Annotated in this window: 57 protein-coding genes, 3 tRNA genes and 3 pseudogenes (2 of these 63 running past the window's edge); 42 read left to right on the top strand and 21 right to left on the bottom strand. The window is 45.0% G+C overall.

Annotated elements, in window-relative coordinates; genetic code table 11:
• The 4 genes from OUY18_RS04015 to OUY18_RS04000 all read right to left on the bottom strand — a co-directional run.
• Nucleotides 1–51, bottom strand: partial view of a hypothetical protein gene (locus OUY18_RS04015; protein ID WP_268057429.1) — the beginning only. The gene continues 714 nt to the left of window position 1, outside the view; the window shows 51 of its 765 coding nt (coding positions 1–51); the start codon lies at nt 49–51; its stop codon lies off the left edge, out of view.
• Between the two features lie 49 nt (nt 52–100).
• Nucleotides 101–682 carry a hypothetical protein gene (locus OUY18_RS04010; RefSeq protein ID WP_268057428.1) on the bottom strand — a complete coding sequence of 194 codons (582 nt, stop codon included), beginning with the start codon at nt 680–682 and terminating at the stop codon, nt 101–103.
• Between the two features lie 106 nt (nt 683–788).
• Nucleotides 789–1,181, bottom strand: a complete 393-nt coding sequence (locus tag OUY18_RS04005) for a hypothetical protein (RefSeq protein WP_268057427.1) — start codon at nt 1,179–1,181, stop codon at nt 789–791.
• A 57-nt stretch (nt 1,182–1,238) separates the two neighbouring features.
• Complete coding sequence (locus tag OUY18_RS04000) at nt 1,239–1,808, bottom strand: hypothetical protein (RefSeq protein ID WP_268057426.1); 570 nt, start codon at nt 1,806–1,808, stop codon at nt 1,239–1,241.
• A 229-nt stretch (nt 1,809–2,037) separates the two neighbouring features.
• Between OUY18_RS04000 and OUY18_RS03995 the strand changes: the two genes are divergently transcribed.
• A complete protein-coding gene (locus OUY18_RS03995) occupies nt 2,038–2,256 on the top strand; it encodes a hypothetical protein (RefSeq protein ID WP_268057425.1) in 219 nt (72 codons plus the stop codon).
• 196 nt (nt 2,257–2,452) lie between these two features.
• Here the strand turns inward: OUY18_RS03995 and OUY18_RS03990 are convergent, their stop codons facing one another.
• The 5 genes from OUY18_RS03990 to OUY18_RS03970 all read right to left on the bottom strand — a co-directional run bounded on the left by OUY18_RS03990 (nt 2,453) and on the right by OUY18_RS03970 (nt 8,972).
• A complete protein-coding gene (locus tag OUY18_RS03990; protein WP_268057424.1) occupies nt 2,453–3,133 on the bottom strand; it encodes a hypothetical protein in 681 nt (226 codons plus the stop codon).
• 458 nt (nt 3,134–3,591) lie between these two features.
• Complete coding sequence (locus tag OUY18_RS03985) at nt 3,592–4,803, bottom strand: FprA family A-type flavoprotein (RefSeq protein WP_268057423.1); 1,212 nt, start codon at nt 4,801–4,803, stop codon at nt 3,592–3,594.
• Between the two features lie 35 nt (nt 4,804–4,838).
• Nucleotides 4,839–6,740 (bottom strand): acyl-CoA dehydrogenase family protein, encoded by a 1,902-nt coding sequence (locus OUY18_RS03980; protein WP_268057421.1) that lies wholly within the window; start codon nt 6,738–6,740, stop codon nt 4,839–4,841.
• Nucleotides 6,741–6,883: 143 nt separating this feature from the next.
• Nucleotides 6,884–7,312 (bottom strand): RrF2 family transcriptional regulator, encoded by a 429-nt coding sequence (locus OUY18_RS03975; RefSeq protein ID WP_268057420.1) that lies wholly within the window; start codon nt 7,310–7,312, stop codon nt 6,884–6,886.
• A 265-nt stretch (nt 7,313–7,577) separates the two neighbouring features.
• Entirely contained in the window at nt 7,578–8,972 is a 1,395-nt protein-coding gene (locus OUY18_RS03970; RefSeq protein ID WP_268057419.1) for an undecaprenyl-phosphate glucose phosphotransferase, read from the bottom strand.
• A 201-nt stretch (nt 8,973–9,173) separates the two neighbouring features.
• On the opposite strand from OUY18_RS03970, the gene OUY18_RS03965 reads away from it, so the two are divergent.
• Nucleotides 9,174–10,370: an EpsG family protein gene (locus OUY18_RS03965; protein WP_268057418.1), complete on the top strand. Its 1,197-nt coding sequence runs from the start codon at nt 9,174–9,176 to the stop codon at nt 10,368–10,370.
• A 179-nt stretch (nt 10,371–10,549) separates the two neighbouring features.
• Here OUY18_RS03965 and OUY18_RS03960 read toward each other — a convergent pair whose 3' ends face one another.
• Both OUY18_RS03960 and murQ read right to left on the bottom strand, forming a co-directional pair.
• Entirely contained in the window at nt 10,550–11,386 is an 837-nt protein-coding gene (locus OUY18_RS03960) for a MurR/RpiR family transcriptional regulator (protein ID WP_268057417.1), read from the bottom strand.
• 40 nt (nt 11,387–11,426) lie between these two features.
• Nucleotides 11,427–12,350 (bottom strand): N-acetylmuramic acid 6-phosphate etherase, encoded by a 924-nt coding sequence (gene murQ, locus OUY18_RS03955; protein ID WP_268057416.1) that lies wholly within the window; start codon nt 12,348–12,350, stop codon nt 11,427–11,429.
• 383 nt (nt 12,351–12,733) lie between these two features.
• Here murQ and OUY18_RS03950 point away from each other — a divergent pair, with 383 nt between their 5' ends.
• The 4 genes and pseudogenes from OUY18_RS03950 (at nt 12,734) to OUY18_RS13850 (ending at nt 16,088) form a co-directional block, all read left to right on the top strand.
• Nucleotides 12,734–14,167, top strand: a complete 1,434-nt coding sequence (locus OUY18_RS03950; protein WP_268057415.1) for a PTS transporter subunit EIIC — start codon at nt 12,734–12,736, stop codon at nt 14,165–14,167.
• Between the two features lie 14 nt (nt 14,168–14,181).
• On the top strand, nt 14,182–15,234 hold the full coding sequence (locus tag OUY18_RS03945; protein ID WP_268057414.1) for a MupG family TIM beta-alpha barrel fold protein: 1,053 nt from the start codon (nt 14,182–14,184) through the stop codon (nt 15,232–15,234).
• A 34-nt stretch (nt 15,235–15,268) separates the two neighbouring features.
• Complete coding sequence (locus OUY18_RS03940; RefSeq protein WP_268057413.1) at nt 15,269–15,526, top strand: HPr family phosphocarrier protein; 258 nt, start codon at nt 15,269–15,271, stop codon at nt 15,524–15,526.
• A gap of 77 nt (nt 15,527–15,603) precedes the next feature.
• Nucleotides 15,604–16,088 (top strand): annotated as a pseudogene (locus OUY18_RS13850) (PTS sugar transporter subunit IIA).
• A 750-nt stretch (nt 16,089–16,838) separates the two neighbouring features.
• Here OUY18_RS13850 and OUY18_RS03925 read toward each other — a convergent pair.
• A pseudogene (locus tag OUY18_RS03925) lies at nt 16,839–17,636 on the bottom strand (IS3 family transposase); the annotation flags it as partial.
• Nucleotides 17,637–17,993: 357 nt separating this feature from the next.
• Here OUY18_RS03925 and OUY18_RS03920 point away from each other — a divergent pair.
• The 8 genes and pseudogenes from OUY18_RS03920 to OUY18_RS03885 all read left to right on the top strand — a co-directional run bounded on the left by OUY18_RS03920 (nt 17,994) and on the right by OUY18_RS03885 (nt 25,390).
• Complete coding sequence (locus OUY18_RS03920) at nt 17,994–20,753, top strand: sigma 54-interacting transcriptional regulator (RefSeq protein WP_268057410.1); 2,760 nt, start codon at nt 17,994–17,996, stop codon at nt 20,751–20,753.
• 98 nt (nt 20,754–20,851) lie between these two features.
• The gene (locus tag OUY18_RS03915; protein ID WP_268057568.1) at nt 20,852–21,262 is read left to right on the top strand and encodes a PTS sugar transporter subunit IIA; all 411 of its coding nucleotides are present in this window, start codon (nt 20,852–20,854) and stop codon (nt 21,260–21,262) included.
• A gap of 47 nt (nt 21,263–21,309) precedes the next feature.
• Nucleotides 21,310–21,780: a PTS sugar transporter subunit IIB gene (locus OUY18_RS03910; RefSeq protein ID WP_268057409.1), complete on the top strand. Its 471-nt coding sequence runs from the start codon at nt 21,310–21,312 to the stop codon at nt 21,778–21,780.
• A 20-nt stretch (nt 21,781–21,800) separates the two neighbouring features.
• A pseudogene (locus OUY18_RS03905) lies at nt 21,801–22,568 on the top strand (PTS mannose/fructose/sorbose/N-acetylgalactosamine transporter subunit IIC).
• Nucleotides 22,555–23,379, top strand: a complete 825-nt coding sequence (locus OUY18_RS03900; RefSeq protein WP_268057407.1) for a PTS system mannose/fructose/sorbose family transporter subunit IID — start codon at nt 22,555–22,557, stop codon at nt 23,377–23,379. The pseudogene OUY18_RS03905 and the gene OUY18_RS03900 overlap by 14 nt, the downstream one beginning before the upstream one ends.
• Before the next feature lie 51 nt (nt 23,380–23,430).
• Complete coding sequence (locus OUY18_RS03895; protein WP_268057406.1) at nt 23,431–24,444, top strand: SIS domain-containing protein; 1,014 nt, start codon at nt 23,431–23,433, stop codon at nt 24,442–24,444.
• Between the two features lie 150 nt (nt 24,445–24,594).
• On the top strand, nt 24,595–24,852 hold the full coding sequence (locus tag OUY18_RS03890) for an HPr family phosphocarrier protein (RefSeq protein ID WP_268057404.1): 258 nt from the start codon (nt 24,595–24,597) through the stop codon (nt 24,850–24,852).
• Between the two features lie 232 nt (nt 24,853–25,084).
• On the top strand, nt 25,085–25,390 hold the full coding sequence (locus tag OUY18_RS03885) for a hypothetical protein (protein WP_268057403.1): 306 nt from the start codon (nt 25,085–25,087) through the stop codon (nt 25,388–25,390).
• Between the two features lie 62 nt (nt 25,391–25,452).
• Here the strand turns inward: OUY18_RS03885 and OUY18_RS03880 are convergent, their stop codons facing one another.
• Both OUY18_RS03880 and OUY18_RS03875 read right to left on the bottom strand, forming a co-directional pair.
• Nucleotides 25,453–28,116, bottom strand: a complete 2,664-nt coding sequence (locus OUY18_RS03880) for a translation factor GTPase family protein (protein WP_268057402.1) — start codon at nt 28,114–28,116, stop codon at nt 25,453–25,455.
• Nucleotides 28,117–28,280: 164 nt separating this feature from the next.
• Nucleotides 28,281–28,712, bottom strand: coding sequence for a hypothetical protein (locus tag OUY18_RS03875; RefSeq protein ID WP_268057401.1), 432 nt, complete (start codon nt 28,710–28,712; stop codon nt 28,281–28,283).
• Nucleotides 28,713–28,968: 256 nt separating this feature from the next.
• On the opposite strand from OUY18_RS03875, the gene OUY18_RS03870 reads away from it, so the two are divergent.
• The 18 genes from OUY18_RS03870 to OUY18_RS03785 all read left to right on the top strand — a co-directional run bounded on the left by OUY18_RS03870 (nt 28,969) and on the right by OUY18_RS03785 (nt 43,942).
• A complete protein-coding gene (locus OUY18_RS03870; RefSeq protein WP_268057400.1) occupies nt 28,969–29,307 on the top strand; it encodes an ArsR/SmtB family transcription factor in 339 nt (112 codons plus the stop codon).
• A gap of 123 nt (nt 29,308–29,430) precedes the next feature.
• Entirely contained in the window at nt 29,431–29,808 is a 378-nt protein-coding gene (gene arsD / locus OUY18_RS03865; protein ID WP_268057399.1) for an arsenite efflux transporter metallochaperone ArsD, read from the top strand.
• Between the two features lie 21 nt (nt 29,809–29,829).
• Nucleotides 29,830–31,575 (top strand): arsenical pump-driving ATPase, encoded by a 1,746-nt coding sequence (gene arsA / locus OUY18_RS03860; RefSeq protein ID WP_268057567.1) that lies wholly within the window; start codon nt 29,830–29,832, stop codon nt 31,573–31,575.
• Between the two features lie 510 nt (nt 31,576–32,085).
• Nucleotides 32,086–34,152, top strand: coding sequence for a class I SAM-dependent methyltransferase (locus OUY18_RS03855; protein ID WP_268057398.1), 2,067 nt, complete (start codon nt 32,086–32,088; stop codon nt 34,150–34,152).
• Nucleotides 34,153–34,170: 18 nt separating this feature from the next.
• The gene (locus tag OUY18_RS03850) at nt 34,171–35,529 is read left to right on the top strand and encodes a DNA cytosine methyltransferase (protein WP_268057397.1); all 1,359 of its coding nucleotides are present in this window, start codon (nt 34,171–34,173) and stop codon (nt 35,527–35,529) included.
• Between the two features lie 117 nt (nt 35,530–35,646).
• Nucleotides 35,647–35,820 (top strand): antitoxin VbhA family protein, encoded by a 174-nt coding sequence (locus tag OUY18_RS03845; RefSeq protein WP_268057395.1) that lies wholly within the window; start codon nt 35,647–35,649, stop codon nt 35,818–35,820.
• 4 nt (nt 35,821–35,824) lie between these two features.
• Entirely contained in the window at nt 35,825–36,553 is a 729-nt protein-coding gene (locus OUY18_RS03840) for a Fic/DOC family protein (protein WP_268057394.1), read from the top strand.
• 78 nt (nt 36,554–36,631) lie between these two features.
• A complete protein-coding gene (locus OUY18_RS03835) occupies nt 36,632–36,865 on the top strand; it encodes a hypothetical protein (RefSeq protein WP_268057393.1) in 234 nt (77 codons plus the stop codon).
• An 83-nt stretch (nt 36,866–36,948) separates the two neighbouring features.
• Nucleotides 36,949–37,251, top strand: coding sequence for a hypothetical protein (locus OUY18_RS03830; protein WP_268057392.1), 303 nt, complete (start codon nt 36,949–36,951; stop codon nt 37,249–37,251).
• Between the two features lie 315 nt (nt 37,252–37,566).
• On the top strand, nt 37,567–38,022 hold the full coding sequence (locus tag OUY18_RS03825; protein WP_268057391.1) for a hypothetical protein: 456 nt from the start codon (nt 37,567–37,569) through the stop codon (nt 38,020–38,022).
• Between the two features lie 53 nt (nt 38,023–38,075).
• Nucleotides 38,076–38,615 carry a hypothetical protein gene (locus OUY18_RS03820; RefSeq protein WP_268057390.1) on the top strand — a complete coding sequence of 180 codons (540 nt, stop codon included), beginning with the start codon at nt 38,076–38,078 and terminating at the stop codon, nt 38,613–38,615.
• 2 nt (nt 38,616–38,617) lie between these two features.
• Complete coding sequence (locus tag OUY18_RS03815) at nt 38,618–39,175, top strand: hypothetical protein (RefSeq protein ID WP_268057389.1); 558 nt, start codon at nt 38,618–38,620, stop codon at nt 39,173–39,175.
• A 600-nt stretch (nt 39,176–39,775) separates the two neighbouring features.
• Nucleotides 39,776–40,699 (top strand): hypothetical protein, encoded by a 924-nt coding sequence (locus OUY18_RS03810; RefSeq protein ID WP_268057388.1) that lies wholly within the window; start codon nt 39,776–39,778, stop codon nt 40,697–40,699.
• Nucleotides 40,700–40,888: 189 nt separating this feature from the next.
• Entirely contained in the window at nt 40,889–41,575 is a 687-nt protein-coding gene (locus OUY18_RS03805; RefSeq protein WP_268057387.1) for a relaxase MobL, read from the top strand.
• A gap of 317 nt (nt 41,576–41,892) precedes the next feature.
• Nucleotides 41,893–42,225, top strand: a complete 333-nt coding sequence (locus OUY18_RS03800) for a hypothetical protein (RefSeq protein WP_268057386.1) — start codon at nt 41,893–41,895, stop codon at nt 42,223–42,225.
• Nucleotides 42,222–42,539 carry an AbrB/MazE/SpoVT family DNA-binding domain-containing protein gene (locus OUY18_RS03795; RefSeq protein WP_268057385.1) on the top strand — a complete coding sequence of 106 codons (318 nt, stop codon included), beginning with the start codon at nt 42,222–42,224 and terminating at the stop codon, nt 42,537–42,539. Before OUY18_RS03800 ends, OUY18_RS03795 begins: the two co-directional genes overlap by 4 nt.
• Nucleotides 42,540–42,641: 102 nt before the next feature.
• Entirely contained in the window at nt 42,642–42,809 is a 168-nt protein-coding gene (locus tag OUY18_RS03790) for a hypothetical protein (RefSeq protein WP_268057384.1), read from the top strand.
• A 14-nt stretch (nt 42,810–42,823) separates the two neighbouring features.
• Nucleotides 42,824–43,942 carry a tyrosine-type recombinase/integrase gene (locus OUY18_RS03785; protein WP_268057383.1) on the top strand — a complete coding sequence of 373 codons (1,119 nt, stop codon included), beginning with the start codon at nt 42,824–42,826 and terminating at the stop codon, nt 43,940–43,942.
• 148 nt (nt 43,943–44,090) lie between these two features.
• Here the strand turns inward: OUY18_RS03785 and OUY18_RS03780 are convergent, their stop codons facing one another.
• The 5 genes from OUY18_RS03780 to OUY18_RS03760 form a co-directional block, all read right to left on the bottom strand.
• A complete protein-coding gene (locus OUY18_RS03780; RefSeq protein WP_268057382.1) occupies nt 44,091–44,294 on the bottom strand; it encodes a helix-turn-helix domain-containing protein in 204 nt (67 codons plus the stop codon).
• Between the two features lie 1,102 nt (nt 44,295–45,396).
• Nucleotides 45,397–45,481, bottom strand: a tRNA-Tyr gene (locus OUY18_RS03775).
• 40 nt (nt 45,482–45,521) lie between these two features.
• Nucleotides 45,522–45,597: transfer RNA gene (locus OUY18_RS03770), tRNA-Thr, on the bottom strand.
• Nucleotides 45,598–45,668: 71 nt separating this feature from the next.
• Nucleotides 45,669–45,745 (bottom strand) — tRNA-Pro (locus tag OUY18_RS03765).
• A gap of 251 nt (nt 45,746–45,996) precedes the next feature.
• Nucleotides 45,997–46,713 (bottom strand): GntR family transcriptional regulator, encoded by a 717-nt coding sequence (locus OUY18_RS03760; protein ID WP_268057381.1) that lies wholly within the window; start codon nt 46,711–46,713, stop codon nt 45,997–45,999.
• 230 nt (nt 46,714–46,943) lie between these two features.
• On the opposite strand from OUY18_RS03760, the gene agaB reads away from it, so the two are divergent.
• The 8 genes from agaB (at nt 46,944) to OUY18_RS03720 (ending at nt 53,772) form a co-directional block, all read left to right on the top strand.
• Nucleotides 46,944–47,423, top strand: a complete 480-nt coding sequence (agaB, locus tag OUY18_RS03755; protein WP_268057380.1) for a PTS galactosamine transporter subunit IIB — start codon at nt 46,944–46,946, stop codon at nt 47,421–47,423.
• Between the two features lie 95 nt (nt 47,424–47,518).
• Nucleotides 47,519–48,322, top strand: a complete 804-nt coding sequence (agaC, locus tag OUY18_RS03750) for a PTS galactosamine transporter subunit IIC (RefSeq protein WP_268057379.1) — start codon at nt 47,519–47,521, stop codon at nt 48,320–48,322.
• Nucleotides 48,309–49,127: a PTS galactosamine transporter subunit IID gene (gene agaD / locus OUY18_RS03745; RefSeq protein ID WP_268057378.1), complete on the top strand. Its 819-nt coding sequence runs from the start codon at nt 48,309–48,311 to the stop codon at nt 49,125–49,127. Before agaC ends, agaD begins: the two co-directional genes overlap by 14 nt.
• A 159-nt stretch (nt 49,128–49,286) precedes the next feature.
• The gene (locus tag OUY18_RS03740) at nt 49,287–49,712 is read left to right on the top strand and encodes a PTS sugar transporter subunit IIA (protein WP_268057377.1); all 426 of its coding nucleotides are present in this window, start codon (nt 49,287–49,289) and stop codon (nt 49,710–49,712) included.
• Between the two features lie 41 nt (nt 49,713–49,753).
• The gene (gene ptsP, locus OUY18_RS03735; protein WP_268057376.1) at nt 49,754–51,478 is read left to right on the top strand and encodes a phosphoenolpyruvate--protein phosphotransferase; all 1,725 of its coding nucleotides are present in this window, start codon (nt 49,754–49,756) and stop codon (nt 51,476–51,478) included.
• A gap of 63 nt (nt 51,479–51,541) precedes the next feature.
• A complete protein-coding gene (locus OUY18_RS03730; RefSeq protein WP_268057375.1) occupies nt 51,542–51,811 on the top strand; it encodes an HPr family phosphocarrier protein in 270 nt (89 codons plus the stop codon).
• Nucleotides 51,812–51,868: 57 nt separating this feature from the next.
• Entirely contained in the window at nt 51,869–52,909 is a 1,041-nt protein-coding gene (locus OUY18_RS03725; RefSeq protein ID WP_268057374.1) for an SIS domain-containing protein, read from the top strand.
• Nucleotides 52,910–52,926: 17 nt separating this feature from the next.
• Complete coding sequence (locus OUY18_RS03720; RefSeq protein WP_326492975.1) at nt 52,927–53,772, top strand: class II fructose-bisphosphate aldolase; 846 nt, start codon at nt 52,927–52,929, stop codon at nt 53,770–53,772.
• A gap of 92 nt (nt 53,773–53,864) precedes the next feature.
• On the opposite strand, the gene OUY18_RS03715 is transcribed toward OUY18_RS03720, so the two are convergent.
• Nucleotides 53,865–55,409, bottom strand: a complete 1,545-nt coding sequence (locus OUY18_RS03715; RefSeq protein ID WP_268057373.1) for a polymer-forming cytoskeletal protein — start codon at nt 55,407–55,409, stop codon at nt 53,865–53,867.
• Between the two features lie 365 nt (nt 55,410–55,774).
• Here OUY18_RS03715 and OUY18_RS03710 point away from each other — a divergent pair, with 365 nt between their 5' ends.
• Complete coding sequence (locus tag OUY18_RS03710; protein WP_268057371.1) at nt 55,775–56,203, top strand: GtrA family protein; 429 nt, start codon at nt 55,775–55,777, stop codon at nt 56,201–56,203.
• A gap of 39 nt (nt 56,204–56,242) precedes the next feature.
• A complete protein-coding gene (locus OUY18_RS03705) occupies nt 56,243–57,616 on the top strand; it encodes a glycine--tRNA ligase (RefSeq protein ID WP_268057370.1) in 1,374 nt (457 codons plus the stop codon).
• Nucleotides 57,617–57,665: 49 nt separating this feature from the next.
• Here the strand turns inward: OUY18_RS03705 and OUY18_RS03700 are convergent, their stop codons facing one another.
• Nucleotides 57,666–57,671 carry the 3' portion of a DUF4349 domain-containing protein gene (locus OUY18_RS03700; RefSeq protein WP_268057369.1) on the bottom strand. 1,014 nt of this gene lie beyond the right edge of the window, so only the last 6 of its 1,020 coding nucleotides appear in the window; the start codon falls outside the window, past its right edge; its stop codon occupies nt 57,666–57,668.

Here is a 57,671-nt window from a genome sequence, read left to right as displayed (position 1 = left end):
GAACCATGATAAATAAAGCAGCTCATCTTGGCTTAAATTGAAAGTAAGCATTTTCTTCTCCTTGAAGATGCCGGAAAGGTACTGCCTTTCCGGGCACACTTTAATCCAGCTTCTCGATTGTTAAATCCATTTGCGCCGCAATATTACGGACAGCCGCCAAAACTGTTTCTTTTATTTCAACGACTTTGTTGCGGAAAAGGATGGCCAAGTCTTCACCGTCCCCGGTTAATAACGCCTGTGCCAACAGGCGTGGGTTCCGTTTTTTCTCCTCATAATCCGTATCCAGAAACGCCTGATCGATTTTGTTTCCTTTTTCATAAATGAGCATCTCTGTTTCATTAAACACTTTACTGCAGGCTTCAGTAAAAAAATACTTTAATAAATCTGTATTCTGAGTTTGGTAATAGTATAAATAGTCTTTACCCCCATAGATTGCATCCGCAAAGGATTGAATTTTTCTTACATCTGATCCATCGGCATGTACACTATATTGGGCACCCATTAAAATGAATTTTTTTGTAAAAAATCGTATATATCTTGTAATAAATTCATCAAAAATCTCTTCTTTTCCATCACTCCCTTCTTCAGTCATAGTAAGGATAATTGCGGAATGTGTTTGTTTGGAATTATCTTCAGACATAAAGTCATCGTTAAGCATACGCTCTAAAAAATAAAGATTCATTAAATATCACCCTGATTTAAAAGTTGTTTTACCTCCAATTCCGAATCAGCAATATAACCTCAAAAAACATTTTGGTTTGCCTGCAGCTGTTTTCTTCCATAAATCATTACATACTCTCTTTTATTTGAATTTCTTTTGCAATAACATAACCATGAAGCCCTAAAGAAGAGTCAATATAAAATACCTTATATGAATTATTTATTAATATATTATATAAATCATTTTCACTTTCATGTGGTATTGGCCAATAATGTTTTTTCTTTCGGGTCATGTTACTATACTCTTCCATATATTTTTTTATCCCTGGTTCATAAATATCTGAAATAACATTTTGAGTAAATACATCCTCAAAATAATGGGCTAACACATTTGTGAATAAGATATCTATCTTTTTTTCTTCATCAAAACCGCTGTTTGTATGCAGACACAGAGTTTGACTTTCAATATTTACTTCATAAGAATATATTTCACAGTCATGAACTTCTGGGCAATCTTGCATAATTTACACCTTCCTAATTTTTATTTTTTATAAATAGTCATTTCGTATTACTAATATTTAACCGAACAACATAGAAACTCCTTTTGTTAATGCTGCAGAAAGCGGAATTTCGGCTGCATCATCCGCTAAACCTATTCCAGTAATGTCATCTGCTGCAACAACAGCCATTGCAATACCAGCACCAATAATCAATCCGGCTCCAATGATCTTACTGATTCCATCGCCTGTTAGGGGATGTTCTTTTCCCCTTTGATTTTTTTCTTTTGACCAATCCCAATCGTGTTCATGCGGAAATTCATGTTTTCCTCCGTGCTTGTAGTCTTTATCCTTAACAGCCTTTCCATTAGGTCCATATAAACGTTCACGGCACAAGTTTCCATCATTATCATACTGCCTTCCAACAGAATTCGGTTCACCCTCCGTATCAAGGTCATGTGGTTCCATCTTATGTATTGAATTCTTAACATTGCTCTGCACCTTCTGGCTGGTTGTAACCTTTGCTGCCGTTCCCCTTTGGGCAGTCGAAGAAGTCACCTTTTTTGAAGATGCCACGGCAGCTTTAGCCGAATTGTGTGCCTGAACCGCTGTTGCATGTTTTACCGCTGTTCCTTTCTTTGTCTGCGTCACTTTCCCGGAAGCCGCCGGCGATATTTTCGCTGCGCTCTCTGCCGCTGCGGACGAATGCTTCACACTACCCTGTACCCTCGGGTTACTTGTAACCTTCGCTGTCGTTCCCTTATGGACGGGAGAAGAAGCCGCCTTATGTGAAGCCACGGCAGCTTTGGCCGGACTGTGAGCCGAGGTCGTTGTTACATGTTTTACGGCACTGGCTCTTTTTGCCGGGGTTTGGGTAACCTTGTGTTCCGTTGACTTTGCCGCTGTCGAAATATTTTTCTGTTGCGCGGCGCTTGTTGATGCTTTTTGTACAGCGCGGGCCTGGCTTACGCTGCTCTGCACTTTCCGGCTTGTGGTAACCGACGTAGTCTGTCTTCCGGCTGTCGTTGACGATGTAGAACGCCTGGCCGACGACGCTGCCCTTGAAGAATTCGATGCTGAACTTGACCTGCTCGTATGATTGCTTCTTGTTACGGCTCGGGAACCGGATGAACTCGCATGGCTGCTTGGCCTTGCTGCAGGCCTTGCGCTGCTCGCACTCGTATGGCTGGCCGGCCGCGACGCGGTTTTTCGGCTGGCTGGGCTTACATGATGACTTGGCGCTGACACATGGCTTCTGGATACTCTTGACATAATTTATCCTCCTGAAATTTTATTTAGAATCGTCCTGCGGAAGTGTAGGCGAATCTTTTCACAATCGTATATTGATCTTCTAAAACATAACTTCCGTCAACAAACAATTTCATTGTCCAAATGCCTTCCGGGTACTCTCTATCCGCCTCATTAAGCTGCATCCAAAACCACATAAAAACGGATGATTCCGGGTCCTTTTCATCGGCATATAACAGATTTTCCGTTGATTCATGGACTTCTCCGCGGGGATTGAACCAAACGGCGGTTATTGCATGGATTCCGGTAATATGGTTGAACTCAAACCTTGTTACAACGGATTTATCCATTGTCAGGTTGAAAGATTTTCTATTTACTACATCGGGAATTTCCGTAACGATGTTCGTTACGGAATAGTCTTCAACGTTCACTTCATATTGTTCATTGTTGTAAAGACGAAAGCCCAGATCATCTATAACGATTACAGACCATAACTCCTCCGAATCATCCGGCATATATACATTTGCCGAAGGATCATTGAGTCTGATTTCATTATTGATCAGAAACTTATACATACTGTCGCCCGGTTCCAACAGCAATTGCGTGTACCAGCCATCCTCCGATTTTTGCATGGGTTTAATCTGCTCCGAGCCTTGAATCAAAAGAATCACACTGACGTTTTGAACATCCAAATACGATGTATTTTTGAACTCCAGCCTGACATTCATTTTGCATCATCTTTCCTTTTAATAAAATTACATATTTCTTTATCGGTACTTATTTTCATATCTTTATATTTTCTAAGCAAAAATAAAAAATAGGAAAACTAAATCATTTTAAGAAAATTACGCAGAGATTCGAAGCTTTTCGGATTTTAAAGGACTGATTTTTCTGTTTTTACACTTGAGTTTAAATAAAAGGAGAGCTTGACGCCTGCTTACACAGACTCAAGCCCTTTCTGTTTGTTGAATTGGCAGACTATAAAGATCGTAATACCGGAAGGAGAAAAGACGGCCATCCCTCTCGGGCAGCCGCCTTTTTTATATTACGCTATATTCCCTATAGATAAACTGCATCGAAAACCCTCTCTTGTATAAATAAACATTTTGGCAACGGCAAAAAAAGCCGCATTCGGCCTGCATACAGACCGGACACGACTTTTATGAATTCGACACACAGGGAAGGTTTACTTTTTTTCTTTCATGGACTCGATCAGGCTGTCCGCAAGAGCTTCGACGTCCGGAAGATTTTCTTCCTTCAGAGAGGAATTCAGCGTGACTTTTTCATCGAGAACCGTCATCTTCTTCATTTGGTTCTCCAAAAAGTCCCGCATCAGGGTACCGGACTTGCAGGCCCAGGAACCATTTTCCACAATTGCAAAGGTACGGTTCTGAAGGTTCAGTGCCTTCATATCCATCAGGTAATTATGCATGGGGGGATAAATTCCGAGATTATAAGTGACCGAAGCCAGAACCACGTGGCTGTAACGGAAGGTTTCGGAAATCAGATAGGACACGTGGGTATTGGATACATCGTACACCGAAACATTTTTTACACCCTTTTCCACCAGCGCGGCGGCAAGGGCGTTCGCGGCGCTTTCGGTATTCCCGTACATGGAAGCGTAAACAATCAATACGCCTTTTTCCTCGGGTTCGTAACGGCTCCATTTATCGTATTTATCAAGGAAATACCCTAAATTGGTGCGCCAGACCGGCCCGTGCAGCGGGCAGATGATCTTGATCGGAATGCCCGCCGCCTTTTTCAGCAAAGCCTGTACCTGCGGCCCGTATTTCCCAACAATGTTGGTGTAATACCGGCGCGCGTCGTCAATCCAGTCACGGTCGAAGTTCACCTCGTCGTCAAAAAGCTTGCCGTCCAGAGCGCCGAAGGAACCGAAGGCATCCGCCGAAAACAGCACGCCGTTGGTCTTGTCAAACGTCACCAGCACCTCCGGCCAGTGCACCATGGGCGCCGCGATAAAGGTAACCTCGTGTTTGCCGAAGGAGAAAGTATCCCCCTCCTTCACCTGCTCTATGCGCCCGTCGATCGAAAAACCGAACTGACGCATAAACAGGAACGCTTTCTCGCTGCTGATGATTTTTGCGTTCGGGTAGCGGAGCAGAATTTCCTCCAGGGACGCGCCGTGGTCCGGCTCCATATGGTTGACGACTATATAATCCAGTTCCCTTCCATTTAAAAGGAACTCGATATTCTCCAAGAACTGGCGGCATACCGCCCAGTCCACCGCATCGAACAATACGGTTTTTTTATCCAGAAGAAGGTATGAGTTATAGGACACACCGCGAGGAATCGGGTGAATATTTTCGAAGAGAGCAAGACGACGGTCGTTCGCGCCTACCCAATACAGATCTTCCGTTATTTTTCTGACACTATGCATAGACAAATCCCCCTTTACAAATCATATCCGTTTTATCAGGCTTTTATAAACTGGCCTTTCTCTTCTCCGCACTCCGGGCAGATCCATTCCTCCGGGAGGGCTTCAAAAAGGGTGCCGGGTTGGACATCGTTTTCCGGGTCGCCCACGGCGGGATTGTATTCGTAACCGCAGCCGTTGCAGATATAGCGCTTCCACGCGGGGTTTTCCCATTTCGGGGCCGACCGTCTCATCTTCTTCATCAGAGGCGCGGGCTTCTTCGACTCGCCGTTGTCCAGCGCCGCGGTAAGAAGCGGCAGAACCTCCAGTACATCGCCCACAATCCCGTAATCGCAGTTCTTGAAGATCGGCGCGTTGGGGTTGTTGTTAACGGCGACGATGGTGGCCGCTTCCTTAATGCCTTTCAGGTGCTGGCCGGCTCCGGAAATACCGCATGCTATGTATAAATTCCCGCTGAATTTCTGGCCGGACATTCCCACATAGCGGTTCAGGGGCAGATACCGGAGGGTTTCCGCCACCGGGCGGGACGAACCGACCGCCGCGCCCGCCTGAACGGCAAGCTTCCGGATCAGTTCCATATTTTCAATCTTTCCGATTCCCTTTCCGGCGCTGACGACCCGATCCGCTTTGACAATCGGTGTATCGATATCGATTCCTACGGTGAAGTCATAGCCGTCCGCTTTCAAGGCCTCTACCAAAGCGTCCACCCGCTCCGCCGCGGTTCCATCCTTATAAATGATCTTCTTTCGCACACCCGTTACCGGTTCCGCCTTTACCCGCGGAACATCGCTCTTCGGCATTTTCCCAATGATATGGGACGCAATGACGACCCGCTGAATCTCGTTTGTCCCTTCGTAAATGCTGCAAATTTTCGCGTCACGGTAGGCACGTTCCACTTCCATGCCTTTCAGGTAGCCGCTGCCGCCGAAAATCTGGAGCGCGTCGTTTACAATTTCCAGACAGCAGTCGGACGCGTACTGCTTCGCCATGGCGGACTCCATGCCGTAAGGCTCATGATTTTCTTTTAACTCCGCCGCGCTGTAAACAAGGAACCGCGCCGCGCGCAGCTTCGTTGCCATATCGGCCAGCTTAAAAGAAATAATCTGCTGCTGGCAGATGGGTTTCCCAAACTGAATACGTTCCTTCGAATACTCCAGTGCGCTTTCAAAAGCACCCTGTGCAATTCCGAGCGCCTGCGACGCGATGCCGATGCGTCCGCCGTCCAGCGTGGACATGGCAATCCGGAAGCCCTGTCCTTCTTCACCCAGCAGATTTTCTTTGGGAACTTTCACGTTGTTAAAAATCAATTCCGCAGTGGATGAAGACCGTATGCCCATTTTATCGTAGTGATCGCCAAATGTAAAGCCTTCCCAGCCCTTTTCAACAATAAAGGCGCTGATGCCGTGTGTTCCGATATCCGGCGTCGTAACGGCAAAAACAACATAGGTATCGGCGACCGGCGCATTCGTAATAAAAATCTTGCCGCCATTTAAGACGTAATAATCCCCTTCCAGAACGGCGGTCGTCTCCGTACCGCCCGCGTCGCTTCCCGCATTCGGTTCAGTCAGACCGAAAGCGCCCAGCTTTTCCCCTTTGGCGAGCGGAACCAGATATTTCTGCTTCTGTTCCTCCGTACCGTAGGCAAAAATCGGCCAGGAACCCAGGGATACGTGGGCGGAGAGAATAACGCCGGTGCCTCCGTCCACACGGGACAGCTCCTCCACGGCGATCGCGTAGCTGCCGATATCCAAGCCCATACCGCCGTATTGCTTTGGATACGGAATTCCCAGGAGCCCCATCTGCCCCATTTTTTCGACCACATCCGTTGGAAAAGCGTTTTCCTTATCCATCTGGAATGCGAGGGGCTTCACCTCTGTCTGCGCGAATTCCCGGATTTTTGTGCGGAAAGCTTCCTGTTTCTCTGTCGCTTTATAAAGCATACAATTTCCTCCCTTGACGCAAATTATTCTATTTGAATGAAATATAGAGCAAACGGAATTTCGATTATGCTCCAATATACTTGATAATTTTTATCCACTTTAATTTTAAAAAATATAGGACAAAGAGAAGACAAAATTTTTCACTATTCGCTGTCAAAGACCATCTGGTACAGGCTGTGCGCGCGAAACTCTTCATCCAATACCCGCTGAATCTGCAAAAGCTGCTTGTTCACCCTGCATTCCGGGCTGTTTTTCTGCCGCCATTCGCACTGATATCCGGGCTGCATGCACGCACTGATATAATTATCGTCTTCCATGATTTGCGTTAGATCATAAAGACTCACCTTCCGAAGATCCGCCGCCAGCCGACAGCCACCCTCCGCCCCCCGGGTAATCCGAACGATTCCCGCGCGGGAAAGCTTTTTCAGAATTTTATAAGCAAACTGCTGCGGAAGCAATTCCCGCCGGCAGATATCTTTAGCCGTCGCCTGTTCCCCGTTTGAAAGCGCGCGCAGGATGCGCAGCGCGTAATCCGTCTCTCTTGTAATCAGCAGGTTTGCTCCCTCCTTCACCGAATTTTCCTTTTTGTAATTCTTAATATAGCATTCTGGATAAATTTTGTCAAGTATAAATGTTCTAAATTTATCCAATTTTATTTTTAGGCTTATACTTACTAAATGATTAACATACTCGAAAATTTAATTCTCGTAAAAGCAGAAAAGGAAACGGCAGTTGATGCCGTTTCCCCTTTTTCTTGAATGAACTTATAGAGGTTATTCGGAGCTCTTTAGATAAACACGGCGGGGTTCAAAAAAACTTTATTTAATTTAAACCCCGCTATATTTCCTCGCTATGATTCACAAAGCCTTTAAAAACCGTGAGGAACAGAATTTTAATATCTAAAAGGAAAGTCCAGTTTTCAATATAGTAGATATCACATTTGATGCGTTCCTCGATGGATGTGTCGCCCCGCCAGCCGTTCACCTGCGCCCAGCCGGTAATTCCGGGCCGCACCAGATGCTTCAACATATACAGAGGAATTTCGTCCCGGAATTTGTCCACAAAGAAAGGACGTTCCGGGCGCGGGCCGACTAAGCTCATGTCCCCTTTCAGCACATTGATGAGCTGGGGCAGTTCATCAATGCTGCATTTCCGGATGAAGGAACCGAATTTCGTCCGGCGATCATCATCTTTCGTGCCCCACGTCGTCATATCCGAATGCCCATCCTCCATTTTCATGGAACGGAATTTGTACATTTTAAAGGGATGTTTATTCCGTCCGATACGCTCCTGTTTGTAAATAACCGGTCCCGGGGAGGTAAGTTTTACCCCGATGGCGGTAATCAGCAGGATCGGCGAAAACAAAATAAGGGCGAACAAGGAAGCCGTTATGTCTAAAAGCCGCTTGCAGAAGCTGTTCAGCATATTGTCGAGCGGAATTTTACGGATATTAATAAGCGGCATGCCTTCCACTTCATCGATATACGGCTTTGTAGGAAGATATTTTGTATAGAACGGGAGCAGGTTTGATTTTACTCCCGCTTTTTCGCAAACTTCAATGATATTCCCCAATTCGGAAAATTCATTAAAATCAAGCGAAATAATGACTTCGTCAATCCCCTTTTTTTCAAGGAGCGAAGGCAAGGTTCCAAAACCGCCTGCATAAGCAATTTTCCGCCCCGCCGTGTTCACCTTGCTGTGGCTTAAATAGCCTACGAAATCATAACCGAGATTGCGGTTGGAACCCACTTTATCATAAAACTCCGCAGATACTTCATTCCAGCCTACCAGCAGGAGGTGCTTTAAATTGTATCCCTTCGCCCTCATTTTCCGCAGTATTTTTCGCAGCGCAACGCGGCTTAATGAAGTCAACAGGATATTGATGAAGCCATACAGGATGATTACCATTCTGGACACATGGACTTCTTTTAAGAAAAACACCAGAACAAAGATAAATATGACGCCGATAAAGTTTGATTGAAAGATCTTTCCGATCTCTGAAATTAGAGATTTATGCCGAAAGGAATCATGCAGATTAAAATAATTGTAGATTAAAAAATAGGCCGGAATAATATACAGCATCAATTTCAGATAATAGTTCAGTCCAATATAAAAAGAACCGTGGTAATTAAGAAAATGGAACAAAAAGGCAAGCACGATCGACAAGAAACAAATCCCGGCATCGATGACAGCCAGAATCGCATTGAATATTTTTTGATTTTCTTTTATCATTGAAGTTTCCTCAATCTATGTAATTATTTTACTATATTCTATAAGATTTTGTTTCATATGGCAAGCGCAATCGGAAGATAATTCAACCGAACTGTTTCAATAATTCTTGTGCATTTGGGGGTTCAATGCTATAATAAAAAAGTTAATTGGAAAATTTATTGAAAATATATGGTTCTATCCAAATAAGAAAGCAGGTTCATTATGTTCGCTTATAATTTACTTTTGCTATTTACTGTTCTTTTCGGATTCGGCGTTTGTGAAATTAAAAAGAGTAAAACCAATAACATTATTTTTTTATCTGTTCTTTCCCTGGTGATGATTACGATGTCGTATCTGCGCGCGGGTTCCGTGGGCATTGACTACAAACAATACGCGGATTATTTTACGCAGGTTCGCAACGGCGGCTGGTCGTTTCTGATCAGCAGCGCAAACGGATACCGCATTGAGCCGGGATACAGCCTATTAAATTATTTTGTTTCTTTATTTACAGCCGACGTACATATCTTTATGTTGTTTGTTTCCATTCTTGCCGTCGGCTTAACCGCCGTTCTGCTGTACAAATATTCTCCTATTCCGTGGATTGGGATGTTCGTATTCATTTCCTTCGGCTTTTTCGGCAACTCGCTCAGTTTCCTGCGGCAGTCCATTGCCATTGCGATTTTCCTGTTTGCGGTACATTTCCTGAAGGAAAAGAAGCTGATTCCTTATATTCTGATCGTTTTGCTGGCAGCCAGCTTCCATAAAGCGATGATTATTATGATTCCCGTTTACTTTATCGCGCATATAAAAGTGAATTGGAAATCCCTGACCGCCTACGCCGCGATTACCGCACTGATCATGGCTCTGTCATGGCCGCTCTTTAATTTCATTACAAAATATGTTTACCAGTATTACGCCACACAGGAAGGCCTTTATTACATGCTGGGCCGCGACTGGCAGACCGCAACGATTCCCGTGATCACAACCATTACGATCCTGATTGTGAAAAACTTCATTCTGAGACGGGACCCAAAAAATGTGGTATTAATCAACTTTTCCATCTACTCCGGGCTGCTTTACATCATGACCTGCCAGCATTTCCTGTTCCAGCGATTCGGCATGATGTTCTTCACCTCCGCGATTCTGCTGGTTCCTGAGCTACTCGCAAGCGTCGGCGTGGAAAGCGTGCAGACCGACGGGAACAGCGCGGAATCCCTGAAAGCCTATAAGAATAAAGAGCAAAAGAAAAAGGCGCTGCAGGAGCGCCGCCAGACGCAGACCCAAATCAATACGCACAAATACATTTACTATTACGCAACGGCAGCCGTGCTGTTTGTAGGCTTTATATACCATGTATGGATTCTAACGCAGAACCGGATCAACTTAATCCCTTATGTAACCTTTCTGACTCAGAAATAAACTTCTTACTAAATAAAATTACAGCCTTGGCTAGTGTATAGCCAGGGCTGTTTTTTTGAGAATGCCTTAATAGGATACTTCCTTCATCATGGAATCCCGTAATAAAAATGAATGCGGCAATCAGGGCAAAGGATACATAAAAAAAACCTTTTCCGATATGCCAAAATCAAAGATATTTGTTATTTTAAGCGCTGAATAACCTGCTTTGTTTTTACCAGATAATCCTTCGTCCTGTCCATCTTGTTTTTCGCAAGCCCTAAATAAAGCAGATCGGTTACGATAAGGGATGCGTTGCGGGAAGCAATGGCGCCGAGGCGCAGTTCCCTTTCGTTCGTCGGAATGTAAAGTAAAATATCCGCCAGCTTGGCAAGCTGGCTTTTTTTAAATTGTGTGATCGCTATGGTTTTCGCGCCGATTTCCTTCGCGTACTGCATGGCCGTATTTACTTCGTGCGTTTTTCCGCCGTAGCTGACGGCAATGGCGGCGTCCTGCGCGGTCATGTGCGCGGCGGCGGCGAGCTGATCATGGAAATCATTATGGTAGACGGCCATACGGTTGATCCGGGTTAATTTCTCCATTAAATCCATGCAAACGATTCCGGAACCGCTTACGCCGAACAGATAAATATTGTTGCAGTTCAAAAGGACGTCGACCGCCTTTCCCAAAGCTTCCACATTGATCAGCCGATACGCCTGGTTCTGAAGCATTTTATTCAGGTTTTCCGCCTTTTTCACGACCGTTTCCATGGAGTCGTTTTCGTCGATCATATCATCGAAATTGTTAATTTCCGTCGGATTATCCCTTGCAAGGTCCACCTTCAGCGCGGTAAACCCGCGGTAGCCGAGCTTATGGGAAAAGCGGATTACGGCGGAAGGAGAAACGCCGATCTGCTCCCCCAAACTCTGGGCGGAGCTCAGCACCGACTCGCTGGAATGCTGCAAAAGATAGTCGGCAATTCGATTTTCCGTCTCGGTGTAGCTGGGCATACCTTCGCGTATTTTATAAATACAACTCATAATTTTTCACCTCATCCATTTCAGAAGGCGGACAGATCGCTCACGTGGCATCCGGCTGATGCTCTTTTAAGGAATGAATTGCGCGGGAAATATTTCCGCCGTTCCGGTTCAGCAGAGCTTCGCAGTCTTCGCGCGAAAGCCCGGTAATCGCCATGCAGATGGCAATCTTTACGTTCAAACCGCTTGCTTCCCAATATTTTTCCGCATTTTCCTTATCACACCCGCTGCTCAGTTCGATAATCCGTTTGGCGCGTTCCACCAGCTTCGCATTGGTCGCCTGCACATCCACCATCAGATTGTGATATACCTTTCCATACATTATCATAAGCGAAGTTGAAATCATATTCAATATCATTTTCTGCGCGGTTCCCGCTTTCATTCTGGTAGAACCGGTGATCACTTCCGGCCCGACGACGGCCTCAATCCCCACCTTTGCGTGCCGGGAAATTTCAGCGCCGCGTACGCAGCTGATCGCGCCGGTAAAAGCCCCGGTTTCATTCGCGTAATCCAGCGCACCCACCACATAAGGCGTCCTGCCGCTCGCGGCCAGGCCGATGACGGTATCTTTCTCCGTAAGATGAATGTTCTTGAGGTCTTCCCTGCCGAGCCCGGCATCGTCTTCCGCTCCCTCCTTCGCCTTGATCAGGGCGTCGAATCCGCCCGCGATCAATCCCTGAATCATTTCCGGGTCAATCCCGTAGGTCGGCGGGCATTCGCTTGCGTCCAGCACACCCAGCCGCCCGGAGGTGCCTGCGCCGACGTAAATAACACGCCCCCCCTTCTGTAATCTTTTAAATGCCTCGTCAATCAGTTCCCCGACGGACGGAATGACTTTCTCAACCGCGTAAGCAACGGATTTATCTTCTTTGTTAATTGTTTGGAGTATTTCGATTGTATTCATCCGATCGATCTCTTTTGTGTCGGCGTTTATTTTTTCGGTGTCAAGTGTATCTAAATCAATCATTGCTGTTTATCTCCCAACGCTTTAATTTATATTAACTATTATATATGAATAAAATAATAATTCAATAACATTTGACAAAATAGTAAAATTTAATTTATAAATTTGATTTGTTTCCATTCATTTGAATTAGAAAGAGGTCGGGTATTTTGATAAAATTATCTGAGCGTATAGGCAAATATTTTATGGATAATCAAAGATATATAGCGATATTCTATTCTAAACTGAAGTTTTTAGAAATGTATAATGAAAGAAAATTTTATAATTTCCACTATTTTTTTAAAATATTATTGACATAATTTTTATTATATGTATAATCTATTACTAGAAAGAGTGGAATACTTTCGAAGAATGAACGGTGAATCACTGAGAGGAAGGGAAAGTAAATGGATTATCAAAAAACAGCACAGGATGTTCTGCTGGCCGTTGGAGGAAAGTCCAATGTCAGCGCCAACGCAGCTTGTATGACAAGACTTCGTGTAGGAGTTTTCGATCAGAGTAAAGCGGATATAGCCGCGCTGAAGAAGATTGACGGCGTTATGGGTGTGGTCGAATCGGGTACGATTCAAATCGTTTTCGGGCCCGGAACGGTAAATAAAGTAGGCGCGGCGTTTTCGGAACTTACCGGTCTGGCGCTTGGAGCCGGGGAAGCCGAAGCAGATGTAAAATCCATCGCACAGGAAAACAAGGGAATCAATAAAGAAAAACACAACGGACCGGTTCAGCGATTCCTCAAGCGAATCGCAAATATTTTCATTCCGCTTCTTCCCGGCATCATTGCGGCCGGTTTAATCAACGGTATTACGAACGTTATCAACGTTTCTTCCGGCGGCGCGCTTAGCGGTACCTGGTGGTATGAATGTATCCGTACCATGGGCTGGGCGCTTTTCCTCTATTTGCCGCTGCTGGTTGGAATGAATGCCGCGAAAGAGTTTAAGGGTTCTGCGGTTTTAGGGGCGCTTGCGGGTTCCATGTCTGTTGCCAGCGCTACGATGCCTTTACTGACAAAGTTCCACAATGCGGATGTACTGCTTCCGTTAACCGGAAAAGTGTTTAACCCGGGCGCCGGCGGTTTGCTGGCCGCACTGATTGCAGGAATTTTCTTCGCGTATCTTGAAAGATGGATTCGCAAGTGGATGCCGAATATTCTGGATACGTTTTTTACCCCTTTGCTCACTGTAATCCTCGGCAGCCTGTTTGCCTTAATCGTCATTCAGCCGATCGGTGCGTTCCTTACAAACGGAATCTATTGGGTGCTGAACTTCCTTTATAGTTCTCTGGGCGTTTTGGGCGGATATCTTCTTTCCGCGGGCTTCCTGCCTTTGGTAACGCTGGGTCTGCACCAGGCGTTAACCCCAATCCACGCCATGCTTAACGACCCCGCAGGACCGACGCAGGGCATAAACTATCTGCTTCCCATCCTGATGATGGCGGGCGGCGGCCAGGTTGGCGCGGGCTTTGCTCTGTACTTGAAGACAAAAAACAAGAAACTGAAAAGAATGACAAGGGATTCCCTGCCGGTTGGTATTCTTGGCATAGGCGAACCGCTCATGTACGCGGTTACCCTGCCTCTCGGCAAACCGTTTGTCACGGCATGCCTTGGCGCAGGAGTAGGCGGAATCCTCGCTTCCCTGTTCCATCTCGGCACGGTTTCTCAAGGCGTGTCCGGACTTTTCGGCCTTTTGATCGTGGTACCGGGGCAGCAGCTGCTTTATGCCGTTGCCATGATCGGAGCGTATGCCGGTGGATTCCTGCTCACCTATTTCTTCGGGGTGGATGAAGACAGAATCAATGAAGTATATGGCAAAGATGAAAAGTAACAGGAGAAATATGGATGAATCAGTTTGGAATTTCTCTCTATCTGGGCACAGGCTATGAAAAAAACAAAGAAATTATCGCGAAAGCCCGAGAGGCAAAGATAAGCTATGCATTTACCTCTTTACATATTCCGGAAGAAAGCGTAAACAATTACGTTCAGGAGGCGGAAAAGCTGCTTGCTTTGTGCAAAAGCAGCTCGATCTCTCTGATTGTGGATATCGGCCCGAGAACGCTTGAAAAATTGGGATATGCGAGTTTTGCGGATTTAAAGCAGACCTCGATTTCCCATCTGCGCGTTGATTACGGATTTACTTATCAAGAGATAATGGATTTATCCGAAAATTTTAATATTGTATTCAACGCCAGCACCCTCCGCGAGCAGGACATACGCGAGCTTCAAAGACGGAATGCGGATTTCACCCGGTTCAGCGCCTGTCATAATTTTTACCCCAAGCCGTTAACAGGATTGTCCCTTGAGAAAACACGAAGCATGAACGACAATCTGCGCAGGCTTGGGATGACGACAATGGCATTCGCAGCAGGGGATAAAGAACTGCGCGGCCCCCTTCACATGGGTCTTCCAACGGTGGAAACAAGCCGCGGCACCGGCGTACTGTTCAGCATGCTTCAACTGATAAAGGACTGCCACACAGATATCTGTCTGGTGGGCGACATCGACATCAGCGACGAGGCGTGGCGTGGTGTTAAAGAATTATCGGAGGGATACGTCAGCCTGAAGGCCGAAATTGATCCTGAATATCGTTTTATCACGGATGAAATCCATCATGACCGCCCGGATTCCAGCGAATATGTCATCCGTTCGCAGGAATCCAGAGCCTATGCGTCACAGGGGAAGCTGTTCCCCGCGCAAAGCGTCAAACCAAGGGGCAGGGGCAGTATTTCCGTCGGGAACGAAGGCTATCTTCGCTATTCGGGCGAGTTAGAAATTGCCCGAAGAGATTTGGAGCCGGAACCGAAAGTCAATATTGTCGGACAGATTGACGAGGGCTCGATGCAGTATCTCGATTATATTACCGACGGCATGGGCTTTCGGCTGATCCAAAAATAGAAATAAGAAAAACCTATAAGGAGAATACTTACAAATGCAGACATTCCAGTATACAATAAAAGACGAGGTGGGCCTGCATGCGCGCCCGGCAGGAATGCTGACAAAGTTCGCGCAGGGATGCAGCTCCGATATCAAGATCGTACTGAACGGCAAAACAGCGGACGCGAAGCGCCTGTTTTCCGTTATGGCCCTCGGCGCAAAGAAGGATCAGAAACTCGTATTTGAGATAATCGGCGCACAGGAGCAGGAAGACTGCGCAAAGCTGCAAGAATTTTGCGAACAGAATATTTAAAAAATTCACAGCGCCCGATTTTCCGTACATTTCGGAATCGGGCGCTGCAAAAAAACCACTATCGGGGGGAAATCGTAATGGGGTTATTCCATAAAAAAGCTTCGGAGAAACACAGCATCATGGCTCAGCAGACCGGCCGCGTAATTCCTTTGGAAGAAGTGAAGGACCCGGTTTTTTCACAAAAAGTATTGGGAGACGGAATCGCCATTCTGCCGGAAAGCGGGGATGTTTTCGCGCCGGTGTCCGGAAAAATCGTTCAGATTGCCGATACCCTGCACGCTGTCTGCATTGCCGGGACGACGGCGTTGAACTGCTGATGCATCTTGGGCTGGACACCGTAGAGCTGAAAGGACAGGGCTTTACCTGCTTTGTAAAGGAAGGCCAGCATGTTTCCGTGGGCGACCGGGTCATCAGGATGGACCTTGAATTCATCCGTCAAAACGGATTGGAAACGGTATCCCCCTGCATCATTACGAATCCGGACCGCGTGAAAGATCTTTCCACGCTTTCCGGAAATGTGGTTGCCGGCGAAAACGCAGTCATCAATTACCGCATCTCATAATCCCTCCTTTTGGGGAACAGCGGGGCATGGATAAGAATACAGAAGCTTTCTGTTTCGCCATAATGCTTTTAAAATTGCAAAGTTTGTCGGTTCATGCCGAACGGCGGCTATGGCGATACGAAAGGATTCAGCAGAGCCGAAATGGATTATTTCCTATTCAACCAAAGAAACGCGCCGGAAGTTCCGGCGCGTTTCTTTGGTATTCTGGTTTAATAAAAACGCAGGGACAGGTGTATTGCCACCTGCCCCCTTATATGGAGTTTAGCCTCCATACGCAACTGATATGTGTTATTATAGCATTGGTTCCCATTTTTGTAAAGGGGTATTTTCCAATTTACAATTTTTTTAATAACTTATAAGTCAATCCTTCTTACTTCAATTAGAATACTGCTGCGCATAAAGGAAAAAAGAGTCCCCCCTCTGTTTTCGATGCAAAGAACAGCCACACCTGCCTTTCAATGGGAATAGTTGGATTGGATTTTGGCATATGTACAATCGTATTGCTACAGCAAGTATTTCTTAAAATAAATGAAAATTCATGATTGACAAGAAACATAGAATAGATATAATTAAATTGAGATATTAATTAATTCAATTTATTTATATAGGTTTGGTGTAAAATGAAAAAATTAAACAAAGGAATCAATCAGGATACCATTCAGGGTTTCAACCGGTCACTCATTATCAGTTTGCTTCGTAAGCAGGGCATGTGCTCCTGAAATGACCCCAAAAAGTTAGACAAATATTTATTTAAGCAACCGAAAGGGCTTGATGTCTGTGCTGAGCAGGTGTCAAGCCTTTTAGTTTTGCCTTAATTCGGCGATTGTTGTAATAGTCCAAATAGTCAATTAATTCAGCTTTGAAATGTTCAAGAGAATCGAATTCTTGCAGATAGAACAATTCACTTTTTAGAAAGCCAAAGAAGTTTTCCATGACGGCATTATCTAAACAGTTTCCTTTGCGGCTCATACTTTGGCGAACACCCTTCGCTTTGAGCTTGCGCTGGAATTTCTTGTGCTGATATTGCCAGCCCTGGTCGGAATGGAGGATTAGGTTTGTTCTGTCCGGAATCTTCTCAAATGCACTTTCAAGCATTGTGGTAACCATAGACAAAACCGGTCTGTCAAAGATTGTATAGCTTACAATATCCCGACTGCATAGGTCGAGAATTGGCGACAGATAGAGTTTCTGCCCAAACAGACTGAATTCCGTCACGTCCGTAACCCACTTCTGATTCGGCCCTTTTGCTTTAAAATTACGCCCTAACAGGTTCGGTGCAATCTTTCCAACTTCTCCCTTATACGAACGATATTTTTTCATTCTTACACGGCACGAAATCCCAATTTCTTTCATAAGGCGCTGAACCGTCTTATGATTGATGCAATACCCTCGGTTATGTAACTCTAATGTAATTCTCCGATATCCGACGCGTCCTTTGTTTTCAGTGTAGATGGCAGTGATCTCTTCCTTGATTTCACTGTATTTATCCGGTTCTGTTCTTCGCTTAGCGTAGTAGTAATATGTACTGCGCGGTAGACCAGAAACCTTTGGTTTGTTTTATGCGGGTATCCAAAACTTTAGTTACCCCCGTCACCGGGCATTATAATAACACCACAATTGCAGGATGATTTGACTGCGATTGTGGTGTTTTTTTGCTGTCTTTTTACCGGTTCAGCCAGGAACTCAACCGGAAATTTACAATAAAATAGTGGCGATAGTAAAGAATCTTTGTCTATTTTAAGAGAATTTATTCGACAATACTTGTGATATATAGCTTATTATGTGTTTTTTAATGGTTAGTGTCTAAATTTTTAATTTAATATTTACTAAAACATCGTTGAAAAATATAATGTGTTTTGTTATCTGGTGTAGAAACAAAACATGACTTTGAATGGAGGGATTCAAATGTATGTAAGCACAAAGGATGAACTACTAAATCATGTAATGGAGCTTACAAAAAATTTCAGTCCAAAAAACATGGATGTTTTTACAGCAAATAATATCTCTGAAAAAATTGGGATCAGCCGCAATCTGGCAAGCCAGTATTTAAATGAACTGGTAAAAGAAGATAAACTGTTAAAAATCAATTCCAGACCGGTTTATTTCCTCCATAAAAGAGTCATCGATGGAAATTTTGAAATCAGCATCGACCGCAACGTATTTATGAGCATGGACGAATTCACGGATCAGCTGAATACGGGAAAGAGTGAATTGAAAAATTTTCAAAAAGCGGTCGGCTATAACACCGGGATTGCCTACTGCGTGGAGCAATGTAAAGCAGCTATGAAGTATCCGCCCAACGGCCTGCCGATCCTGCTGACCGGCCAGAGCGGAACAGGAAAAAGTTATTTGGCCCAGCTGATGTACGAGTATGCGGTGGATGAAGGAATTATTGAAAGCAGCAGCCCGTTTATTTCCGTCAACTGTTCGGAATATGCCAATAACCCCGAGCTTGAAACAGCAAATCTGTTTGGATACAAAAAGGGCGCTTTTGCCGGCGCGGAGAGGGATCATAAGGGATTAATCCAAAGCGCAGACGGCGGTGTTTTGTTCCTTGATGAAGTGCAAGGCTTAAGCCCGGAATGTCAGGAAAAGCTTTTCCTCTTCATGGACAAGGGAATCTATCATTTATTAGGTGAAAACAGCGTCAGGAATCACGCTAAGGTAAAAATTATTTTTGCAACTACCAAAGATCCGAACGAGGCGCTCCTGCGCACATTATTGCAGCGTATTCCGATCATTGTAAAGCTTCCCGCTCTTGATGAACGTTCCATGGAAGAAAAAGAAGAGATGATTATCGGCTTTTTTAAGAAAGAAGCAAAACGGATTCACCGGGAGATTTTCATCAGCAATAAGGTGTTCCAGACTTTAATGAATTATACATTTTCCGGAAACATCGGACAGCTTAAAAACTGTATCTGCACTGCTTGTGCCAATGCGTTTCTGCACAGCGAAACAAAACAGCAGACTTTGAATATCTATTTATATCATCTTCCGGAATACGTGTTTCCCTCAGCAAAATTGAATACAGATTTAAGTAATCAGGAAGAAAAGTACATGATTAATCTCTATGGTGTAACGCCGAACAACACCATCGATAAAATTACAGCTTTTTATGGCTCTGTTCTTAACAACTACGAAGATTACAAAAACCTGAAAATTGATTTCAACCAGATGCTGGAGATTCAATTTGCCAACCTGAACAGCTATTACGATTATCTTGCGTTTGAAAAGCAATATACCGACCTTAAAATTAAGGCCATTGAAAAAGTCATGGAAGATATCTGCGAATTTGTTGCAGACAAGTATAACATTCAGCTTCTGAGCAACTGCAGTTTTATCATGTCCAGAAGCATTTATACGCAAATGCAGGTGAATCCGGAAATAAAGCTGTGGGAAGCAAAGCGGAATACACTGATCGAAGAACTGGCCAAGTTCCTTGGGGAAAAGCTCCCGAAAGAATATATGGTTGCTGCGGAAACCGCGGCGCTTATTAAACAAAGTCTCGACATCTCGCTGAGCAGCATGGGGCTGATTCTGTGCCTGCTGAATGTAAAATACTATAACGCGGGCGGCCATATCAACGATTTAGAGGGCATTATCATCTGCCATGGTTATTCAACGGCAAGCAGCATGGCGTCAGCCGCAAATAAACTGATTGGCCAGCACGTATTTGAAGCGATTGACATGTCGATGGATACCCATACGGGTGAAATTGCAAAACGGCTGAAAAAGCATATTCAAAAGTTTAATGTCATTCGTGATTTCATCCTGCTTGTCGATATGGGCTCCCTTGAAGATATCGGAAATGAAATGAGCGATATTCCAAACATTAATATCGGAATCATCAATAATGTTTCAACGCGGCTTGCAGTTGATGTCGGCTATAAAATCTGTGAAGGCAAGGATATGGAAAGCATTTTGAAATCCGCGGGTGAAAATATGACGCCTGCCTACAAAATGATTATTAATCAGAAAAAGGAAGAGGCCATCATTTTCACCAGTGAAACCAGCACCCATACCGCGGAAAAAATGGCGGAACTGTTTCTTTCCAGTCTGCCCGGCAGCATTCCGATTAAAATTATTTCCTATAACAATTTCAAGCTCATACAGAACAGCGGCGAGGACGGCATCCTGAAAAAGTACCATGTTCTGACGATCATCGGGACATCCAATCCAAATATTCAGGGAATTCCGTTTATTGCATTGGAAGACATCATATCGCTTAAGGAGATTAAACAAGTCAATGCATTCCTGGTCCGGTATTTTACACAAGAAGAAATCCAGCAGTTTAACCGGAACATCCTGAAAAACTTTTCACTGCAGAATGTCATGCAGTATCTGACCGTTTTAAATGCGGACAAGCTTCTGGACTATGTTGAAGAGGTGGTTAATCATCTGCAGCAGTTAATGGGCAAAAAGCTGAGCGGTGAAACGATATTAGGCATTTATGTGCATTTGAGCTGCCTTGTGGAACGCCTGGTAACGAAGAATCAGCTGGAGACGCATCTTGATCTGGAAGGCTTTGAAAGCAGCCAGCAGTTATTTATTAAGCAGATGAAGGAAAGCTTCAGCGTTATCACGAATCACTACGGAGTCGAAATCCCCGTGAGCGAAATTGCCTATATTTACGATTATATAGCCAACGACGAGTTTGAAAAATGATTCAAGTAAGAAGTGACTTTGTGATATTGATCCGCAGATCGACCTTTCAATCAAGTAATAAACGAAGCAATTATTCAAAAAGGAGATGATTCATTTTGGTGAAATTTATGCTGGCTTCCCACGGCACCTTTGCAGAAGGAATCAAAAGTGCTTTGGAGCTTATTTTAGGGAAGCAGCCGAATGTAAGCACGATTTGCGCTTATGTTAACGGGGAAAATGACGTGAAACCGCGTATTAAAGACTTTATTGAACATATTCAGCCAGACGAAGAGTGGATTATTGTTACAGACGTGTTCGGCGGCAGCGTAAACAATGAATTCATGAATTACCTGCGGAATCATCGAATTCATTTGGTTTCCGGTATGAATCTGCCTCTTTTGGTCGAGCTGGTCACGAACCCATCTGAATCGGCTGAGGATAAGATTCAATCCGCTTTAGAAGTGGCAAAGGAGGAAATAAAATACTGTAATCAGTTACCGGCAGATTCTCAGAACGATGAGGATTTTTAAAAGGCAACATACTGCATAGTAAACCGCGGCATAAGGAGGTGAAAGCAATGATTAAATTATTAAGGGTGGACCATCGCCTGATTCACGGGCAGGTTGTTTTTTCATGGACATCGTTCCTACAGGCGGACTGCATTCTTGTTGCATGTGATGCCGTTGTGAATGATGAAATACGGAAAACAACAATGAAACTAAGCAAACCCAATGGAGTCAAATTGGTGATTAAGGGTATTGATGCTTCCGCGGAAGCCATTAATTCCGGAAAAACTGATCCCTATAAATTATTTATCGTAGTGGAGTCGATTGCGGACGCGGAAAAACTGACTGCAAAATGTCCCCAAATAAAGGAGGTTAACCTGGGAGGAGTAAAAAAGACAGACGACAGAAAGCGGCTGAGCGCAGCGGTTTATGCCAATGATGAAGAAATTGAGCTGATCAAAAAAATGATCAGCAGGGATATTAATATCGAAATCCGGCAAACTCCGAGTGACAAGGTAATCAAAGCGGAAAAGGTGATCTAAATTTAAAAGGGGGAGAATTTATGACAGTTGTAGTACAAGCACTATTAATTGGATTGGTTGCCGCATTTGGGCAATTAACATATTGGTCTGGGACCAGTATGATTGATCGTCCTATCGTCTTGGGGCCGCTTGTGGGATTGGTTTTAGGGAATCCCACACAAGGCATCATTATAGGTGCGACTCTTGAGTTGTTCTTTGTTGGGGCTGTTTCCGTCGGTGCTTACATACCGCCGGATATAATAACGGGAGGAGTTTTGGCTACGGCTTTTGCAATTTCTACGTGAAAAGGCACAGAGGCCGCCATTGCTCTTGCTCTTCCTATTTCCATGCTGGCTTTGGTGTTTGTAAACCTGGAAAGTGCCATTATTGTACCTATGCTGGGAAAAATTGCGGACAGATATGCTGAAAAAGGCAATTGTAATGGTGTTGATGCCATGCATTATTTGAGCGGTACCATCATGGTAATTCGCAGCGGATTAATTTGCTTTTTAGCGTTTTGGCTCGGCAGCGCCAAAATGCAGGAATTTCTCAACATCATTCCAAAAGTTGTTACAGACGGCATGACAATCGCTACGGGTATTTTACCAGCGATCGGTTTTGCACTGCTTGCCAAAATGATTATGAATAAAAGCGTTGTCCCGTTTTTTTTCCTTGGCTTTGTCCTTTCCGCTTATTTACATATCCCGGTAATCGGAATTGCAATTATCGGTTTAATCATGATTTTTATATGGATGCAATTACAGCCATCACAGTTTGCGAAGGAGGTTCCGGAAGATGACGACTTCTAATAAATCCGTAACAAAACACGACCTCAAAAAAGTGTTTTGGCGTTCAATGAGCATGGAATATTCCTGGAATTATGAACGCCAGATGCACATGGGATTTGCGCACATGATGATTCCCATATTGAAAAAATTATATAAAAACGACCCGGAAAAGCTTTCCGCCGCGTTAAAGAGACATCTGGAGTTCTTCAATGTTACTTCTGCTTTATCGCCGTTTATTGGCGGTATCACGGCAGCTATGGAAGAGAAGAATGCAAATTCGGATGATTTTGATACTACCTCCATTAATGCGGTTAAGGCATCTTTAATGGGCCCGCTTTCCGGTCTGGGAGATTCCATTTTCCTTGGAACTCTTCGCGTCTTAGGAACGGGGATCGGCGTTTCTCTTGCAGTGAAAGGAAATATTCTTGGCCCCCTATTGTTTTTATTGATTTACAATGTACCTAATTTCCTCACGAGATATTTCGGCGCTATGAAAGGTTATCAGCTGGGTACCAATTTCCTTACCAAAATTCAGGAATCCGGGTTAATGAGTAAAGTTATGTTTGCTGCCGCGGTCCTCGGCGTTATGGTAGTTGGTGGTATGTCAAATTCCTTGGTAACCGTCAGTACGCCCATTACATTTGGTGTCGGAAAAGCCATGACGAAATTACAGGATATTTTGGATGGCATAATGCCTGGTATGTTGAGTTTGGGTTTTGTATGGCTGTTTTATTATCTAAACAGTAAAAAAGTTAATGTAATCTGGATGATTCTCGGAACGATCATTCTGGGAGTGATCTGCGCAGCCGGTGGCATTTTTACAGTAGCATAGCAATAATTAGTAGCATAACAATAATTATAATGATAATGGAGGAAAAATTGAATGTTAAAATTTAACGAAGCAGAATACAGGAACAACTGTAAACTTATTCTGGACACTAAGGAACAGATAAAAAGCGTTGCTGACGAAGTAACCGCACAGGGCTTTAAAAATTTGTTTCTCGTTGCGGTCGGGGGAACCAGAGCAGTTATGCTCGAAATTGGGAAAATTTCCAAACAGCTTACGACACTTCCAGTTTATATAGAGCAGGCAAGCGAACTTGTTTTGGAAGGAAATAAGAACCTGTCCAAGGATTCTATTGTAATAACGATGTCTAAATCCGGTGATACAAAAGAAACAGTAGCAGCGGCAAAATGGTGCAAAGAGCAGGATATTCGTGTCATTGCTGTAGTGGGTTCAGAAAATTCACTATTGCAAAAATACAGTGACTGGTACATTCCGAACAGGGCCAGTAATGATGAAGTGGAGTTTGAATATGTCCAGCTTCTGCTTCTGTTTTTCAGATTGCTACATAATCGCGGGGAATTTGATGCCTATGATAAGCTGGCTGAACAACTGGAGCATTTCCCTGATGATTTGGTGAAAGCAAAAGAAAAATTTGATCCGAGAGCAGCGGAAATTGCCAAGAAATATTATTCTGAACCCTACATAATGTTTATCGGCGGAGGAGAACTATGGTGTGACGTTTATCTTTTTTCCATGTGTATTATGGAAGAAATGCAGTGGATAAAAACCAAGTCTGTCACATCGGCTGAATTTTTCCATGGAAGCCTTGAGCTTGTGGATGACAGCGTATGCGTATTCCTTGTTAAGGGCGAAGGAAAAACCCGCGCCTTGGATGAAAGGGCAGAAAGATTTTTAAAAGATCACACGAAAAAACTTGTCGTGATCGACACGAAGGATTTTGCACTGGATGGTATTGACGAAAGTTTCCGCTGGTTCCTGGCTCCGTTGATTACAAGTACTATTTTGACGGAGAGGCTTTCTATACATTTTGAAGCGAATACAAAGCATGATCTGTCTTATCGGCGTTATTACCGTCAATTTGATTATTAATTCGTAAAGCAAAGCCCTATTTTATCAACTTACCATAAAATATGTGTGTGCTTCTACAATAAAGCACACACATATATTTTAATTAAGACTTTACGGGCGGCTTACACTTACCGGCTGTTCAGCAAAATTATAAGATTAAGGATGGGAAACATGAAATCTTTTGATTATACAATAAAGGACGAATTAGGTCTGCACGCAAGGCCTGCCGGCGCTTTGTCAAAAAAAACCGCCGCCTATCAAAGTGAGATCACGCTTACTACGAAAGGAAAAACAGTCAACGCGAAGCGCTTGTTTGCCATTATGAGCTTGGCAGTAAAAAAGGGTGACGAGATTACCCTTTCCTTTGAAGGCCCCGATGAAGAAGCCGCCTGTGCAGAATCCAAAGCTTTTTGCGAGGAAAATTTTTAAAGAATCAGCCTTCCTTGGAAACAGTTCATTTTACGACTGGTACAGCACAAAAAAGTTGGGAAAAGGAAAATGCTATAAGTTACACGATGCACGATTACATAAAGGAAACGCCTTCGGTTTGTAAAAATATTTTAAACAGCCGGAAAGAAATCGTGAAAAGTTTTATGGATAACCTTGTGAAATGCGATTTCAAAAGGATCGTTCTGATTGCCTGTGGTTCTTCCTATAATGCTTGGACATCCGCAAGGCTATTTATGAAAAATATTTGAAAATGCCTGTTACATTGGTTATCCCGCTCATGTTTATCAATTATGAGCAGCCCTACGATAAAAACGATCTTTTTATCGCTATCGCGCAGAGCGGGAAAAGCACCGCTACGATTGATGAAGAGATATCCCCACTCTTTATGGTCATTCCCTTCCAATTAACTGCGTATTTGCTAAGCATTGATTTGGGAATTGATCTTACTCGGGAGAATTCATTGTCCGATGATATCTTTAAATTCAGTCAAAAGGAAAAAACAGAACAAAATTCATAATAATGCATAAAAGCATAGGCAAATAATCCGGATCATACGGGTTGGCTGCCTGTGCTTTCTTTTTATCTCTCTTCCTTCTGCTCCCGGCTTTTTTCCTGCCCTTTGGCCTTTGGGACATTAAAGGCCTGCCTTTTCCCCTTCCAATCGTTCGCATCCAGAATCGCCGCAATCTGTCCTTCAACCTGTTCTACTTCCGCGCGAAAATCCTTTGCGGAAAGGCGAAGGGCGCCGTGGCCCAAAATAATAAGCTGTTCCGCGCCGTCCGAGGTGGCCACTGTAACGCGGTGCCTTTTCCCAATCTCATAGGTGACCTTTTCGATATACGCGTCCGCCGTTTCAGCTTCCTTCGTGAACACAACATGGATATTGTTGTAGCGGACGACCTCACCGGCATTATGAGGGATTTTATAAGCGTCAAATACCAAAATCACGTTGCATTTTTTGAATCCCTGATAATTGCTGAGAATGTTCATCAGAAGCATCCGGGCGGCCCCCAGGTTGTCCCGCGCCACTTTGTTCAGCTCGTCCCAGGCAAAAAGAATATTATAGCCGTCCACCAGCAGATACTCCGGGCCGGTTACCCGGGGCTGGATGGTATATTCCTTCGGAAGTTCCTGTATCTCCTGCCCGGGCTGTTTCCGGGGGAGATATCGCTGTTTGACCGGGCCGTAAGTCCGTTCAAAAATCGCTTTGAGTTCCTTGTCCTGTTCCAGAGAGCCGTCAGACGCGGAGCGCCTTACGGCTGACGGTGCGTCTTCCGGTTCTTCCGTTCCTTCCGGTTTCAAAAAGCTTTCCACGTGCATATGGCTGTACACCTGATTCCATTTAACCACAAAGCCCGCGCCATGGGAGCAAAAGATCGAATCCGCCGGGTTTTTCGTGTCCCGCTCACCGTCGTAGCCAATAGCCGCTACAACCTCGTCCTGATTATGGCAGGGTTCGTAACCTTTCAGTGTGCAGAACAGTCTGCCCCGCCCCCTGGTGTAGGACGTGATCTCCAAGGCGTAGCCCCGCATTTCCGCGACCGGCACGGAGCCGGTCAGAACAACCTCGCTTCCCACGGTCTCCGGCTGGGAAATGTTCCCCGACATCCGCAGAAGGTCCGACATGGCACGTCCCACATAATCCGCGGGGATTTCCAGCCGGAAATCGTACCAGGGTTCCAGCAGGATGCTTTCGGCGTACATCAGGCCCTGCCGCACCGCGCGATAGGTGGCCTGCCGGAAATCTCCGCCCTCGGTGTGTTTCACATGGGCTTTCCCGGCCACCAGCGTAATCTTCATATCGGCAAGGGGGGAACCGGTCAGTACGCCCCGATGCGTCCGCTCCTTTAGGTGCGTCAGAATCAGCCGCTGCCAGTTCCGGTCGAGCAGATCCTCGCCGCAGACCGTATCGAATTGAAGCCCGCTGCCCCGTTCCCCCGGTTCCAGCAGAAGGTGAACCTCCGCATAATGCCGAAGCGGCTCAAAATGGCCTACGCCCTCCACCGGCGCCGTGATCGTTTCGCGGTACACAATATTGCCGGGGCCAAATTCCACATCCAGACCAAACCGCTCCGCGATCAGGCGTTTCAGGACTTCCAACTGTACCTCGCCCATCAGTTGGAGATGGATTTCCCGCAGCTGTTCATTCCAGACGATCCCGAGCTGCGGGTCCTCTTCCGCCAGCTGGGTCAGCTTCAAAAGCGCGCCGTGCGTATCGCATCCGTCGGGCAGAAGAACCTGATAGGTAAGGACCGGCTCCAGAACGGGCTTTCCCGAGGCGGACTCGGCCCCCAGCCCCTCGCCCGAAAAGGTGCGGCTCAGCCCGGCCACCGCACACACAGTGCCGGCCTCGGCTTCGTCCACGGTGAAATACTTCGCGCCGGAATAAATGCGGATCTGGTCGATCTTCTCCTCCCAGATTTTCCCTTCCGGCAGGCCGGCCCGGCGGTTTGTCAGCAGCGCCTTAACTTTCAGACTGCCACCGGTCACCTTCATATAAGTCAAACGATTGCCCTGCGGGTCGCGGGTAATCTTGAAAACCTTCGCACCGAACGCGGGCGGATAGTCCGGGCATCGGGTATACCGTTCCAGCCCCTGCAAAAAGGCATCTATCCCGTCCAGCTTCAGCGCAGAGCCGAAATAGCAGGGGAAAAGTTTACGCCGCCCAATCAGGGAAGCGATTTCCCCGTCCGTCACCCCGCCCCGTTCCAGATAGCGGGATAATACGGTTTCGTCGCACATGGCCACGTTCTCCCAAAAGGAATCCCGTTCCCCGCCGAAATCCACACAACCGTCATGGAATTTCCGCTTCAGCTTTTCCAGCAGACCGGCCCGATCGGCTCCGGCTAAATCCATCTTGTTTATAAACAGAAAAGTCGGGATACCGTGCCGTTCCAGCAGGCGCCACAGGGTCTGGGTATGCCCCTGAATGCCCTCGGTTCCGCTGATAACCAGAATAGCGTAATCCAGCACCTGCAGCGTCCGCTCCATCTCGCTGGAAAAATCCACGTGGCCCGGCGTGTCCAGCAGTACGACCTCCGTCTTTCCCAATGTAAGCACCGCCTGCTTGGAAAAGATGGTAATACCCCGTTCCCTTTCCAGCGTCTCGGTGTCCAGAAACGAGTCCTGATGATCCACCCGCCCCAGCTTTTTCAGGCACCCGCTCCGGTAGAGCATCCCCTCCGACAGCGTGGTCTTCCCCGCGTCCACATGGGCTAATATCCCAACAACCAGCTTTTTCATATTTCTTCCCCATATAACAAAATTCATCTGCCGGATTTTTATCGGCACTTTTTAATATACCATGATGCGGCGGGTGAAGCAATATTGGAGCAAAGCTCCAACATTCCGGTTTTGGAGCTGCGGGTAAAAAAATAGAGAGCGGAAAGCTCTCTGCATGATGGACGTCAATCCACAGGGGCATAAAAAAAGGTGGTACCGTCCACTATTTTACACCATTTTTGATGTTCCAGCACATAAATGATCTCGCTGCGCCTCGCGCCTTTTCCAATCGCTTTGGTAATTTCGGAGATGTGAATCAGTTTATTCGCATTCTGTTGAAAAACGACAAGCAGCCGATCCTTCAAATCCTCCATGTCGGGGGCAGCCTTTGCTTTTTTCGGTTTTGCTCCGGCCAGACATTCCGGGTGCTTTTTTAAATAAAGAACGCATATGGCTTTTATACGGCTGAGCAGGATTGGAGAAATGTGAATGAGTTCCGGCAATTCTTCAAACCGGCAGTTCGTAAGGTCACACATCCGTTTATAGTTATGCAGTTCGCAGTAGCGAAGAAAAGAGGCATAGCTGTCGTTACAGTAAATTTGCTTAATTTCGTCCATTACAAGAATCCTTCCAACTTTTTCTGACACGAGGGTTTATTATACTCGCAATTTCTAAGAGATACAAGGCTTGACATTTTGCAAAGATTCGCTTCCGTGCCTTTTCATTTATAAAGCGTATCCCCTGCTTTTGCACTTTCCGGATATGCATATTTTATAGTCATTTTGAATCTATATTAATATTGACAAACTATTTATATGTGCTAATATATAGACAACGATCAATATTGATACTTATCTATATGAAGGAGCGAATATGGAAAATAATTATGCGGATTACGCTTTGCTTTTTAAAGCGCTGTCGGATGAAACCAGGCTAAAAATAATTGATATGCTTTCCTGCGGAGAGCTTTGCGCCTGTGATATTTTGAAATCCTTTCATATTACACAGCCAACTTTGTCGTACCATATGAAAATATTAACGGAGTGCGGGATCGTGAACGGAACGCGGGACGGCGCTTGGATGCACTATACATTAAATCCGGAGACTGTGAATAACATTCTGGCGTACTGGAAGTTCATAACCAGTTCCAAGGAAGACTGCATATGCCATACATATGACTGTGACAAAAATTGTAAAGAGGAAAATATTTAGTCCATTTCCGCAAATACTTTTTTAAATTGTTCTTGTGCTGTAATAAGAACAATTTATTCTGTAAATCATAATATAGATAATGTTCTATGTTATAGAAATATATTTATAAGGAGCTGTTTCATTATGAGTAAAATGGAAATTTATGATCCCGCTATGTGTTGTTCCACAGGAGTATGCGGCCCTTCTGTAAATCCGGAACTGATCCGGGTTGCAGCCGTAATTGAAAATCTTAAAAAAATGGGGATCGTCGTTACAAGACATAATTTATCCTCGGAACCGCAGGCATACACAAAAAACAGCGCAATACAGCAGGAGCTGAACAGCAAGGGAGTAAAAGTACTGCCAATTACTTTCGTAGACGGAAAAATTGTAAAACGGGGCGGTTATCTCACAAATCAGGAGTTCGCTGACTTTTTAGGGGTAAAAGTCGAAAGTATTCAATCACAGTCCACAAAGGTTAAGGTAACGAAGTGCAATTGCGGCCCGAAAGGCTGCTGCTAAAAGGTGGAATACATTATGAATATGGAATTATATAGTCCGGCGAAAACCGCAATGACCAAATATTTGTTTTTCACGGGGAAAGGCGGGGTCGGCAAAACCTCGATTGCCTGTGCCACGGCCGTTTCTCTTGCGGATTCCGGCAAAAAAGTGCTGCTTGTCAGCACAGACCCCGCTTCAAATCTTCAGGATGTATTTCATCTGGAATTGGACAACAAGGGAACCGCTATAAAAGAAGCTCCGGGCCTTGTGGTGGCCAACCTTGATCCTCTGGCCGCCGCGGCGGAATACCGCGAGTCCGTAGTTGGGCCTTATCGCGGTCAATTGCCCGAATCCGTAATTCAAAACATGGAAGAACAGCTTTCCGGTTCCTGCACGGTGGAAATTGCCTCGTTTAATGAGTTTTCCTCTTTCCTGACGGATAAAGAAAAGGCAGTACAATTTGATCATATTCTTTTTGACACCGCCCCCACCGGCCATACCCTGCGGATGCTCCAGCTCCCTTCCGCATGGAGCGGTTTTATCAGCGAGAGTAAGCACGGAGCTTCCTGCCTTGGGCAATTGTCCGGCTTGGAAAGCAAGAAGGAAATCTACAAAAGAGCGGTAGATACCCTTGCCGATGGGTCCCTGACGACGCTTGTGCTCGTCACAAGGCCGGAAACCTCACCGATTCTGGAAGCAAAAAGAGCTTCTGAAGAACTTGGCGCACTCGGCATTAACAATCAGCTTCTCGTGGTGAACGGCGTTCTGGAAAGCAGGGATTCAACGGATAAGGTAGAAACTGCTTTATACAGCAAACAACAGGAAGCGCTCAAAAAGATTCCCGAAAGTCTTCTGCGCCGGCCGGCAACAATGGTACCGCTGAGAGCCTATAACATCACCGGTATTGAAAACGTAAGACACATGCTGTCCTATTCGGGAAGTGTTCAAGCAGAAGGAGCGCAGGCAGATATTCATCCATTTAAACTCTCGGATATCATAAAGGAAATCAGCGATTCAAATAAAAAGGTAGTTTTTACGATGGGGAAGGGCGGCGTTGGCAAAACAACCGTTGCCGCCGCCATAGCGCTCGGGCTTAGCAAAAAAGGAAAAAAGGTGCGGCTTGCCACCACAGACCCCGCAGACCATTTAAATTTTGTGATGGGTCGGGAAAGCAATATTTCCATCAGCCACATTGATGAACAGGCAGAACTGAAAAAATATCAGGAAGAAGTTTTGTCGAAAGCCCGACAGACCATGTCGGAGGAAGATCTGGAATATGTAAAGGAAGACCTTCGCTCTCCATGTACCCAGGAAATCGCCGTGTTCAGAGCCTTTTCAGAAATTGTGGCAAAAAGCGCAGACGAAACGGTGATTATGGATACCGCGCCGACCGGCCATACCATTCTTCTGCTGGAGTCTACCCAAAGCTATAACCAGCAGATCGAAAATACCGGAGGGGACGTTCCGGAAGCAGCAAGGGAATTGCTTCCCAGACTAAAGAATCCGGACGATACGGAAGTCATCATCGTAACTCTGGCGGAAACAACGCCGTTCTTTGAAGCGCAGCGCCTTGTAGATGATTTGAAGCGTGCGGGCCTCAATGTAAGATGGTGGGTAATAAACGCAAGCTATTCTCTGACAGATACAACCAGCGAATTTCTGAAGGCAAAAGCATCGAGTGAATTGCAATGGATTCAGAATGTGGACCAGATTTCAAATGGGAATTACGCAATCATCCCATGGAAGCCTTTTGAAGTAAAAGGTGAAAAGCTATTGGAATTGCTATAGTAAATTTTGGCCATTTGCAAAGGGTAAAAAGATGAATGCGAAGGCAAAAGCAGCTTTTATCTGCACCCGTAGGGAAGGCACTTAGTCTGAGAAGAAACACCTATTATAAATTAATTTATACACAAGTTGGAGCTTCGGAGTAAATAATTCGGGAGAGGGTTTTGGCCCTCTCCCTTTTCATATTCTCCATTTTTACGGCAGTATGCAACGTGATCATCCTCGTTACGTAAAAGAGTAAAAGAATTGTATTGTTACAACAATTGTCATTATTCTACCAAGCATGTATTGATATCGATGTTTCGTTTTGCTATAATTATTTTTAGTCATTAACTATACTACATATTTCGCAAATTTTTCTTAACTTTCATGAGCAGGATTATCTTTACCCTGTACAAAAGCGATAAAATCGGATTATTTTATACAATGAGGAAAAATATCGGATAAGAATTTAGCTGTACAATATGACAAGCGTACTGAATTGATTGAACTAATCGTTTAGGGGGAATCATCATGACGGCACTCGAGGCCATCACACGTTTCCAAGAAGGGGATTTAGCAATTTTAAAAAATCAAAGATGGCTGCTCTACCTTGCTTTTACCGATCAACACCGCGTGAACCCGGAACGGTTAAATTCTATGGGCCAGGCCAAGGAAAATTATGCGCTTCAAACGGTATCCCGGCAGCTCTGCCTGCTGAAAGATTTGAAGCTGCCGGATACGCAGAAGGCTGTACTGGAAGAAGCCATTAAGTGGTCTGAGGTTGCAAAAGGCGGTTTACCTCATCAGCGGAAGCAATGGATTCAATCGGGATATAATCTGTTTGTACATAACATCGGCTCTGCTCAAATCTATAAGGCAGAATGCTTGCGCAGCGGCAATTTCAGCCCGGTTGTTGAAACACTGATTAAAACGCACGGCCTGATTGGGCAGACAATCCGCGGAGAAGTGAATTTTTCACAAAACAGACCGCTGTACGACCTGATTACAAATAAGCAAGCCGACAAAGCAGAGCTTTCAACGATGCTGCGGGCTTTCAATTATTGCATTATCGCCGCCGTGGATGTAAATCTGTGGGAAAGTGTCAAGGCAACTGTTTTCGATAAGATTGACTGCGTAGTGAATGGCCGATTTGACTGCGAGCTGCCGGTCAAGGAGCGCCTGCGGGCGCTTCGGAGCAGTTCCATTCAGGCGGGTGAGGACTTTGAAAAGACCTACGCGCAATTTTCACAAAATGCCTTGGGGGCTGAAAAATTTGCCGCTCTTTTTGAGCAATGCGATTTATGGTATGTGGAAGCTGCGCTTTATGATTTCAGCTTTGAGGAATTCATAAAGGTCTTTTTACTGGCTTGCCGTTCTCTAAAGGACAAAAAAGTCTCGCATCTGAGTTTTGAAAAGGTGATGGCCGGCCTTTATTATGACCGGAACGGCAAAAAGTACGTCAATCTCTATAAAAAACGCATCATCGAAAAATATCTTGCAGCCTATTCGGTTGAGGATATTCTGAACGGAACGAGCCATGAAAGCCCTCATATCCGCCACAAAATCGAAACCGTTCCGCAGCTTGACGACACGGCGTTCTTTGTGTTTGAATTTTCACCGGCCGGGGAACGGCTGATTGCATTCTGTATGGAAGCGGAAAAATCAGGCGTGCTTTATGAAAAATCGATTATCATGCTGTATGATCTCTTTGATCTGAGAAAAGACGCCTACGATCGCTTTTATGAGGAAGAAAATTATCTAAAAACCATGAATCAGTCCATCGATGGCAAGCGGGTGCTGCTTAAATATATCACCGGGAAATCGATTCTGGATATCGGCCCCGGGGGCGGCGCGCTGATGGATCTGATTGAAGAGCAATACCCTCAGGCAGAAGTTACCGGCATCGATATCGCCGAGAATGTCATCCGCGCCCTGCGGCAAAAAAAGCAGAGTGAAAAGAAAAAATGGAATGTCATGCAAGGGGATGCGTTTCATCTCTCCGGTGTCTTAAAACCGGGCGATGCCGATACGATCATCTTTTGTTCCATTATCCATGAGCTTTTTTCCTACATCGAGACGGACGGGCGAAAATTCAATAAGGCGACCATTGCCGGGGCACTGAAAAGTGCGTTTGACGTGCTGTCGCCGGGAGGGAGAATCCTGATTCGTGACGGCATCATGACCGAGCCCGTTTCGCTGAAACGAAGAATTCGGTTTGCCTCAGACGAAGGAATGGACTTTTTAAAACGGTATGCCCATGATTTTCAGGGCCGAAGCATTCAATATGAAAGCATTGGCCGCAACGAAGTGCTGATGCCGGTCAACGACGCCATGGAATTTCTTTATACCTACACATGGGGCGAGGAATCCTATGTGCATGAAATCAACGAGCAGTTTGGCTATTTCACCCCGTCGGAATATTGCCGTTTTATTACCGAAACGCTGGGTGAGCAGGCAAAGATACTTGAGTGTAGACATTACCTACAGGACGGCTATCCTTTGGCGCTCTCTCAAAAAATATCATTCAGCGATGAAAATGGCAAGCGCGTGCAGCTGCCGGACAGCACCTGCCTCATCGTTATCGAGAAAATTAATTGACAGAAACGGAGATTTATTATGTTTGGAATCAACTTTATCAAATTCATGCCGAGCGATTATGCTATCCTAATGCATAAGACAAATCATCCTTATACACAGCATTATTGTGAAAATGTATGGGCTATTGACCCGGTAAAGGCATGTCACGGTCAGAAGGTTGGACTTGCATGGTTTTCACCTGATTGTAAGCACTTCAGTAAAGCTAAAGGTGGAAAACCGGTAAGTAAAAAGATACGTGGCCTTGCGTGGATTGTCCTGAAATGGGCCGCAAAGGTTCGCCCTCGTGTTATTATTCTGGAAAACGTCGATGAGTTCCAAACCTGGGGACCGGTTCGTAAAGGTAAGCCAGTAAAGAAACTCGCCGGAACGACTTTTCATAAATGGGAATCCCAGCTTCACTCACTCGGTTATGAAATTGAACACAGAGAGCTTCGAGCCTGCGACTATGGTGCACCGACAATCCGCAAAAGATTCTCCCTGATTGCCAGAAATGACGGAAAACCGATAGTATGGCCGGAGCCGACACACGGTGCCCCGGGTAGTCCGAAAGTAAAGTCAGGAAAGCTAAAACCGTGGCGCACGGCTGCGGAAATCATTGACTGGTCGTTACCGTGTTCGTCTATTTTTGAGCGTAAAAAGCCGCTTGCTGAAAATACCATGCGACGGATAGCACGGGGGATTCAAAAATTTGTGATTGATAACCCAGAACCGTTCATAGTAAACTACAAATTTTCCAATGAGGCGGAAAACACAAATCAGCCGTTGAGTACTATAACGGCGGTAAATAGCCATTATGTGGTCGCCCCGTCGCTTATCCAGTATCACAGTGAAACGGTAAAAAATGAAGTACGCGGGCAATCCATAACGGAGCCAATAATGACCGTGGATAGCTCACCAAGGTACGCGTTGGTTTCTGCATTTATCTCCAAATTTTATAAGACTGGAATCGGCCAGAGTATGAGCGAACCGCTCCACACGGTAACGACTTCACCGGGACATTTTGCAGAGATTCAAGCCTTTTTGATTAAGTATTACGGGCAAGGCACCGGCCAGAAAGTATCGGATCCGCTTGACACCGTGGTGAGTAAAGATCGGTTCGGACTGGTAACAATTCACGGTGTAGATTACCAGATTGTCGATATTGGAATGCGCATGCTGACACCGCGTGAACTGTACGCTGCGCAGGGCGCACCGGCTGATTACATAATCGACCACGACTATACCGGAAAGACTTATCCGAAAAACAAACAAGTTGCCCGCTGCGGAAATATGGTCCCGCCGCCATTTGCTAAAGCGCTGGTCATGGCAAACCTTCCGGAACTATGTGTACGGCATTGCAGCGATATGACTGATCTTAATAACACCGTAGCTGTTTAAAAAGCGATTCAAATACAATAGTTTTTTCTCTGCTTTAGGCGCTTTTGGTCTGCTGAAATTCTTTGATATTTTCTTCTGGAAGTAGTATAATATTAATGTATAAAGGGGGGCTATTCAATGAAAGACATGGAGAAAATTATCAGCGAAATTAATGGTACCATGGCAATGGAAGGCATGCCCTTAACGGATGATGACAAAAAAATGTTAAGAAAATGTATTACCGGTGAGGTTTCAACTGACGAGATGGTTAAGCGTTTGGTGAAACAGTATACCGTCGTTCCCGATAGGTGAGTATATGGAAAACGAATATCAATATGACTACGAGTGGGATAGCAAATATTGTTATCCCAATTCTTTTATTCTGATCAATAAACTTGGCATCAAAGAGAAAGGCCAGCTCAATGAAGCTGAGAGAAAAATCTCAGCCCTCCGTATTTATGATTTGAAAAAATTGCCGGTAAAGGGTAGCTTCGATCTGAAACACCTGCAGGTGATTCACCGCTTTATCTTCCGCGACATCTATCCCTGGGCCGGACAGCTTCGGACGGTTAACATTGCAAAAGGCAATCAATTTTGCAACTGTATGTATATCGAATCCGGATCGCAGCCAACCTTTGATAAACTCAGAAATGAGGATTATCTGATCGGAACCGCGCAGGATGATATTTGTGAAAAGCTGGCCTATTATATAGGGGAAATCAATGTTATCCATCCGTTTCGGGAAGGAAACGGACGGACGCAGAGAGTTTTCATTGAGAGTCTCGCCCAGGTTGCCGGATACCAGGTCGATTTTTCAAACGTATCCAGCCGTGAAATGATTGAAGCCAGTGCGCTTGCTTTTGACTGCGACTACCGAAAAATGACGGATATCTTTGAGAGGATCACAACACCTATTTCCCTTGAAGAACAGGAGAAATACATCCGACTTGTCAATCCGAAAGGCGGAAAACTTCTCGAATTGTTTCAGCAGTTTGCCGACTGTGAGCAGGAGTTGGAAGAAGAACAGGAAATGAAACTTGAATAAAACTTAATACAAGAATGAATCCATCGGAAGAAAAACTCCGATGGATTTTTTATTTGCAAAGTTGTAGGAGGTAGCAAAATGAATTTCATTGATCAAATCTTACAGGGAAGCGCAACTGTGTCTGAACTAGACGAAAAGGTAAAGTTTTGGCATTCCCATGACACCAAGAATTCTTTGCAGGAATTCTTAGGATTATCAACGGGGGAAGCAGAATTATGGCTTAAGTCAAATAACAGCGCCTTTAACGACATAGTATACTGCCGTAAAAATCACGTTGACATTAAAACTTATCTTAAAGAAAAAGGAAAGTAAAATCATTGTTTTTTCTCTGCTTTAGGCGCACCCGGCCACCCTGCCAAAACAAGATTTTTAAAGAAGGATGAGGTAATTTAGAGATGAAAAACGTTACAGTAAAGCTAAAAGTCGACCAGCAGAAGTACGAAGCAGCGCAGCAGTTTATGGATGAAAAAGGTTTGGATATGGAGCAGGAATTAAGTAAAACGGTAGAAGGTTTTTATAAAAAATATGTCCCTTCTGCGGTTCAAAAATACATCGAAAAGACTTCCCCTTCCACCCGCTCTCCTACTATGAAATCGGCCACTGTGGCTTCAAATAAGCCACCTCAACCTGGTTCTTCTGAACCGGATTTAAGTATGGATTTTGAAAAAAGTGGCTCCACCGGTTTTAATGAAGCTTAAATCATTGAAAATTGGCTATCCTATGCGGTTTTTTGATGGTTTTCAGTTCTTTTTTTAGCACTCTGAAAAACGTCAGTTGAACTTTGCAGGATAAAGCATTGTAATCAAAATGATTACAATGCAGTACGCAACGCCCAGCGGTGCTGGGCGTGGAACGATTAGAGTTTGTAATCAAAAATTTTGTGCTGATTACAAAGTACGAATCAAACAATATAAAAAGACTTTCAAAACCGCAGGATATCTGCAAAAATGCTTGTAATCAGTTTTGATTACAAGCATTTTCATTGCTAAATCAAATATAGGAGGAAAATAACTTTGGATAATGTAGTGAATTCGCAAAGACTTTCTGACAACAGCATAGACCTTAATGAAAAGCTAAGAACATCAATTTATCTAAAAGAAGATACGTATTTGAAAATAGATAGCTTAATAAAACTTAAAGGCAGGAACCAATCAAGGAACGATGTAATTGAAAATGCAGTTGATTTTTATTTTGGATACATCACTTCTCAGCTTAATCAAGATTATTTATGTGGTGTTTTCGGCTCAAAAATGGAAGGACTGGTCAGCAACTTGGCTACGCGAATTTCAAAAGGAAATTTCCGCACAGCCGTTGAAATGGATATGCACACACGTATGATGGCTTCCGTAATTCAACTTAATAAAGACGAGTATGATAAACTGCGTATCAAATCAATTCATGATGTAAAAACAACGAATGGATCTATTGATATCTTAGAAGCGGCTAATGAATCAGAAGATGAAACATAAAAGAATATTATTTGACAATATTCTATAAACAATTTATTATAGAGGTGATTATAATGTTTGACTCCGCTATGGCATGGGTAGAAACTGCACTGTTTTTAATTTTATTATATGGGGTGCTTCGTTTGATTAAAGAATTGGTAAAACGTCTTTTTGATAGACAGGCGTTGGAAGCCGAGCTGAAAGAGCTTCAATCTACATTTCAAGAATATCAATCAGATATGGTTGTCCGCCTTGAGAGATATAAAAATACCATTGCTGAACTGGAAGACCAAATAAACGAATATACTGATAGCAATTCCAAAACCATGGATCAAACCGATTATGACGTCGCTCAGATATCGAATTTGGTTCATCAACTGATGGAATTGAACGACGAGCTGTTTATAAAAATATCATTTATTGATCAATGTCTTTCCACGGAACAACCGCCAACTGGAAAACAGATAAATGATTTTAAGACCATGATTCAGTCGGATATCTCGCATAAACTTGAGTTGAAAAAAGAATATGAAATTTTTGAGCAGCAGATTCTTGAACGAAATCAGCAAAGACATTCAAGAATGCTTCATAGGGATATGGGATTGGAGTTGTAATTATGAGAAAAGCGACAACAACGATAAAATGGATTTCTTTAATATCCTTGATTATCATTTTGCCTTTGTGCCTTCATATTGGTGACCTAATTCCTGTTCGCGATATTCGTAAGGGAGTAATGTCTTTGTCAAACTTTTTTACAGGCAACGTAAGTTTCACCTTTTTACTTTTGCTTTTGCTCTGCTTTGTATTTCTGGCACCAGATATATATCATAGCCTTCAGCAGGACATGGAGGATATCAAAACCGCCAGACAAATCAAAGAGGAACAGAAAAGCGGGTTGAAAGATTTAAATCAGAGGTGCAGTGAAATTGAATCTCAGTTGGTTTCCGTACAAATCTCAATTAAGGACAATAAATGTGATTTACGCGAGAAATGCATATCCCATTCTATTTCCATTCGTGATCAACTTGCAAAATTATCGAATATCCAAGACAATTATCTGTCACACTATCATAATGGTACAAAACAACTGTATCACATAGCATCTAAAACCATTCTTTACTCACAGAGAGAAATTCAATCACTTATAGATCAATACCAGAACATAAAATTTTGAATTAAATAATAACACTGTTACTATTAACATCCTTACGCCAATTGTAGGGATGTTTTTTTAATACTAACATAAAAGCGCCGGTGGACCGTAAATGCCCAGTTCAAAAAAATGGATATGCATATTAGCATGCTGGCTTTTTCTCTTCATTTCTACAAGAATGGGTACGACAAACAAAGGAGGGTAAAGGATTTGCAGAAAAGATTTTTTCTAAAAAAGTAAAACTTAGTATTTATTTTTCTTGCAAAGCAATATATAATAGATCAAAGATAATAAAGAAATATGGAGGTTACGATGAAAAAGGGACTGAAAATTCATTTAGGCATTTGTTTATTATTCGCCATTATTTGGATTGTGTGTGCAATATTAGGCAGTAGACATATACTTATTTTCAATAATTTTTTATTTTCTCTTATTGCATTTCTGTTGCTAATTTCATACTTATTGCATCATGCTTATATTAATAGGAGCTAGAATTTCAATTAGCTAATTTTTTTCATGGTCTAATCTCCCGGTTAAATACATTATTAAAAGGAGTGAATCCAATTTTTATTTAATTTTTTTAATATAATTTTATTTTATATCAATTAAGGAGTGGAAAAGGTGAAAAACGTAAGTAAAAAATTCGTATGCTTAATTTTAACTATACTAATGGTTTCGTCATTTGCTATTCCGTGTTTCGCAGCAGAGATAAAGTCTTCCAGTGATTACCAGGTGGTACAAGATTCTGGAGTGAAAGATTCCGGAGTGAAAGATTCCGGCATATTTTCTTTGCTCTCCGTCTCGTCAAACACCAAATACAATTTCCCAGGTGGTGGAGTAATAAGGTATCCCCATGATCATGGGACAATTCAAGTAGTTAGCACAGTTGAGACTTTTGTTGCTAGTCCCGTGCTGTTTTTAACACCGAAACAGGCAAAGAATTTTTACTATTCTTATTTAGATTCTCACGCTAAGACTAGTGTTGCGAAAGATGTTGCTCTATTCGTCGCGGGTCTGGGTGCACCCCATATACCTGTTGTTGGCAGCTACTTAGCTGGTGGTTTAACTATGTATGCTGGTATTGAGCTTTCAAATGAAGCAGCTGAGTCTTTTACCGTAAAAAGAATAAAAGATTGTGTTGATAAAGGTCAAGGAATGGAAATATACACGGAGCAAGTTATCACTGGTAGGAACCAAGGAGACGGTACATTTCTTTCGGTTAACCCGTGGAACGGGCCATATGCGGAAAGTCCAGCAAGTCTTACTAAACCCCAAACTATAATTCAGCTTAATGGGTCAGATTTTCCTTTCTCATGTGATACAACTTCAACAGTTCCAATTAAAAGAGGAAAAAAGTATACTGCGCGAATAACTTGTGGAAAATATCCTTCAGTCGTAGCTGGGACCGGCGGCATTGTTTCGACTAAACTTAAAAGCCGATCTGGAAATGATTATTATTTTTCTTTTACGGACATAAAGGCAGGCAAGACTGGCATCTATATAAATAACGCACGTGCGGCTGTCTTTACTTGCAGTGTAAGTTAACATATCTTTGTAATAATGATATCGCGGTAGAGTATTATAAAATGAAAATGGTTGTTGGTATTTCTTGATGAATTGCCAGCAACCATTTTTATCTTTTGGTTTAGTTGTTTGATCTGCGCAATAATTTGCGTAATTTCAATATCGTGTGATTAACAGTTGGTAATTTTAACTGAACTGGAGATGATTTTAATGCCCGGCGCAAGAATTGTATTAAACTCCCGGTATTTCCACATTGCGAAAGCCGGGGAAAAAGCAGACGGAAAACACTGCATGACAAAAGACGCAGCTATGGGTCTGGTCAACTATGTCGGTACGCGGGAAAGCGTAATACTGAATACGCCGAACCAGCTTTCCATGAGCGGAGAGGATATCGTTTCCTTAAACCTTGACCCACTAAAATTAAACGCGGAGGTTGCGGCAAAACCGGCCACACATAAGCAGATGGAACTGCTGGCCGATTTGCTCCATGAGTTTCCGGAAGCAAAAAACAGTTTGGAATATCAGGACTTCAAAGGGAATCCTACCATTGGGAATGCTTCTGAACTCATTTCACACGCCGCAGAATTTGGATTAGGCTATGCCGTTGATTTAGGAAAGGCAAAAAATTTAGTCGAGTATGTTGGTAAACGTCCCAGTGTAGACCGTGTTGGAGAACACGGTCTATTTTCTTCTTCTCCGGACGTTGACATTAGGAAGGCGCAGGAGGAAATCGCGAACTGCGAGGGTAATATCTGGACGCACGTTATTTCCCTGCGGCGTGAGGACGCAGATGCGTTGGGGTATGACACACAAAAGCCATGGCGGGATTTAGTAATGCAGAAGATTGACGTGATTGCAAGAGCTTCCAACATTCCGGTATGGAAACAATGGAACTAGTGTAAATCTATATGTCCTTAAAAGCAAACCGAATATTAAAACCGATAATGATGACGGTCATCGTTCGGCCATTTGGAGATTGCTTTTTTTCCTTCTTTTGCCCTTTTTGACACCCTCCCCCATATCACCGGCGACACCCCAAAGAACTATGTCCAGAAGGAAGGTTACGTTAAAGCAGAGAAAAGAGTACTTATTCTCTAAGTTAACTAAGTGGTATATTACGAATATTTATCCAAGGCCCCCGGGATTTACGGGAATTGTCGTTAACTCTTTTTTCCCTGCTTTAAAAAACATAAAAATCATAGGAGAGAACCAGCATGAATGAAATTATTGGACTTCCAGCCATTGTATCAGCCCGTTACAGAATCGTTATAGACAAGAATCTGAGGAATCTATTCAACATACCTGAAACAGGCTCCGTCCTGGTACGAGTTACCCGGAACCGTCTGCAGATATTCCCGGCCAGCAGACTTGTCGGCGGCGCCGTACAAAAAAGCATCAGCATCGGAAGGTTTAATCTGCCTATGGAATGGGTACGGAGAAACGGTGTAGAAATCGGCAGTCACGTTTTTTTAATTGCAACAGACGATTGTATTCTCGTCTGTCCGTCCGTCAAAAAACAAAAAATTGAAGGGAAGGAGAAGAAATGAAAAACTTCGGAAAAATCATGGGCTTTCCGGTAAAGCTATTCGACTGCAATCTAGTTTATATCCCGATGGAATATCTCAAATACTATGGAATTTCCGTTGAAAAGGACCGGGTACAGATCATTAAGTCTCCTCACAGCTTGTTTTACCGTCCGATATTGAAGCCTACCGAAAATATTGACCGGTTAAAAACTGTTTCTATCAGTGTGGGTTTAACAACTATACCGGCTATGTGGATAAAGGAAAATCACTTAAAAAAAGGGGATGCGCTTTATCTCCTTGGCTTGGAGGATGGTTTTATTCTATACAAATTGTAATTTATGTATAAAATGCACATTATTATTCCTAATTAAATTTAATATTTTAGCTAAATATCCTATAGTTTTATTGAATTATTTTATAGGAGGTCATATTACATTATGACAAAAAAGGAAGCTTACGTCTATGAATTACTAAATGAGTGGTTAGAGATCAATCTGAAAAATGACAAGCGTGAATTGATTTCAAATTACCTTGATAAAATCAATCAGCTTCAAATAAAAGAAATTACAGATTCTCTAAAAATTAAAATGATGGTCCTATTGTAAATGCAGATTACATAATGCGTGAAGGTTCTTCTGTTGAATCTCAATTATCCACGAGATCGGCAGAAGTATCTTCACAAATAAGTAATAGCATTCAGTTATTAATGAAACCTAATTCGCTTGGTTTTAGACGTATTACGGTCAAAGAATATCTTGATAAAAATCTGCTATCTTTCTATCCAAAAGCTTCAGAACGTACAAAGCATTGTTATGTAACAGCCTCAAAAACCTTGGTAAAATTAATCGGTAATCTATATCTCGACGAACTTACTCGCTCGATTTTGCAAAACACTTTGGACGGCTTGTCCAATTATTCCCAAAGTAAAATCGATAAGGTACGGCTTGTTATGAAAAAGATGGTTGACATGGCTGTCGAAGACGAATTAATTTCTAAAAATGTAGCTAAAAAGGTTTATAGTCCAAAATCAAAGAAAATAGATATTCGCTCTGAGGATGAAAAGATCTATTTAAAAAAGCAGTTAGCTGATATTTTATGCCTTGCTAAAGAGGAAAAAGACCCTCAATTATTTACGATTTTAACATTATTGGCATTCTCAGGCATACGGCCAGGTGAGCTGCGCGGGTTAGAAAAGGAAGATGTGCATTTCGACACAAAAAAGCTGACAATCCGGCAGGCAGCAACAAATGAGCCTAAGCTCAATTCTCATCAGGCACTTTCTTCAAAAGGCCCCCGCAAATTAGTTATTGGCCTAACGAAAAGTCCTTCCGGCGTGCGAACGCTATATTTGGGAGATGAAATTCTTGCAGTTATTCAAAATTGGCTTAATTACCTTAAAGCCAAAAGCCTTGTCCAATTTGAAAGCAAATTACTGTTTCCAAATACAAAAGGAGGAATTTTAAGAGAAGATGTACTAATTAAAAAATTCAATCGATTTAAAGAGCGCTATGGATTAAGTAAATATGCTAGGCTTTACACGTTTCGTCATACATTTTGCACAAATTTGTTTCATGAGAGAATAGATCTTAAAACAGTGCAGAAACTAATGGGAGATTCTACTGCCGATGTTATTTTAAAGGTATATGCTCATGTTATGGATGATGATACCAAACGCGCAGGAGAAGAAATTAATAATGCATACGTTAAAATGTTACCTGATTTATTCGATCAAAAATGAAATTTGTCAATGTTAACAAAACACCAGTCAGTAGGCCCCATTATAATTAATCATTTTTGCAAATTGATTAAAAACAGCCGATTCTCATGTTGGAGAATCGGCTGCACTTTTTTCTCTCAAGATTTGTGTAATAAAATCGAACACTCTACTATTTATTAATATATTCCATAATATCACCGGGCTGACAGTTTAAAGCAAGGCATATTCTTTCTAACACTTTCGGCGATATTCCCTCTCCTTTTCCCATTGCTGCAATAGTAGTTGGAGATGCTTTAATTAAGTTTCTAAGTTCTTCCTTCGTCATGTTCTGGTCAATCAAAATCTTCCAGAGTTTATTATAGGAAAACGGCATAACGCACCTTCTTTCGACTGAATTATAGCACAGTTCTCTATGTATATCAATATAAATTCTTTATAATTATGTAGATTTTCTTTTGAATCTCTATTGACATATTCTTCATAAAGATGTAGAATATATACATAATAATAAAGATTGGATGTGGTTATATGAGATGTCAAAAGATTATTTGCAACATAAAGATTTTCCTTATAATTGGACTTACCTTCATTTTTCTATCGACTATAGATATAGCTCCGGATACCCCGATTTTGTTTGTTTCCATAACTTCTATCATAATTCCTCTAATTCGATGTTTATGGCGCTCAATTTTGAAAGAGGAAACTTTAATGAACAAGCAAAAAAATATCGTCCCATTAGGAACGAAGCATAAAAAATTAAAGAATGATAAGAAAATAGCTTGAAAAGTAATAAATTGTTCACATAATTGTAAATATTTTCTTGCATTTAACGAAAGAGTATATTATAATGCTTTCTGTGGATATAAAAAAGCATCCACAGGGAACTAACCGTTTGCGAGACGATTAATTCCCATCCGCCATAAGGGTGAAACAGACCCATTATGACTTGTGAATGCCGTTTATGCGTTGCTATCTTAGCACGTATTGCGGATACATGTCAAGAGTCTGTACCCTTAGAGGACAATGAGGGTGCAGACTATATTTTTTCCACAAACCATTCCACAATGATAAGCATTGTGTACCTCTTAAAGTGATTATTACTAACCACTGCGCGAGGTTAGCGCACCTTGACAAATAAGCCAAGTCCAACATTGAGGTAGCAACTCAATGTTCGAGTTTACTTACTTGACTTCACGCTTGCGATATGGATATCAGCTAACCGCTTTTGCCATGACCCTAATTAAGGCGAGCAATCCGATTTTACTGATTAATACGTGGAACCCATACAGGGAAACTATACGGGATTCGACGCTGGCATTTGCTGCGCTTATTCGGTGTACCATAGGAAAGCATATCGACGGTACAAGCGTTCGTGGATTTTAAAGTTATCATAAAATTAAGCATTTATATATAAGTGTTTAATTTTATGATAACAAGGACAAAAGCATTCACTTTTGCCCTAATTATCTTTAATTTGGTGGAGGAGGATGGATTCGGACCATCGAAGCTATAAGCAACAGATTTACAGTCTGCCCCCTTTGGCCACTCGGGAACTCCTCCATATGTGGAGCTTTGTTTTCAAAACTCCTTTTCGTGCTTTTGGAGCTGGCAGACGGACTTGAACCCCCGACCTGCTGATTACAAATCAGCTGCTCTACCAACTGAGCTACGCCAGCATTTCAGCCACTCGAATACTATATCATTTTCTTGTTTACTTGTCAAGTAAAAAGTAAAATTTATAAGAAAATGGTCGAGGTGACAGGGTTCGAACCTGCGGCATCTTGGTCCCAAACCAAGCACTCTACCAAGCTGAGTTACACCTCGTTGTTGACGATATGCACGGCAACATTCCAACACCGTGCGGCTAATTGCTTTCACTATAACCGGCGATTAACTTGCGTCTGCGTCATCAAACAGCCTTATTATTATACGTAATATGCGGGGCATTGTCAAGTAAATTATTAAAACAGAAGTTTTTTGGCAGACGAAATCAATTTTTCTGTTTCGGATTTTCGCCTGCCGCCGGTTTTTACGCACGGCAAGGCCGACGGGCTCAGCCCGCCAAAAACCGCACGTCACTTTTCGTTGTTCAGCTCAATTTTAAAAACGTATTTATCCCCACGTACCACGGAAGAAGTATATTCCACCAGGCAGTCCTCCTCATAGCTGAAGCGTTCCAGCAGGATACAGGGAATTCTGGGGGAAATCTTCAGCAGCTCGCACTGCTCGGAATCCGGAAGAATCGGGATAAAGGTTTCGGTCGCGCGGTCCACCTTCAGGCCGTATTTGGCGCTGAGGTAATCGTAAAGCGGCTGTTTTTTCACGATATCCACATCAATATGTACAAACCGGTTCTTCGGCAGATACGCGGTTTCAATGACCAGAGGATAGTCGCGGGCGGAGCAGAGCCGCACCAGCTTGTGGTAAGTTTCCCTTCTGTCTGCTCTGAGCTTCAGGGCAAGGCTTCGGCTGAGGGGAATCATTTCATAGCTCAAAACCTGGCTGTGAAATGAGATGTTTTTATTTTTCAAATCATCGGTAAAGGTATAAAACTGGGAGAGGCTTTGCTCAAACACCTTCGGTTTTACAAATGTACCGATCCCATGAATGGTATAAACCATGTGCTCCTCTTCCAGTAACGTCAGCGCCTGCCTTACGGTTGACCGACTGACTTTATACATCTGGCACATGTCCCGCTCCGATGGAAGCAGGCCATTTTCGGGGTATTCGTGGCTGTTGATATACTGCAGGATGTGATCATGCAGTTCCTGATACAGCGGCAGATTCGGCATTATTTTCTTCCTTTCCTGACTTTTCAACAGCGAATAGGCTATCGTCAATTTCAATAAAAATCATAAGACTATTCTATCATAAAAGAACCAATTGTACCAGTGGTATCGACTGCATTTCAACACCTGTTTTAGGACTGGTTGAAAAAAGGCTAAAATCATTGTAATTTTGTTCACGATATGTTAGAACTTATTTTAACAAATTTGAATCATGAATTGAGGGGTGATTTTAAGTGGGAAATCCAAACATACTGCTGACCAGAATCGACAACCGTCTGGTCCACGGCCAAGTGGGCGTTACCTGGACATCGACTCTGGGTGCAAATCTGCTTTTAGTCGCAGATGACGACGTGGCTCACGATAAAATACAGCAGCAGCTTATGGCAATGACTGCCGAATCTTCCAATGCGGGCATCCGTTTCTTTACCTTGCAAAAGACCATCGACATCATCGGCAAAGCGGCTCCCAGCCAAAAAATCTTTCTTATTTGCAGAACGCCGGCGGCTGTGCGCACCCTGCTGGAAGGCGGTGTGCCCATCAAGGAAGTCAACGTGGGAAACATGCACTTTACCAGCGGCAAGCGTCAGCTAAGCAAAAAAGTCTATGTCAACGACAAGGACATGGAGGATTTGCAGGCGATTCAGGCAAGGAACGTCGATCTCTATATTCAGGATGTCCCGGGCGACATCAAAGAGCATATACCCAAGAAATAAATCCATGGGAGGAGAAAGGGGAACATCAACGGCATCATCCGTAATTTTTACCGCATAGCGAAACTTTGGGCACAAAAATAAAGGAGGAAAAATGAATGGCAATTACTTTAGCGCAAGGGATTGCACTCGCCGTTATGGCAATCATAGTCGGCGTTGACTTCTGGCTTGAAGCCTTGTTTATTTTCCGGCCAATCATCGTTTGCACGTTAACCGGTATTATTTTAGGCAATGTTCCGCTGGGCCTTATGGCGGGCGGACTGACGGAGCTGGCCTTCGCGGGCCTTACGCCTGCCGGCGGCACGCAGCCGCCGAACCCCGTTCTTGCCGGCGTTATGACCACCGTAATCGCTTACACCACAGGAAAGGATCCTGCAACGGCAATCGGCCTTGCCCTTCCGTTCAGCTTCCTGATGCAGTATATCATTTTGTTCTACTATTCCAGCTTCTCTCTGTTCATGAAGAAGGCGGACAAATACGCGGAAGAAGCGGACGGCAAAAGTCTTGCCCGCTTAAACATGCTCACAACGGGAATCGTGGCCATTACCTATGGTGTCGTCGTTTTCCTCTGCGCCTATGTTGCACAGGACGCGATGCAGTCTTTGGTAAAGGCAATGCCCGAATGGCTGACCCATGGCTTTGAAATTGCGGGCGGCATCCTTCCGGCAGTCGGCTTCGGTATGCTGCTGAAAGTAATGCTGAAGGGCGAATTCGTTCCATACCTTATTTTGGGCTTTGTGATCGCAAGCTTTGTTCCTTTTTCCAATCTGCTGCCGGTCGCCGTTGTCGGTATGGCCTTGGCGCTGATTGTATTTAATAATGAAAGGAACAACAAAAAAATGGCAGTTGCATCCAGCGCTGCATTTGAAGGAGAGGGAGATGACGAAAATGAAGGAATCTGAGAAGAATACGGCTCCTGAAAAAGTACTGACCAGAAAAGATATTACCAAACTTGGCTGGCGCTCTTCCCTTTTGCAGGCCAGCTTCAACTATGAAAGAATGCAGAGCGGCGGATTTTTGCTCGCGCAGATGGATTGTCTGAAGAAAATCTACAAAGACGACAAGGAAGGCCTGTCCGAAGCAATGACGGACAACCTTGAGTTCATCAATACGCACCCGAACCTTGTCGGCTTCCTGATGGGCCTGCTGGTTTCTCTGGAGGAAGCGAAAGAGAACCGAAGCACCATCAAGGGTCTGAAGGTTGCCCTGTTCGCGCCGCTTGCCGGTATCGGCGACGCAATCTTCTGGTTCACCATCCTGCCGATTGTCGCCGGTATTTCCGCTTCCATGGCCATGAGCGGCAGCATCGTCGGCCCGCTGCTGTTTTTCGCAGTTTACCTGAGCATCTTTATTCTCCGTGTAGCGTGGACGCACGCCGGCTACAATCTGGGCCTGAAAGCGGTTGACACCCTGCGGGAATATTCCGGCATTATCTCGAAAGTTGCTACCATTCTGGGCGTAACCGTGATCGGCGGACTGATTGCATCCTATGTACATATTTCTCTCCTGCCGGAAATTGTGATTAACGCCTCAAAGACGGTATCGATTCAAAAGGATTTTCTGGACAAGATTTTCCCGAACATACTGCCCTTTACTTATACCCTGCTGATGTATTTCTTCCTGAAGAAGAAGAAAATGAGCCCGGTTGTGCTGATTGCGGCTACTTTCGGCCTTGCGATTCTTCTTTCCTTCCTGGGTATCCTTTAATTTGTAAGAATGTTGGGGTACAGTTTTCTGTACCCCCTTTTCTATCATGATTTGCCAAAGCAGGCAGTTCTCATGGGAATTTTACAGCGGCTCCAATGCTACCGCTGTATGAAATCGCCTGCAATATAGATTTGCTTATAAAAGGAGTAATAGAGAACGATGATCGGAGTATTGATAACGGGACACGGCAGCTTTGCCACCGGAATGATGAGCGCGTCCAAGCTGATTGTTGGGCCAAGGGAAAATTATCTGGGCGTGGATTTTGCAGAATCGGACAGCGTCGAGACTCTCTCCGACAAGCTCAGGCAGGCGATCAAAACGCTTGGCAATCAGATTCTGGTTCTTGTCGATCTGGCCGGCGGATCGCCTTTCAAAACCGCCGTTATCCTCAAAAGCGAATTCCCGGACAAAGAAATTGAAGTTGTTTCCGGTTTAAATATGCCCATGCTTACTTCCGTTCTGCTGGATGAGAAAGAAAGCATGGAGGAATACATTCAGGGCGCAATGGAAATGGGTACCATCGGCATTCGGCAGTTCAAAAAGAAACCCATGCTGCAAAACGAACCTGCGGGAGACGGAATCTAGCCGAACCCTCCCGGCATGCTTTTAAGGAGGATGAAAACCATATGATTTATCACGGCAACCCCGTTTCAAAAGGAATTGCAGCCGGTCCCGTTTTTCTTTACCAGCCCTTTACCGCCGCCGTCAGCGGGGATTTACTCGAAGAAAGCGCGGTTCCGGAGGCTTTAAATAAATACGAAGCCGCGCGGAAAAACGCGGAGGCGGAGCTGAAAGCCCTCCATGCCCGCCTGCAATCCGCCGACCCCGAAAAGGCGAAAATATTCACCGCACATATTGATATTTTATTTGACGAGGCAATGGACGGCGATATCCGCGAACAGATTGAAAACAACCGTTACCCGCCGGACAGGGCCATTGCCGAAGTCTTTGAAAAATACGCCCGGATTCTCAGGAAAGCCCCCGATCCGCTCATTAAGGAGCGCGCATCAGACATTCGGGACGTAAAAACGCGCCTGATCCGCATCTGGAACGGCGTACCGGAAAAGAATCTCTCTTCCCTGCCCGCGCCCGCGGTTATCGTCGTTCACGACCTGCTCCCGTCCGACACGGCCACCCTGGACCGGAAAAACGTGCTGGCGATTGTCACGGAAATCGGCGGAAGCACCTCGCATTCGGCGATTATCGCCAGAAGCTACGGAATCCCCGCCATTCTGGGCGTGGACAAAGCGACGGAACACTTTTCGCAGGGAGAAACCGTAATTGCCGACGCGCTCACCGGTCAGGTAATCAGCGAACCCACAAAAGAGCAGCTTCGCGGCTGCGCCGAAAAGCGCCGCCGGTTTTTCGCACAGCAGGACCAGATCAACACTTTTATAAATAAGGAAGCCGTTTCTCCCGACGGAGTGCGGGTGGATATTGAACTGAATCTGGCCTCCGTCAGCGAGCAGGCGCTGGAAGGCGAAAAATACACCGACGGCGTCGGCCTGTTCCGCACGGAATTCCTGTATCTTGGCAGGGACAGCCTGCCCACCGAAGAAGAGCAGTTTGAAATTTACCGCGCGGTTCTCACCAAATTCGGCGGCCGCCCCGTAACGCTGCGCACCTTGGATATCGGCGGTGACAAAAAGCTCGGCTGCCTGAACCTTCCGCATGAGGAAAACCCGTTTTTGGGCAACCGGGCCCTGCGGCTCTGTTTTGACAGGCCGGACATTTTCCGCACGCAGCTCCGCGCCGCCTTCCGCGCTTCCGTTTACGGCAACCTGTGGCTCATGTTCCCCATGGTCGCCAGCATAGACGATATTTTCCGCGCCAAGCAGGCTGTTTTTGAAGTAAAAAAGGAACTGACCGACGAAAATATCGCGTTTTCACCCGACGTAAAGCTGGGGATTATGATTGAAATTCCCTCCATTGCGCTTTTGGCGGATTTTGCCGCAAAGGAAGTCGACTTTGCCAGCATCGGAACCAACGACCTGTGTCAGTATACCATGGCCGTCGACCGCCTGAACCCCGCCGTCAATGAATATTATCAGAGCTATAACCCCGCGCTTTTCCGCCTGATTCATCTTGCGGCGAAAAGCTTTCTTGAAAACGGCAAGCCCGTCTGCGTCTGCGGCGAGCTGGGAGGCGACCGCCTCGGCGCCGCGGTTCTGATGGGGCTGGGCGTTCGCAAGCTGAGCATGAACATTTCTTCCGTCGCGCAAATCCGGAAGCTGGTGAATGAGCTGCCGATGAAAAAAGCGGAACAAATCGCGGCAAACGTGCTCGCTCTTTCCTCTGCAAAAGAAGCGGAGCAATACCTGAACAGCGCTTTGAAGGAGATTCTTTCCTGAGAATGCCCCCTGCCGCATGGAAGCAGGAAAAGAATCCATTTTGATATCAAGGAGGGATCCGCCATGTATTCGAAAATAACAACCATTCAAAATAAAACCGGCCTGCATGCCCGCCCCGCTTCCGACTTTGTGAAGTGTGCTTCGAAATTCAATTCTAAAATTACGATTAAGAACGTGGACGACGATGAAACCGCCAGCGCAAAATCCATTATCCTGATTTTGGCGCTCAGCCTGAGCCAGGGCATGCAGGTTGAAATTACCGCAGAAGGCGAAGACGAGGCAGCCGCCGTCGACGCCCTGGTCGAGCTGATCGACTCAAAATTCGGCGAATAACGTTCCGGGATGAAAGCCGGGCTGCCGAAAATACAAAACAGACAGAGAGGGAAAAAAATGTATTTGACAGAACAGGAAATCATGGCGACGAAAGACGCCCTCGATAAAACCTATGCGCAGGTGCTCAGACAGGAAGAAGAAATCCGTACTTTCTTCCGGGAAAACACAGAGCGCAAATTCATATTGATGGGCTGCGGTTCAAGCTATATGCTCTCCAAGAGCAACGAGCGTATGTTCATCACCCGCCCGAACACCTCCGCCGCCGCACTTGCGGGCGGCGATTACCTTGTCAATCCGGATACCTATCTTCATACCATTGAAAACAGCATTGTGCTTGTCCTGTCCCGTTCCGGCATGACCACGGAGATTGTCCGTGCGGTTGAGTACATGAAAAAGACCGCCAATGTCAAAGTCGTATCGATTACCATGAAGGAAAACAGCGCCCTTGAGGGGCTTTCCGATTTAACCGTCGTCCTTCCATGGGCTTATGACAACAGCGTCTGCCAAACCCGTTCCGTCACCAACCTGTACGCCGCCAGCCTGCTGATCAACGCGATCTGCTACGGTGACGGCGAACTGAAAGCCGCTGTGAAAACGGTGATCGACCAGAACAGGGACCATATGGAAAAATATCGCTCCGAGTTGGAGACCATCGGAAAAAAAGATTTTACCGACGTGGTCGTCCTTGCCGACGGCGTGCTCTGCGGCATTGCGGAGGAAGGTGCGCTGGCCTTTACCGAAATCTCGCTCATTAGCGGCAAATACTTTCCCATGCTCGACTACCGCCACGGCCCCAAGGTGTTAAACAACGCCAGGACCCTCACCATTTTTGCCGTACAGCCGAACGAAAGCACCTATCAGCGCGACATGATCGACGACGTGAAGAAGCATAACGGCACCGTGGTCACCTTTGGCTCCGAGCCGACCAATGTTTACGGCTCCGACCTTCATATCTCCGTCAGCGGCATCAACCGCTTTGAGGCATACGGCATCCCGTTCATTTACACCATGCAGATGATCGCGCTGACCAAAGCCCTTGCCACCGGAATAAACCCCGACGCCCCCACCGGGCTGAACGCCTATATCACACTGAAGTAACAGGAGGCAAGCGAATCATGCTGGTAACGACCAAAAAAATGCTGAACGATGCCAAAAACGGCGGATACGCGGTGGGCGCGTTCAACGCGGAAAATGCCGAGATGGTCTGGGGCATCGTCCACGCCGCGGAGGAGTTAAACGCTCCCGTCATCATTCAGACAACCTCTTCCACGCTGAAATATTTCCCGCCTGTCTATTTCGTACATATGGCAAAAGCCGCCGCCGAATCTACCGGTATGCCGGTAGCCCTTCATCTTGACCACGGCGCGAACTTCGAGCTGGCGGAGGAATGTATCGACAGCGGCTACACCTCTGTTATGATCGACGGTTCCGCCCTTCCCTTTGAAGAAAATATCCGCGTTACGCAGAAGGTACGCGATTACGCGGACAATTTCGGCATCCCGGTCGAATCCGAGCTGGGAAAAATCGGCGGCAAGGAAGACGACACCGAAAGCGGCGAGAGCCAGTACACCGACCCCGGTCAGGCGGCGGAGTTTGTAAACCGCACCGGGATTTCCTCGCTGGCTGTCGCCATCGGAACCGCTCACGGCATCTACGCCAAAAAACCGGTACTCGACTTTAACCGAACCACCCTGATTAAAAAAACGGTCTCCGTCCCGCTTGTCATGCACGGCGCTTCCGGGCTTTCCGACGAAGCGCTGCGCGAAGGCGTGGAAAAAGGCATGAACAAAATCAATTTCGCCACCGAACTGCGCATTGCGTTTACCGCAGCAATCAAAGCACATATGGCGGAGCACCCGAACGATTTTGACCCAAAGAAATACCTTGGTCCCGCCCGCATTGCCGTAAAGGAACTGGTAAAAGCGAAAATTCAGGTATGCGGCAGCGCGGGAAAAGCATAATCCTATTCTTAATCAAAAAACTCCGGGCCGACAGCCCGGAGTTTTTCGATTCTATCAGCATTACCATACGCAATGCAATATCTTTCGTTCTTTTAAACGACGGTTGTCATCATTTTCTGTCCGCCGATATCAATCGTTACGCCGCCTTTTGCAACCGCCTTTACCGGATAAAGCCAGCCCTTTTTGCCATTCGCGTTATAATAGGTTGCTTTCCCTACCACCGCAATCGCGGAGTTATACGACATCTGTGTCGGCGGAGCGGACGCGTCGGTAATGGCCAGCACTTTATAAGTATTTCCGACCGCTATTTTTACCGTACTGGTATCAAGGCTCAGCCCGGCGTTAAAAGATCCGGTAGAGGTTATGGAACAAACCGCTGATTTTACGCCGGAAGCAACATTGCCGTAGGAGTCCATTAAATAGGCCGCCAGCGTCGCTTTATAAATGGTTGACCCCGCCGTATCCGTTAAATACACCCGGCAGGTGTTATTGCTGGAATCCTGCGCAATGGAAAACTTTCCGGAGGGGTCCAGAAGCTTCCAGCATAATTTATAACCGGACGCGGAAGCGCTCGAAGGAACCGTAGCCTTCAGCGAAACTTCCTTTCCGTTGCCAAGGCTTGCGGAAGTCCTATCCAGCGTAACAGCCTCGCCCCAAACGGATTGTAATGTAAAATAATCGTAAGTGCCCTCGGTGCGGTCCAAAGACAGGTTATAGCCGAAAACCGTGGCCTGCGTTTCGGTAACGGCATTTGCTTTGGCTTTGAATACCGTAAGCCCGGCCCTTTCGCTTCCGTTAAAGTTCAGAACAGGGTAGCCGGACATTCCTGTATTCACGGTAAGGCTGCCCGGAGCGGTGATCAGCGCACCCGGCCCCTGGATGTTGTTGACCGTCAGCGCCGAGTTGGTAACGAAGGTCGAATTCTCCTCAATCGAAAGGGTATCCAATTCCATATTGTTCTTCGCGGTTACCGTGCTTTGGGATTCAACCGACATGTTAATGACGCTGCTTACGGCGGAAATGCTTCCCGAAAAGTTCCGGAAGGTCAATGTGCCGGAGCTTTGGCCGTCGATTTTGCGGAGATTGCAGCTTGAGCCCTGTAAAAGCATGCTTTCGGAAAATTCCGTTGTTCCGGAAACGGAGACCGAGCTGCCGCCGGCCGCGTGGACATCGACTTCCTTGCCGGACACATCGCCGCCCACCGCGGCACTTCCGGACAGCGTTACCGTATCCTGCTCGGCTTTTACATTGCCGGAAACCTTCCCACCGCTCATTTGGATATTGGAGTCGGAATCCAGGGAATCCGCCGTACCGCCGGTCATGGTGATATCGCCGTCGCATACCACATCATCCATGATGCCGCCTTTTATCGTAAGGCTCTGGCCGTCGCCGACGGTTACGTCGCCGATCTTGCCGCCCTTAATCACCAGATCTTCGTTACTGTCGACATCTTCATCGGTAACATCGGTAAAGTTGCTGGAGTCCCACCTTTCACTCCAGCATTCCTCGGTTCCCATATAGGTTTTGGAACCATGTGTGTTAATAACCTGCGTATCACTGGAATAAGCGCGGGCGGTAACCGGAAAGGTTGTTAAAAGAAACGCCGCGGAAAGGATTACAGCCGCAATTTTTTTCATAAAGGTCCCTCCTGTATTCAGATTCTCATGAAAGCACGTTCATCGGCATTTTAAAAATCATTTATAGTATAATGGATAAATGTGACAAAGCAATGAATTTTACCAAAAACGGAAAGGAAAACATGGAAAACCTTTCCGGCAGGCTTGAAATCCGCTGATTTTCTTTTTCACTCCTTGACAGGCCGATCCGTACATTTTATAGTGATAGTATATTGCACTTGGGAAAAAATAGCAAGCTGCGGTATAAATGGAGAGAGCAGGGCTGGCTGAGCGGCAAATCCCCCTTCCAATCGAGATAAAGCACTTGCAAGCAGAGCCGCAGGATGGTAAACTATAAAGATATTAGGAAATGGCGGTGCAGATATTTGGAAAAGCTGAAAAAGCTCTGGTGCTTTCTCACAACCCCGGAAATGATTTCCTATATTATATTCGGCATGCTTACAACCGTTGTGAACATTGTAAGCTACGGCCTTCTGCGCCCGGTCATCCACTGGAACAGCCAGTGGGATGTACTGACCGCCAACACGATCGCATGGATTTTGTCGGTTGCCTTTGCGTTTATTACCAACAAGCTTTATGTATTTAAAAGCAAAAGCTTCGCCGCCGGTCTGGTAAGGCGCGAACTGGTTTCTTTTGTAAGCGCGCGCCTGTTTTCACTCGCTGTGGACTCGCTGGGAATGTACCTGTTGGTAACCGTCCTGATATGGAACGACTGGATCGCCAAAATCCTGATGAATGTGATTGTGATCGTGATCAATTATGTACTGAGCAAATGGTTTATCTTTAAAAAATAATGGAGCGCAGCCAGCGCCCCTGATTATGGAGGAAAGAACATGTTGGCAACAGAAAAAACCATGGAAAAAATCGTCGGCCTATGCAAAAACCGCGGGTTTGTATACTCGGGAAGCGAAATTTACGGCGGACTGTCAAACACATGGGACTACGGCCCGCTCGGCGTAGAGTTTAAAAATAACGTAAAACGCGCGTGGCTGAAAAAGTTCGTTCAGGAAAGCCAATACAATGTGGGACTGGACAGCGCGATTTTAATGAATCCCCAGGTTTGGGTTGCTTCCGGCCATGTCGGCGGATTTTCCGACCCTCTGATGGACTGCCGCGACTGCAAAACACGCCACCGCGCGGATAAACTGATTGAAGACGCCGGCGGCGACGCAAACGGCATGACCTTCGATCAGATGGCGGCATACATTAAAGAGAACAACATCAAATGCCCGGATTGCGGTTCCGCAAATTTCACCGATATCCGCAAGTTCAACCTGATGTTCAAAACCTTTCAGGGTGTAACGGAGGATGCGAAAAATGAGATTTACCTCCGCCCGGAAACCGCGCAGGGTATTTTCGTAAACTTTGCCAACATTCAGCGTACAACCCGCCGCAAATTACCGTTCGGCGTTGCGCAGGTCGGCAAAAGCTTCCGCAATGAAATTACGCCGGGCAACTTCACCTTCCGCACACGCGAATTCGAGCAGATGGAGCTGGAATTCTTCTGCAAGCCGGACACCGACCTCGACTGGTTCTATTACTGGAAAGATTACTGCAAAAAGTGGCTCCTGAATCTCGGCATGACCGAGGAACACATGCGTCTGCGCGACCATGAGAAGGAGGAGCTGTCCTTCTATTCCAAAGCGACCACCGATATTGAGTTCCTGTTCCCGTTCGGCTGGGGCGAGCTCTGGGGTATTGCCGACCGCACAAGCTACGATCTGACACAGCACCAGAACCATTCGGGCAAGAGCCTGGAATATTTCGATCCGGAAACGAACGAACGCTATATTCCCTATGTTGTCGAGCCTTCGCTCGGCGCGGACCGCGTTGCGCTGGCCTTCCTCTGCGACGCTTACGACGAGGAAAAAATCGATGAGAAGGATACCCGTGTCGTTCTGCGCCTGCATCCGGCGCTTGCTCCTTACAAGGCCGCTGTGCTGCCGCTTTCCAAGAAGCTCAACGACAAGGCACAGGATATCTACACAAGGCTCGCCAAGAAATTCATGGTGGATTACGACGATTCCGGTTCCATCGGCAAGCGTTACCGCCGCCAGGACGAAATCGGCACGCCGTTCTGCATTACGTACGATTTCCAGAGTGAAGAAGACGGCTGTGTAACCGTTCGCGACCGCGACACCATGCAGCAGGAGCGTATCGCGATTGACGATCTGGCAGGCTACATCGAAAAGAAAATTGAATTTTAAGGATGAAATTTTAAACGCCTCCCCGGTCGGGGAGGCGTTTTTACTTTGCTTATGT

This window comes from Caproiciproducens galactitolivorans, assembly GCF_026672255.1.
GTDB classification, from domain to species: Bacteria; Bacillota; Clostridia; order Oscillospirales; family Acutalibacteraceae; genus Caproiciproducens; species Caproiciproducens galactitolivorans_A.
This window is presented reverse-complemented; position numbering and strand designations above follow the sequence as displayed.

Coding starts and splice junctions, on each gene's coding strand:
- OUY18_RS03870 (WP_268057400.1), top strand. CDS start 28,969: ATGGAAAATAATTATGCGGATTACGCTTTGCTTTTTAAAGCGCTGTCG.
- OUY18_RS03910 (WP_268057409.1), top strand. CDS start 21,310: ATGATTAAATTATTAAGGGTGGACCATCGCCTGATTCACGGGCAGGTT.
- OUY18_RS03945 (WP_268057414.1), top strand. CDS start 14,182: ATGAATCAGTTTGGAATTTCTCTCTATCTGGGCACAGGCTATGAAAAA.
- OUY18_RS03795 (WP_268057385.1), top strand. CDS start 42,222: ATGAAAAACTTCGGAAAAATCATGGGCTTTCCGGTAAAGCTATTCGAC.
- OUY18_RS03715 (WP_268057373.1), bottom strand. CDS start 55,409: ATGAAAAAAATTGCGGCTGTAATCCTTTCCGCGGCGTTTCTTTTAACA.
- OUY18_RS03980 (WP_268057421.1), bottom strand. CDS start 6,740: ATGCTTTATAAAGCGACAGAGAAACAGGAAGCTTTCCGCACAAAAATC.
- OUY18_RS03900 (WP_268057407.1), top strand. CDS start 22,555: ATGACGACTTCTAATAAATCCGTAACAAAACACGACCTCAAAAAAGTG.
- arsA (WP_268057567.1), top strand. CDS start 29,830: ATGGAATTATATAGTCCGGCGAAAACCGCAATGACCAAATATTTGTTT.
- OUY18_RS03850 (WP_268057397.1), top strand. CDS start 34,171: ATGTTTGGAATCAACTTTATCAAATTCATGCCGAGCGATTATGCTATC.
- OUY18_RS04010 (WP_268057428.1), bottom strand. CDS start 682: ATGAATCTTTATTTTTTAGAGCGTATGCTTAACGATGACTTTATGTCT.
- OUY18_RS03970 (WP_268057419.1), bottom strand. CDS start 8,972: ATGATAAAAGAAAATCAAAAAATATTCAATGCGATTCTGGCTGTCATC.
- OUY18_RS03990 (WP_268057424.1), bottom strand. CDS start 3,133: ATGAATGTCAGGCTGGAGTTCAAAAATACATCGTATTTGGATGTTCAA.
- OUY18_RS03940 (WP_268057413.1), top strand. CDS start 15,269: ATGCAGACATTCCAGTATACAATAAAAGACGAGGTGGGCCTGCATGCG.
- OUY18_RS03855 (WP_268057398.1), top strand. CDS start 32,086: ATGACGGCACTCGAGGCCATCACACGTTTCCAAGAAGGGGATTTAGCA.
- OUY18_RS03805 (WP_268057387.1), top strand. CDS start 40,889: ATGCCCGGCGCAAGAATTGTATTAAACTCCCGGTATTTCCACATTGCG.
- OUY18_RS03880 (WP_268057402.1), bottom strand. CDS start 28,116: ATGAAAAAGCTGGTTGTTGGGATATTAGCCCATGTGGACGCGGGGAAG.
- OUY18_RS03845 (WP_268057395.1), top strand. CDS start 35,647: ATGAAAGACATGGAGAAAATTATCAGCGAAATTAATGGTACCATGGCA.
- OUY18_RS03725 (WP_268057374.1), top strand. CDS start 51,869: ATGTATTTGACAGAACAGGAAATCATGGCGACGAAAGACGCCCTCGAT.
- arsD (WP_268057399.1), top strand. CDS start 29,431: ATGAGTAAAATGGAAATTTATGATCCCGCTATGTGTTGTTCCACAGGA.
- OUY18_RS03895 (WP_268057406.1), top strand. CDS start 23,431: ATGTTAAAATTTAACGAAGCAGAATACAGGAACAACTGTAAACTTATT.
- OUY18_RS03790 (WP_268057384.1), top strand. CDS start 42,642: ATGACAAAAAAGGAAGCTTACGTCTATGAATTACTAAATGAGTGGTTA.
- OUY18_RS03720 (WP_326492975.1), top strand. CDS start 52,927: ATGCTGGTAACGACCAAAAAAATGCTGAACGATGCCAAAAACGGCGGA.
- OUY18_RS03840 (WP_268057394.1), top strand. CDS start 35,825: ATGGAAAACGAATATCAATATGACTACGAGTGGGATAGCAAATATTGT.
- OUY18_RS03890 (WP_268057404.1), top strand. CDS start 24,595: ATGAAATCTTTTGATTATACAATAAAGGACGAATTAGGTCTGCACGCA.
- OUY18_RS03760 (WP_268057381.1), bottom strand. CDS start 46,713: ATGCCGAATCTGCCGCTGTATCAGGAACTGCATGATCACATCCTGCAG.
- OUY18_RS03950 (WP_268057415.1), top strand. CDS start 12,734: ATGGATTATCAAAAAACAGCACAGGATGTTCTGCTGGCCGTTGGAGGA.
- OUY18_RS03960 (WP_268057417.1), bottom strand. CDS start 11,386: ATGAGTTGTATTTATAAAATACGCGAAGGTATGCCCAGCTACACCGAG.
- ptsP (WP_268057376.1), top strand. CDS start 49,754: ATGATTTATCACGGCAACCCCGTTTCAAAAGGAATTGCAGCCGGTCCC.
- OUY18_RS03835 (WP_268057393.1), top strand. CDS start 36,632: ATGAATTTCATTGATCAAATCTTACAGGGAAGCGCAACTGTGTCTGAA.
- OUY18_RS03785 (WP_268057383.1), top strand. CDS start 42,824: ATGCGTGAAGGTTCTTCTGTTGAATCTCAATTATCCACGAGATCGGCA.
- agaD (WP_268057378.1), top strand. CDS start 48,309: ATGAAGGAATCTGAGAAGAATACGGCTCCTGAAAAAGTACTGACCAGA.
- OUY18_RS03965 (WP_268057418.1), top strand. CDS start 9,174: ATGTTCGCTTATAATTTACTTTTGCTATTTACTGTTCTTTTCGGATTC.
- OUY18_RS03820 (WP_268057390.1), top strand. CDS start 38,076: ATGTTTGACTCCGCTATGGCATGGGTAGAAACTGCACTGTTTTTAATT.
- OUY18_RS03705 (WP_268057370.1), top strand. CDS start 56,243: ATGTTGGCAACAGAAAAAACCATGGAAAAAATCGTCGGCCTATGCAAA.
- murQ (WP_268057416.1), bottom strand. CDS start 12,350: ATGATTGATTTAGATACACTTGACACCGAAAAAATAAACGCCGACACA.
- OUY18_RS03740 (WP_268057377.1), top strand. CDS start 49,287: ATGATCGGAGTATTGATAACGGGACACGGCAGCTTTGCCACCGGAATG.
- OUY18_RS03875 (WP_268057401.1), bottom strand. CDS start 28,712: ATGGACGAAATTAAGCAAATTTACTGTAACGACAGCTATGCCTCTTTT.
- agaC (WP_268057379.1), top strand. CDS start 47,519: ATGGCAATTACTTTAGCGCAAGGGATTGCACTCGCCGTTATGGCAATC.
- OUY18_RS03985 (WP_268057423.1), bottom strand. CDS start 4,803: ATGCATAGTGTCAGAAAAATAACGGAAGATCTGTATTGGGTAGGCGCG.
- OUY18_RS03815 (WP_268057389.1), top strand. CDS start 38,618: ATGAGAAAAGCGACAACAACGATAAAATGGATTTCTTTAATATCCTTG.
- OUY18_RS04005 (WP_268057427.1), bottom strand. CDS start 1,181: ATGCAAGATTGCCCAGAAGTTCATGACTGTGAAATATATTCTTATGAA.
- OUY18_RS03730 (WP_268057375.1), top strand. CDS start 51,542: ATGTATTCGAAAATAACAACCATTCAAAATAAAACCGGCCTGCATGCC.
- OUY18_RS03800 (WP_268057386.1), top strand. CDS start 41,893: ATGAATGAAATTATTGGACTTCCAGCCATTGTATCAGCCCGTTACAGA.
- OUY18_RS03830 (WP_268057392.1), top strand. CDS start 36,949: ATGAAAAACGTTACAGTAAAGCTAAAAGTCGACCAGCAGAAGTACGAA.
- OUY18_RS03920 (WP_268057410.1), top strand. CDS start 17,994: ATGTATGTAAGCACAAAGGATGAACTACTAAATCATGTAATGGAGCTT.
- OUY18_RS03780 (WP_268057382.1), bottom strand. CDS start 44,294: ATGCCGTTTTCCTATAATAAACTCTGGAAGATTTTGATTGACCAGAAC.